A 57,671-nucleotide genomic window follows, 5' to 3' on the forward strand; every position below is an offset into this window, starting at 1 on the left:
ATAGTTGCTGAGGCATATCCTGAACAAATTGGAAATGCTGCCGCAAAATAACCCGGGTATGTTGTAATCATTTGTAACGTCATATACCCTCCGTTAGAACACCCGCCAATATAAATTCGTTGTGTATCAATATTTGGATGGGTATTGACATACCATGTGATTAATTCCATTAATCCTTCTGTATAAATTGAATCTCCGCCATCTGTTGTTGAATAGCCGTCCATCCACATAGTAGGCGACTGAGGAGCAAACACATAGGCATTCCCCCCCATTGCCTCTTGTATTTCTTGTTCTAGTAATCCTGTCACACGGTTTCCTAATGTTACAATTGAAGCATCAGTACCGCCTTCACCACCACCGTGAAGCCAAATAATTAACGGTAAGTCAGATCCAGCAGGTTCATAACTGGCATAAGCATATTTACGCCCATCCGAAACAGTCTCATGATTACCATAATTAAAATCACCAGCAGATCCCATATTTTTTTTGTCATAATCCTGTTTTATAACTAACGTATCAATTGTATTTCCTCCTGACTGCCAAGATTTTCCAGATTGAAAAGCAAAAGTTAAATAATAAGGATCTGTCCAATCATTTAATCCTGCATAAATAAATGGAGATCCGGTACCATCCGGTCCAACTTTCATTTCTACTGTTACGTATTTTGAAGGAGCACTAGGGTCTAGTCTTTTTCCATTTTCGTCAGATAAATATATATCTAACACATCTCTTTCAAAATCCTGAATCTTAGTTCCATCTTCTTTTGGATACCAATTCTTTGTTTCTGTTACTTTTAAATCGTCATTAGTCACACTATTGATTGCCTTATCCAACGTTAAAATAGCTTTGGAAACAGCAGGTCCCCAATCATAGCCGTCCACTACAATGTCGTAGCTTCCGCTCACGGTATTGTCTGCCGCATGAATCGGTTTAACCGAACTGACAACCATTAAAGCGCAGACAAAGCAGCTTAACACTTTCTTCAACATCTTCTTCCCTCCTTAGATGATTAATTCATAATTATATTATAGAATTATAAGCGCTTACATTCTTACCGTTTTCTCACATAATTAAGGGCATTTTCTCATCATTACTCGATAATGCATAGGCGTATCTTGATATTCTTTTTTAAAAACTGTATTAAAGGATTTAATATTCGGGAACCCGTTATTTAAAGCAATTTCAATGATAGGATAATCTGTGTTAATTAAATCATTGTACGCTTTTTTTAATCTTACAGATGTGATAAAGTCTTTAACAGTCGTTTCTAAATGATCTTTAAAAAGTTTTGATAAATAGCCATTTGACAGTTCAAACTTTGCCGATAAAAAATCAATTGAGAGCTCCTCTTTATAGTGTTCTTCAATATAATTTACAATATCTGCCATTCTTTCTCGATAGCGATCACTCTTGATGATAGCTGCCTTAGGTCTTTTTTCTTTTTGCTCACTTAATAGTAAATAGATCAGCATTAACAGATAGCTCTTTGCTTTTAAAGATCGATGGTTGTTTTCTTCATCATATACTTTTATAATTTCAAAAATAAGTTTTTTGACCTTACTGAGTGTTTCCTCATTATCAATTTCTTTAAAATAAATCTCATCAATCTGTGGATAGCAAGATTGCATATACTCATAGTTAATTTGCAGCACATACCCTTTATATGGCTTCGTTGGCTCTGCTCCTCTTACATTATGAATATCTTTAGAATTAATAATATAGACTTCTCCTGCTTTTACTAAGAGCTTTTGATTATTGAGCCAAACATCCAAATCTCCTACCAACGGCACCAGTATCTCAATGCTGTGATGCCAATGTTTAGCTAAAATGGGATGGTCTTTTTCTAAGTAGATGTCTATTAATTTGATTGGCAGATCTTGATCTAAATCGACTTTTTCATATTTTAAAGGCATTTTCGCACCAACTTTCATCCTATATCTATATAATACCGTATAAAAGAATAGGAATAAAGTCGAAAAAACTGTGCTTTAGCACAGCTTATAAAATATACGTAATAGTTTCATAAGGATTTAGTGCCAGCCAAGGCTCAATCGTAGAAAATCCAGCGTAATTGCTGTCATCCCACTGCATCGGTGTTCTGGCGTTATCACGAGAATGAGAATAGACCCCTTTCATAAATTCTTGTTCACTTAACACTTTCTTCTCTTCTACTAATTCTTTATAGGCATTCAAGATTTCAATATCCTGATAATCATGGATGGAATCAAAACGCACATTGCTCATTCCTAGCTCTTCACCTTGATACATATGCAGGCACATTGCCAACATTTTCGCAGACTTAATATCATATCATGATTCGATATAGATACCTAATGAAAACTTGTTGAATAAGTCGATTCAATCTCTTACAATAGGGTAAAGGAGAATCCCTATGAACCTATCTTTAGAACAAACACAATCTTTATTAGAAACTCTCTTTCTTGCTTTCATCTTACTCACTTTTTATTATTTATATCAAAGCCGAATCATCTTAAAAAGAATTGAAGCCAGAAAATATGTCCGCCGTTTAGAGAAAGAAACAGATTTTTTTAATGAAGATCGCCTATATACTATTATTTATGATACTTTTGAAACATTGCAGAAAGCGGCTGTCGAACAGCGACTCGATATCGCAAAAGAATATATGACTGCTGATGCCTATGATGCTTGGTCTGCCCCATTAAATTGGGCTATTTACCAAAATACGTCTCTTACTCCTCGGCATACCAAGATTAACTGCTGCTGGATTGTCAGTATTCATGCCGATCTAAATAAACAGGATTATTTTTGGGTATATATCCAAGGGTATCATGATCATCAGCCTTTTATTGTCAAACAGGAAGAGGAAACAGAACCGGTCGGTTCACAAAGACGATCACGCAAGGTTAATCGGATCATAAATAATGAATTTCAGGAGTATTGGAAATTTATTCGCATTGAAGATCAATTTTACCTAGATGAAATGATACCTCGCAAACAAATGAAAGTACGCCATTTAAAAAGTACAATAGAATTATAAGATAAATCGATTCCGGTTTATCTTTTTTTATTTATATGAAAGCACTTGTAGTTCGTTATTATTAATGTTACGATAGCATTGTCACGATATAGGGACAGAGAGGAATATTATTATGAAAACTTACACTATAAAAAGTCATGATTTGAATCTGCAAGTTTATGCATTAGGAAACATGCAGGCAAAAACAGCTGTTTTATTTCTGCATGGAGGACCTGGCAGCGGAGCGATGCCAGTCATTAAACTGCCGGCTTTTCAAGTGTTTGAAAAGGATTATTTATGTCTGCATTTTGATCAGCGTGGAAGTGGTCAATCCAATTATGATTTAAAAGAAGGACTGCCTATTGAATTAATTACAGATGACGTTCTAGCTGTAGTGAAAGATAGTAAAGATCGCTATGATTTTACTTCTCTATTTTTATGGGGCGGATCTTTTGGCGGATGTTTGGCTTCATTATGTATGGAAAGGTTTTCCGGTGAATTCAAGGGTATTGTATTAAGCAGTCCGGCAATCACTTTTAGTCGTGAACAAGCCTTGGATTTTTATAAAAGAATGAGTGCCCCTTATCAAAAACGTATGGACATTTCCATACAAGATCAACTGCAAGCACTAAACAATGATGCACCCGAAGCATTCTTTGCCTTATCCAAAGTCCGCGATTTTATTTTCAGCCCACAAAATACGATACACTCCATTATGCATATTGCAGCTATGTCTTCTTGGTTCTTTAATCATGTTTTTCCCTGTCTGTTTGATAATACGTCCATCCCAACATTGATATTGCAGGGTAAAAATGATCCGATCTGCCTCTATCAAAATATTGACCAACAAATCCGTAAGACAAATAATGCCCTTATCCACTATCACCTTTTAGAATCTTGCGGTCATGCTGTATTTGAAGATCAAAAAGACCTCTTTGTTGATCTCATTAAACAGTTTATAGAAGATACGCTTTCTCGTTCATCCTTCCCTATACATTTCTAATAAAAACATTTATAATAAAGTAAAAATGGGAGGATATAAACAGTGATTGATCTTAGCCAAGTCATAACTTTCAGTGAAGCCGCAGATAAATGGGGGTTTGCGAATGGAAACACATTAAGAAAAGCGGTTGAGCGCAACAAGTTTCTGCCAGGAGAAGTACGTAAAAGCGGAGATGTCTGGCTAACGACTTATGAAGCAATGAGCCGAGTATTTGGTCAGCCAAGAATTACGGATATTACACTTTCTTATAATGATATTTCGGAACTTGTTGTTCAATCCGTTTATCATCAAAACGAATCCCAGCAAAAAATCCAAATGTTGCTTCAATCCCTTCATACTGCATTATTGGAACATAAAACCATCAGCATAATTGAATCTTATGCACATCCTGAACGTATTATGGTGGTGATGAAAACACCAGCGGATCTTGCTTCATTTGAAAGATATATACGATCTCTTTCCATTAATATAGATTAGAATAATAAAGAAACGGAGTCTTTTATGAAAACCCAACAACTGCAAAATTTTGTCGAGGTCATCGATAGTGGCAGTATCAATAAAGCCGCTAAGAAACTTTATATGACCCAACCTAATGTCAGTCGTTCCATTCACTCCCTAGAGGAAGAAATGGGACAAGTTCTGCTTATCAGAACAAATAGAGGGATTCAGCTAACCCCGGCTGGTCAATCCCTTTATTTTTACGCAAAATCAATTTTAACTCAGTTTCAAATGCTGGAAAAACTAAAATACATGAATCCGCATGATCTATTCAATAAACTTACGATATCGGTCGATTCAATTTTTTTAAGAGATGATTTGATTTTATTGTTTTATGATCATATCAAATCCGCCGATACAGAAATACATATGTTTGAAACCACCTGTGAAGAAGTGATTGAAAATGTCAGCAGTCTAAAATCGGAGTTAGGTATTACCGTTTTGAATAACCACCAACTCTCTGTTTTTAAAAAAATGTGTGAACTAAAAGAACTTGAATATGAAATACTGGATAGCGGTCCCCTATATGTGCATCTCAATGAGAATAACCCTCTTGCCCAAAAAGATCAAATTAATGCCAATGACTTATTAGAAAATACATATATCCACCAGCCTTATGATCTGTTTTCAAATATCAATCTTTCGATCAGCGTTGATAATGTTCAGCTGTCAACCTTTACCCATACTTTAACAATGAGTAATTATCATGCCATTATTCATTTTATTAAGAATACGAATGCTTTCCTATGCGGACATAAATGGCAGATCAAAGAACTCGCTAAAACACATATCAAAAGTTTATTAGTTGAAAACTGTGATTTAGAAATGAATTTAATTATTATAAAAAGGAAACAGAATACCCTTTCTGATTCGGCAAGTATTTTTTTAGAAATATTTAAACAGTATTATTCCGGAGTATAACGCTTGTTATACTTTTTATTTATAACAAATACGTATTAAACAAGCATTACCCAAAATTGCTTTTTCGATATACAATTTAGTTGAGGAAAAAATCAAAAAGGAGAATATAATATGAAAAAAAGTACAATTTTAGGCGTTCTGACAGCCGCAGCTTTAATTACTACGTCAGCCGCAACTTATGCCGCATGGGACCAGACAAAGACAGATGTTGACCAACAAATTGATGTAAGAGATAGAATTACATTAACAGCAACTGCTGATACATTTAGTGGCGGAAATTTAGAAACGGTAACCGATTCAATCTTATATACCGGTACGTATAAATTTAACGCTAAAACACTTGGTAAAGTGAATGCTTTAAAATTAACCCCTACGGTAAAGAATAGCAGTGGAACAGCATTAGAAGCTAGTCAATATGATCTAGAGATTAAAAAAGGAGACACTGCACTCACAGAAACCGGTGGTGTCTATACAGATAATTCCGTTATTAATGGTGAAAATGCGTATACCGTTAACTTAACAATTAAAGATCTAAATTTAGCTAATACAAAGATTACAGTTAGCATAAACGGTGAATTAGTTCAAATTAATCCAGACGCATAAACCATTTAATTAAATAATCAATAATATTTAAAGGAGGGTGTTTGATGAAAAAGATCAAAAAGATAACATCCTTCTTTTTTCCTTATATCATAGTATATTTTGTTGTATTGTTTACTGCGTTAATTTTGATGCCTAAACAATTACCAAACTTGCTAGGCTATCAATTTTATACAGTTCTCACTGACAGTATGGAGCCTACTATCCCTACATATTCCGTTGTATTAACTCACCTCTTAGATGAAGATGCACCGATTACACCCAATACCATCATAACTTTTCATGCTGACCGTTTTGGTGAAAACATCATATTGACCCATTATTTCAAAACGACACAAGTAGATGAGGGTGAAACCTACTATCGAACACAAGCAGAAATAGCGGATACTTACGATAATTATCATACGTTACGAAGTGATATCATTGGAGAATATGTATTTCATGTTCCCTATATTGGAAAAATATTCTTATTTTATCAAAGTAAATTTGGATTGCTGGTACTAGCAGAGTATGGTTCTATCTTTTTAGTCTATTTAACGATTAAAACAAGATGGAAAGAAAAAGACAGTTTAGATGAGGAAGTTCATCTTTTCAAAAAGAACAGAACTTAAAAACGGTTGAATTCAAATGCTTTTTATACTATAATGAAACATGTTCAGAATTAAGGGAGTAGTTAGCACACCGTGTAGCAAAGTCAACATAATGATCATAGGATCTGGTTTTGCTTTAAATAACGAGACTTTTCTGTATAGTTTTTCTATACAGGGAAGTCTTTTTTATTCCCATATCAAAGGAGAAATTTATGAGTTTAATTGAATTATTCATACTAGCAATTGGATTATCAATGGATGCTTTTGCAGTATCAATCTGTAAAGGGTTATCCATGCAGAAAGTTTCCGTAAAGAAATATCTTATCATTGGACTTTATTTTGGAATTTTCCAAGCCGGAATGCCTATTTTAGGTTATGCTTTAGGCGTTCAATTCAAAGATTACATCACAAGCATTGATCATTGGATTGCTTTTGTTTTGCTTGCCGCGATTGGGATCAATATGATTAAAGAATCCTTAGGTGACGATGAAGAAGGATCATGCAATGATTCATTAGATATGAAAACGATGCTGCTGCTTGCCATTGCAACCAGTATCGATGCATTAGCTGTTGGCGTAACCTTTGCCTTTTTAAGTGTTGATATTGTACCGGCAGTTTCTTTCATTGGTATTACAACATTTGTTTTATCAATGGTCGGCGTTAAAATCGGAAATATTTTTGGTGAAAAATTTAAAGCTAAAGCAGAATTAGCAGGAGGAATCATATTAATCTTAATGGGATTAAAAATATTACTGGAACATTTAAACCTACTTCCATTTTAAATATAAAAGCTGTACTCTTTCTTAACACTCGAGTACAATAAAATTAGAAGCTGTGTTAAGGAGGAAAATAATATGAGAGTATTTGAAAAAGAAGGACCTGTCAACACAACAGAAGCCTTAGAGTTAGCGATCGCTAAAGCCATTGAACTCAATACAGATATTGTTGTGGCGACATCTTCTGGGGATACTGCAATGAAAACTGCATTGACTGCCCGTCAAACAGAATTTAAAGGTAAAATTATTACCGTTACTCATGCTTACGGTTCTCGTATTGCCGGAAAAAATGTGATGCAGGAGATTACACGCCAGGAATTAAAAGAGATGAATATTGAGGTGGTGACTGCTGCACATGTATTAAGCGGTGCAGAGCGTGGATTAAGCAAGGTTCATCAGGGAGTCTACCCAACTGAAATCATGGCAGATACATTACGAATGATTTCCCGCGGCGTTAAAGTTTGCGTTGAAATTGCAATCATGGCAAATGATGCCGGAAAAATTAAATATGGCAAACCTGTCGTATGTATAGGAGGAAGTGGAAGCGGAGCCGATGCTGTTTGTGTCATCACCCCTGAATATGCTTCCAATATTTTAAACACACAAATACACGAAATCGTTTGCATGCCCTATTAAAAGACATTATTTATCCTAAACCCCATATAGTTTAAATGAATAACTTATGGGGTTTTCTTATTTTCTTCTTATAAAGAAAAAAGCAGTAATCCAATCATCAATATAATTTATAGGATAAGTCATGCTTATACTGTCATTATATTTTTATTCCACAAAATGAAAAAATCAAGAAACCGTTTTAAAAACTGTTATGATAAGAATAATGAGGAGGAATTAAATTATGGGATTTCCAGAAGGATTTTTATGGGGTGGCGCTACTGCTGCTAATCAATATGAAGGTGGATATTTAGATGGAGGTAAAGGACTTTCAACTTTAGACGCTATTACTGGCGGAAGTCATACCGTTCCAAGAAAAATATCTTTTAAAACAGCTGACGGGGAAATTAAATATGTCACCCGTGATCAAGAGTTAGGAAAAGGAGCAACCGGATATGTTGACCCAGATCAATATTATCCAAGCCATGTGGCAACTGATTTCTATCATCATTGGAAAGAAGATATTGCATTATTTGCGGAAATGGGATTTAAAACTTTCAGAATGTCTATTGCTTGGTCTAGATTATTTCCTAGAGGAGATGAAAAAGAACCAAATGAAGAAGGCGTAAAATTCTATGAAGATGTATTTAAAGAATTAAGAAAATATGATATTGAACCTTTAGTTACTTTAAATCATTTTGATATGCCAATGTATTTAGCTGATGAAATGGATGGATGGCTAGATCGTCGTGTTGTTGATTATTTCGTAAACTTCGCAAGGGTATGTTTTACACGTTACAAAGGATTAGTGACATTATGGAAAACATTCAATGAAATTAACTTTATGCGTGCTTGGAATACATTAGGAACAAAAACTTATGATGACCAAACTCGTTACCAGGCATTACACCATGTTTTTGTGGCAAGTGCTAAAACTGTATTACTGGGACATGTGATTGATCCACATAACTCAGTGGGAATGATGATTGCTTATGGTACAAGCTATCCGGAAGACTGCAATCCAGATAACTATATGAAAAACATTGAAGAAATGCATGTAAAACAATTCTTCTGTGATGTACAATGCCGCGGATATTATCCAAACTACAAATTAAAAGAATTTGAAAGAAATGGTGTTGTGATTAAAAAAGAAGAATTTGATGATGAAATTTTATTAGACGGTACTGTTGACTTCATTGGATTCAGCTATTACAGTTCAGGAATTACCACAACTCGTACAGATGCGGAAACAACAGACGGTAACCAAAGACGCAATGTGAAGAACCCACACTTGAAAGCAAATGATTGGGGATGGCAAATTGATCCGGTTGGATTAAGAATTGCTTTAAATGAATTATATGACCGTTATGAATTACCTTTATTCGTTGTAGAAAATGGTTTAGGTGCTATTGATACTGTGGAAGAAGATGGTTCAATCAATGATGATTATCGTATCGATTACTTAGCCGCTCATATCGAAGAAATGAAAAAAGCGGTTGAAATCGACGGAGTTGATTTAATGGGATATACCCCTTGGGGATGTATCGATTTAGTTTCAGCCGGAACAGGTGAAATGAGAAAACGCTACGGATTTATCTATGTGGATATGGATGATGAAGGAAAAGGAACATTAAAACGTTCTAAGAAAAAATCATTTGACTGGTATAAAAAAGTCATTGCTTCTAACGGAGAAGATTTATCTAAATAATAGAAATAATCCCACGGGTTTTATGCCTGTGGGATTTTAAATACAGAAAAACATTTTCATTACATAAATTTATTATATAATAAGGACATCGGGGGAGGGAAATCATGTTTGAGAAACTTATAAACAGAACTAACTTTAAATTACTTTTTATATTCTATGTATTTATTAATACATTAGCACTGGGGTACTTTGGTATTCAAACAAATCCACTCTATATCGTTGTCTTTATTTACGGCACGATTGTATTATTGTACGATTTATTTAAAAAGGAAGTCATCTATTCTAAAAATCATTTGATCCTTATCTTTTTATATGGAGCATTATTATGCATTGCTACCTACTACAACAACGCTTTTTCAGATAAAACTTCTTATATTATTGCAATCATGCAGATGTTTATCTTTTTATTGATCTTTGCACAGCCTAGATCCATGTCATTAAAGAAGCTGAAAAAAGAATTAAAACTAATCATTCCCTTTGTCTCTGTATTAGTCGGAACTGCTTCCCTTATTTCATTAGGGATGTACTTCCTTAACATATCATCCTCACGTAATGGCTGGTACTTAGGGTTAGTGGGAACACGTTTATTCGGAATTTATTTTAACTGTAATCCGGCATCTTTCTTAGCGGTGATTACTGTCCTGCTTTCACTAATTGCCATCAGCAACCAATATCGTTTTCGCATATTATATATAGCCAATATCGGGATTCAATTAGGCTACATTATATTAACACAGTGCCGAGCAGCTATACTGATTCTTGCTGTCGTTTCGACTGCCGTTATTTATTATTACTTCTTTCGGTCAAAGGAATTCTCAAAACTTAAGCGTATTACTTTAAATATCGTGCTTTGTACCGCTATTTTATTTGGTACGGCAATTATTAATAAAGTAGCTTATATCATACCTCAATTACAGGGGGCGACAGTAAAAGAAGAAGGAAGATTTCAATTTCAAAGTATTCAGGAGATCATCGAATTAACGATGAGCGGTAATATCCATAATATTCCTAAAATTATTCAATTAACAGACCAAGTAACAAGCGGACGTATCACGTTAGCTAAAGATTCAGTAAAAGTATGGCAAAAAGATCCACTTCATGGCATCGGTGCGGGTAACTTCCGTAAAATGCTGGTTGCTCAAAATGCGGCTTCTGCAAACTATGGTCAACAAATCCTACATAGTCATAACGTTTTCTTAGAAACTTTAGTCACTGCCGGAATATTTGGCTTTGCTGTTTTCTTTCTGTTCTTTATCAAAACCTTATTTGTAACTCGTGATATTTTAAATAAGTATAAGAATAAGCGCGCCTATTTCATTATTCTATTATTCATCATGATCTTTTTAAGTGAATTTATCGGTGGCTTCTTTGACTTTGGAGTTTTCTATGTCTATTCCCTTTCCGCTACTTTAGCTTGGATGTTTTTGGGATATACTTACTGGCTCAATGATCAGCCCGATATGCCGCTTGTTGATCATTCACAATCCGTAACATTTAATCGCTATGAATTGGTTTCCATTCAATATCGTCATGAGGATATTAAACGGATGAATCCGGAATTTGTGATATTGAATACAAGAGATGATTTAGATGATTACATCATCCAAGTTCAATATATGTTAGGTAAATCGACCTTTGTCTATGATCTTTATTACTCTTTAAACAAAAATAAAAAGGATAATGAAACGTTGAATAAAACATTAGTCAAAGAATTCTATCCTTTAATTGAAGATGAAATAAAAGGTATTTACGCTCAATCAGAAATTAAATAAACAGTTAGGGAAAGACATACTTTCCCTATTTTAGCGTTTATAGTCACACTTTTGGCATTGTTTTAATTTTTGTCGGCTTTCTTCCTTATGGTAGGTACCTGCTTATTGACAGATATTCTGTAATATAGTTACCATAAAAATAAAGAATGCTGTACGTGGTGATGCCGCAAAAATCTATTCAGATTACAAGTTGCCATTTCTTGAAACAATCGAAGGAGCTATGACAAAAGATCTTTTAATAAGAGATGAAGATGTTCAAGTACTGCATGGATTTGATACAATCGAACATGCACAAGCTTATTTAAGCAGTCCCTTATTTCAAAATGATGTTTTTGTCAGTTTAAAACCATTATGGAGCAGTGAGCCGGAAGTTCGTATTTACACTGTTGCTTAATTTTTTATGAAAAACGTGAATCGTGATATAATCCCTGTCAAGTAGACAAGGACAAATCATGACCCACGTTTTTATTGTTTGCTAAGGCTTTTCATTTGAAGTAATACTGACATGTTTTCTCTCGTATCTCCTACTAAAATATTTGGATATTTTTCTGAGATGTAAGAAAGTAACATTCGCATTTCTTCATGACTTTTAAAATTTAAACTACTGGCAGAAAGAATCGTTTTCTTTTTTAAATCACGATCGTAAATTATTAATCGCGTGTCTTTAGACAGACCATGACGCTCATAGATCATGACAATATCTTCATAGGCAATCATAAATGGCACCGGGTGATTACACACTAAATAATTAGGAAGCAGCACAGCTTTCAGATGATAAAATGCATGAATCGGATGCTGTAGCTCCTCAAGTGCCGATTGTTCTTCACCACGATAACAAATATTGGCAAAATATGGACTGAAACGACGTGTATAAATCATCTCTCCTGCCTTCAAGATCCATATCGCTAAAAAGAAGACTACGGTAAATACCATGCAGATACCAATTTGATAAGCATTAGGCGTCATATCATGATCTAAATACTGATATCCGGTATAATAAACCAATTCCTCAATCGTATCCACCGGATCTGAATAAATCTGATTGAAGATAGGAATCAACCCTTTTAACACATCATCACTTACCTCATTGTCCGGCACACCATAGACTTTGGCAGTATGATTTTTCCCGTTTTGCAGATAAACGAGTGCTTGATCAAGCCCATCTTCCGCTTGATGATATATATAGCAATATCCATCTTTTTCTACAATATAGTATCCCTGATAATGATCTTGACTGATGAAGTCAATATCCATATAGGCATATTGTAAATCTGTTGCTTCTTCAAAACGGATGGCTTCCGGTTCAATAAAACAAAAGACAATCATTAAAATAAACATTAAAAGCGACAATAAAGCAAATATTCTTTTTAGATTCCGATATACGCGATAAGGATAAAGAACTTTAATCATATCACGCAGTCTATTCATTTGGTATTTCATCAAAACTCCCCTTTTTGTAATTTTATCATATCATGATTTTTAAAATATAGGTAGACCTTGCTCCCTAGAAATCTTTTCAAAATCAGAACCGATTCCATTTTATGAAAATTACCATTCCTTTCATGATATTTTGATATGATAAACCTGTACTATGAAGGAGGATATAAAAATGGCATTTCCTAAAGGATTTTTATGGGGCGGAGCTACCGCAGCCAATCAATATGAAGGAGGTTATAACGAAGGAGGGCGCGGATTAGCTATCTCTGATATGATCTCTGCCGGTTCACATACAGAACCACGTAAGATTTATTATCGTACAAAAGAAGGTGAAATCGAATCAACGACATTGGGATCATCCCTTCCTGAAGGGGCAGTAGGCATCATTAAAGACGATGTGTACTACCCAAGTCATCAAGCAACGGATTTTTATCATCATTATAAAGAGGATATTGCTTTATTTGCGGAAATGGGATTCAAATGTTATCGTTTATCTATTTCTTGGACACGAATCTTTCCAAACGGAGATGACGAAACACCAAATGAAGAAGGTTTAAAATTCTATGATGATGTTTTTGACGAATGTTTGAAATATGGTATTGAACCATTAGTGACAATCTTACATTTTGATATGCCTCAGCACCTTGCTGATGCGTATGGGGGATGGGCAAACCGTAAATTAATTGATCTTTTTGTCCGTTACAGCGAAACATTATACAGACGTTATCAAAATAAAGTCAAATATTGGATTACCGTGAATGAAATCAATGTATTAGGCGGTTATTGGACATTGGGAACTACAAATAAAACAGCCAATACTACTAAAATCGAAGGCAGTGTGACACCGAATTCATTTAAACCAGAAGAAGCTGCAAGCAAATATCAGGCTATTCATCATTTAATGATTGCAAGCAGTCTTTCAAATAAGGTCGGTCATGACATTAATCCTGACTTTAAAATCGGATGTATGCTGGCATTAAGTGGAATCTATCCAAAAACATGTCAGCCTGAAGATGTATTCGGTGCCTATGATTTCAGAAGAAGAGCTTTACTTTTTGCCGATGTCATGATGAGAGGTTACTATCCTGCTTACGCTAAAGGCATCTACGAAGAATATGGTTTTGAATTAAAAATGGAGCCGGGAGATGAAGCGATCTTAAAACAATATCCAAGTGAGTTCTTAGCTTTCTCTTACTATCGTACGACCGCTTTTGATCATACAGCAGAAGTTACTGTCACCACCGGTGGACAGCAAGCATCTTCTAATCCTTATTTACCTGAAACCCCTTGGGGATGGCCAATCGATCCAAAAGGACTTCGTTATGTACTGAACGAACTTTATGACCGTTATCAAAAACCATTGTGGATCGTTGAAAACGGAATGGGAAATATTGATGTCGTAGAAGAAGACGGTTCAATCAATGATGATTATCGTATCGATTATATGGCAAAACATATTGCCGAAATGAAAATTGCAGTCGAAAAAGACGGTGTAGATCTTATCGGTTATACCCCTTGGGGATGTATTGATTTAGTTTCTGCCGGAACCGGAGAAATGAAAAAACGCTATGGTTTCATCTATGTCGATATGGACGATCAAGGAAATGGTTCTTTAAAACGCAGTAAGAAAAGATCCTTTGACTGGTATAAAAAAGTCATTGCTTCTAACGGAGAAGATTTATCATTTTAGTCTAACTTATAATATTTACTACAATAAATAATAACCCTTATGCAGCTTTTAATCATGCTGTATATGGGTTATTTTTTCTAATCATCAAATATTTATCGATTGTATTTGTTAATATTAAAAAGTTTACCCCCTATTATGAGGACTCTGGCAATTTAAAAGCAAAACAATCAGCCTTTAAAATATGTTATAATTAGAGTGAAAAAGCTTTAAGAGAGGAGAGAGGACTTTGAAATGGCAGTTAAAAAATGAGCTTAATACACTCTTATATTTTACATTTTGTTTCTTTATTAATTTTTTGGTTATAAGATGGAATATCCATATCAACCTCATCTTATATATCCTGAATATTTTATTCTTTTTAGGTATTTATAAAAAATATAAATATATAAATGCATTAAAGGCAATCTTTATTATTCTAATGCTCATAATGGGTCACTATGCTATATCAACTGATATTTCTCTTTCTTTTATTAGTGTGCTTATAACGTGGATAGCATTATCTTTAATGATGATCATTTATAATAAGTGGAAAATACAGATAAATAAAAAATTAATGATTTTTGTTTCTCTGTATGTTGTCTTACTGGTTTTATTATTTGTTTATAGAAATCCTATATTTTATTTATTAACATTACTTTCTAGTTCTTTTAATTGTTTAGTTATATTGGATATAATGTCAGCAAATGACAGTCATCTATCCTATAACTCAAAAGAAATGCCTAATTAAGCATTTCTTTTTTAATGCAAGAAAGTAATTCTGCTCTCCGCTTCTTTAATATTTTTACCTTCTAATTCTTTTAGTTTATTTATCTCTTTTTATAAAAGCAGTGAAATTTATTTCCTAACATTACGTTTTAGCTTAATAAATACCTCTTCGTTTATATTTTTTCACAAAAGCATCCCCTATAAAAGAATTATACTCAGTTAATATAAAAGCACCTTTACATTGGGTGTGTTATCCCCTTCTCCTGGTTTATCCAGTAAAGAGAGAACATGACATTACCTAAATTTTAAGGTGCATTTTATATTTACTTTATATTATTTCCCATAATTTTGAAGCATTTGATAAAAGAAGCGGATTCCCAATTCTAAATCCTCAAAACGCAGGAATTCATTCACACCATGAATGGTTTTTAATTCTTCCTCACTGCATTTAAAAGGACCGAACTTATAAATATGATCACAAATATCATCAAAGTATTTTGAATCCGTCGCTCCCACCATAACGAATGGGACAGCTGCTTTTAGTTCAGGGCAAACCTCTTTAATTGTCTGCTGTAAAAGTTGATACTCTTCATCCATTTTTGAAATTTTAGAAGGTTCTGAACATTGCTGAAGTTCTAATTCAAAATCATCTCCGATTACTTCACTTATATGATTGATTAAGCTGTCAATCGAATCTCCCGGAATAATTCGGAAGTTCACCATAATAGATGCTATGCTGGGCAATACATTGGGGGCCGGTGATCCCAGTGCCATCGTTACCGCTGTGGTTGTTCTTAAAAGGGCATTGGCTGAAGCCATATTTGCTACCACAGCCTCTACTTTCTTTGAATCATTAACATCTAAATGACTGCTGATTTCATCTGGCAGGAATGGTTTTAGGGTGTTCATCATTTCTTTAAAAACATCGCTCACAATAATCGGCATTTGCTGTTCTTCTAACAAGGAAGCCGCCTTACAAACTTTACCTAAAGCCGTATGAATCGGTGGCATTGAGGAGTGTCCGCCAATCCCTTGAGCGGTTATTTTTACGTTGGCAAACCCTTTTTCACAGACTCCGATTAAGGCAATATTCCCGGGAATACCCATTACATTATTACTAATTGTTCCCCCCTCATCAATGACGGTACCGATTTTAATCCCATTTTGCTTTAAGTGTTCGACAATCTTTGCCATTCCGTTGCGGCCACCGTTTTCTTCATCATACCCTAAACAAAAATACAGATCATAATCAAATTCTTTTCCATCTTTTAAAGCTAATTCTGTAGCTTCAAAAAACGCAACCATTTGATTCTTCATATCTTTGGCTCCACGTCCATAAATAATACGATTTTCAATCGTTCCGGAAAAAGCATCAAATTTCCATTGATCGACTGTTTCTTCATCTACTGGCACAACATCCATATGTGCCATAAATAAAAGCGGCAATTTTTTTGATTCTTTTGCTTTAAATGTATATAGTAACGCCCCGGTATTAATTACTTCTACTTTTGCTCTCTGATGAATCAGCGGATAAGTCTCTTTAAGCCATTGATGTATTTTCAAAAAAGGCTCAAAATCAATTTCCTCATAATTACGACTAGATAAACTTTTAATTTGAATCACTTCACTTAAATGCTTAGCAGCTTCTTCTATTTTTATATTCATTCTATTTCCTCCAATCTTTTAGTTTTATTCTATACCTCTTTATTTTAAATTGAAAGCCCTTTTAATATTTCAGTATGAATTTATGTTTACAAGCCAAACATGTTTTTCTATAATGGAATAAAGATGGAGGTGCCTATGAAAATTTTAAGCTCTACCCCTAAACAGGATGGTTTTTATATGCCAGCAGAATTTGATCTGCATGATGGTTGTTTTATGATTTGGCCCGAGCGTGCTGATTCATGGCAGTTTGGTGCAATTAGAGCACGTCAGGTTTTTGTTGAAGTGGCAAGTACGATCGGAAAAACTGAAAAATTAATTATGTGTGCCAGCCATAAGCAATACCATAATGCCAGAGAAATGTTGCCTGATTATGTGCGTGTTGTCGAAATGAGCAGTGATGATGCTTGGGCAAGAGATGTGGGCCCGACTTTTGTCAGAAACAAAGAAGGAATAGTTCGGGGGATCGATTGGTATTTTAATGCCTGGGGTGGTCTTGAAGACGGTCTCTATTTTCCTTGGGATAAAGATAATCAAATGGCAAAAAAAATGTGTGATCTTTTAGATAAAGATATTTATGATGCTCAAGATTTTGTGTTAGAAGGCGGATCGATTCATGTAGATGGTGAAGGAACCGCCATTGTGACCGAAGCTTGTTTGTTAAGTAAAGGTCGTAATCCAGCTTTAACAAAAGAAGAAATAACAAAAAAACTAAAAGATTATTTGAATGTTGAAAAAGTAATTTGGTTAAAATCCGGAATTTATAATGATGAAACAAATGAACATGTTGATAATATCTGTGCTTACATCAGGCCCGGAGAAGTGGTTCTAGCTTGGTGTGAGGACAAGAATGATCCCCAATATGCAATGTCAAAAAGCTGTTTAGACATTTTAGATAAGGAAACCGATGCCAAAGGAAGACAGCTTATTGTTCATAAAATGCCAATGCCTTCTCCGATTTTCATCACACAGGAAGAATGTGACGGATTGGATCATATGAATTTTGAACCTACGCGTTCCCCGGGGGAGCGATTGGCAGGCTCATATGTAAATTTTTATATTGCAAATAAACAGATTATCATGCCCGGATTCAACGATCCTATGGATCAAGAGGCTAAAGCGCTGTTACAGCGACTATTCCCGGATCGCCAAGTGATCCAGATTTATGCACGTGATATCTTAATCGGCGGCGGAAATATTCATTGTATTACTCAGCAAATACCTAAAGGAGGACTATAAATGAGAAAAGTAACCGTTGGAAGTATTCAAATGTCAATGTCATGGAATAAAGAAGAAACTCTTGCCAAGGCTGAAAAACTTGTTCGTGAAGCCGCAAAAAAGGGAGCTCAAATTATTCTGTTGCCTGAACTTTTCGAGACTCCTTATTTTTGTCAGGAAAAAAATTATGATCATTATCAGTTAGCGACGACAATTCAAAGCAATCCTGCTATCCAACACTTCAAACCGATTGCAAAAGAATTGGATATTGTTTTGCCTATTAGCTTTTATGAGATTGACGGTAATTCTCTATTTAATACCGTAGCCATGATAGATACAAACGGAGAAGTGATGGGGATTTATCGTAAAACCCATATTCCCGATGACCATTTTTACCAAGAGAAATTCTATTTCACTCCGGGAGATACCGGTTTTAAAGTATGGCAGACGAAATATGGAAATATCGGAGTTGGAATCTGTTGGGATCAATGGTTTCCTGAATCAGCTAGGTGTATGGCTTTATTAGGTGCAGAGTTATTATTTTATCCTACTGCAATTGGCAGTGAACCGGTGTTAGATTGTGACAGTATGCCTCATTGGCGTCGCTGTATGCAAGGACATGCGGCGAGTAATGTTATGCCTTTAATCGCCAGCAATCGTATCGGTGAGGAAAAAGTGCTTCCAAGCAAAGACAACAATTATCAAGAATCCAGTTTAACTTTCTACGGTTCTTCTTTTATCACCGATGAAACCGGTGAAATCGTGGAAAGTGGTCATCGAGATCAAGAAGAAATTCTTATTCATACCTTTGATTTAGATGCCATTAAGGAAATGCGTCTAAGCTGGGGTGTTTTCCGTGACCGCCGTCCGGAAGCCTACACGCCGATCATGAAAAACAAGTAAAGTCTCATACAACCTATGTACAATAGGTATACAACCCAAAAAGTGCGATAAAATCAATATTTTTAACCGTATGTAACATGGGGCAGTCATACATATAAATCATGAATTTTTCCGTAAAAAAATGGATATTTTCCATAAATTCCCATGAAAAGAAAGCAGGTTTCTTAGATGATATCTGCTTTTTATTTTTAGAAAAGTAATAACAAAAAATTTTATTACAGAAAGACACATAAACAGTATGTTAAAAATGATTTTGAAAAAACACTAATTGAAAATATGAAAAATTACTTTAACTAGCTTTCCAAAGAGTATAATTATCCTACTTTTAAAAATATTAAAAAGCTATTTGCAGTTACATTTAAGTACACAATTCGTACAAAGTATATAATTGACCATCTTGCACCTAATATTCTCTTGCCTGATAAGCAAACAATCAATGATGATTTGAATAAATTGATAGTTGCAGTACAGAAAATAAATACAATCATTACAAAACAAAAAAGCTAAGGTTATAAATAAATCATATGTATTGGTCTTATCATAGGAAGATATATAAATTTAAGAATGAGTGAAGTTTTAGCTTTAAAAAAGTGAATTTAATTTGGATAATAATCGTTCGACTGTACAAAGAAGAATAGAATATGCTGGTTTGAAAAGGCTGATATGTATTTAACAGAAAAACTAAGAGCTGCATAAGTACAGTTGTAATAAATAGATGATTAAGTAATTACTTAAGAGTATGTTTTAATTATAATCGTACAATTTACTTATATGTGAAGCCTGTGGTATCTGCAACTTTCCAAAATAGAATTAGAAAAATATCAAAAAAGGATCAATTTTTATTGAAGAATACGACGCTGTCATTCAAAAACAATCGCTGCCTTTTCTTCGATTGTTGATTCTTCCTTGCTTGAACATCAGCTCACAATTTTTTAAGTATTCTACCTCTGCTTCTAAATATTGATTTTTATTTTCAAGAAATTTCATTTTTAACTTCTGGTGTCATATCTTATTTTTGATAACAAACCATATTCCAAAACAACAGACATAGAGGAACGATTATCAATGAGTGCCTTATTTATAATTTCTTTTTTAAGTGTCGATGAATAATAATTATTTTTATCTACTCTTAAGATATCTATGAATCTAATTAAATATTCAATTCTTGCTTTACAAATTTTAAATTTCTTCACTAATGTGGATAAACTTTCTCCATTCATCCTTCTATGATATATTTCAATTTTTTATTCTCTTGTCAATTTCGCCATTATAAAATGCACCTTCATTAATTTGTTGTCCAATTAATGGGGTGCACTTCAGTATGAGCCGGTTTTAATTATTTATTGTAATCACATTGCCTACATTGAATCATAGTATTATCACTGTCTTCACGATGATAAACTCCAGACCATTTACAAATATTTTGTAATATTGGAACAACAGATTTTCCTTTATCAGTTAGTGAATATTCTACTCGTGGTGGTATTTGATCATAGGATTGTCTAGTGACAATATTATTGCTAATTAATTCTTTAAGCATGGAAGCAAGAACTGCATCAGTGATATTGCCCATTTCTTTTCGCAGTTGGCTATACCTAAGTACATCCTTTTTTGCTAATACACAGATAATTCTTGATTTCCATTTTCCGCCAAATATTTCTAATCCATACTCTAATGGACAGCGAATGTCCTTATCTAATTTATGTTGATACATATGAAGCTATCCTCCTTATACTGTTATTATAATATTCTTACTATAGAACAACAAGTCACTAATAAATTTAATAGTAACTTATAAATTCATTAACGTATTCCATGTTGATAAACAGTTTTTTATAATAGCACTGGATAAGAAGGAGGAATAACAATGAATGTAAAAGCTTATCTAGAAATTACAATGCAGATTGAGGAAACCAAGAGACCCGCTGCGGCAAAGGTTTACACAGATTATCGTGAACCATTTTTGCAAACTATTGAAGGAGCATTAACAAAAGATTTATTGATAAGAGACGAAGATGTCCAAGTATTGCATGGATTTGACAGTGTAGAGCATGCAAAGGCTTATTTAACAAGTGAAATGTTCCAGAAGGATGTTTTTGTAGGGTTGAAGCCATTATGGGCATCAGATCCGGATGTTAGAATTTATTTAGTAGCGTAATTCTTAAAGAATTACTAATAGTAGCAGAGGACAGGTAAATTTATCTGTCCTCTTAATGGGTAAAAGTTTTATGTTACAGACATCATGTTATATAGTTTAAGTAACCGAATATCTTCTTTAGATATTTTTAATGAATTAATAAGTTCATCATCTTCATTTAATCTTTTTTTTGAAATAAGTATTTTCGTTGCGATAGGCATCATAGGTCTTGAAGAAAAACCATTGAATAATCCCCACTTAGTGTCAGTATCCAGATAAGGTGCTAAGATCTGAATACTTGCTTTTTCCATAGGAGAATCTTGATTTGTCAAAATGATGTTGGTTAATGCATCAAAGTGTTCCATATAACCCCAATAAGTGTTTTCACAATTTTGATATGTTTCATAATCTTTAAAATTCATATACATCATAGTTTTAAATTGTTGCGATTCTGCCTTGAATAAAATCTCAAAGACACATCGTATAAGTTGATGACTACGACCATCATAGATGTACGCATAAAACTGTGTAATATGGCTAAAAAAAGAAGGAACATTTTTGGCATAAGTAGCAGTTGATGCTTGCTTTTTGTAATAAAGTAATTGTTCAATATTCACTGATAGAGCAGCAGCTATGTCATACAAGGTTTCAATATCTATTGATATTTCTCCTTTTTCATATTTCGATATTGTTGATTTACTTTTATAGATTATAAGTGCTAATTCATCTAGTGTTAGTTTTCTCATTTTTCTGAAAGTTCGAATTCGTCTTCCGATTTCTTGACTAATTTCTGTCATTTTTATTCTCCTAAAGTTTCGTTAAAATACACAAATTGATAATAATGTAAATTATTTAATACTTTCAATATATTTTAACATTTAGGATACTAAAAATCCATTATCATTCAATATCTGAAATAAAATTCTACTCTCATGAAACTTTTGACTTTTTGACGCTAAGAATATAACTTGTTAAAATTGGATTGTATACAAATTATGTTTGTAATAATAGGAGGGAATATAAATATGTACAACTTTGATGAGATTATTGACAGAAGAAATACGAATGCGATGAATACAGATGGCTTTCGTGATTACATTTTTCATGCAGATGAAACAATGGTGTTTCCTTATAAAGATGAAGAATTTATTAGAATGTGGGTTGCAGATATGGAATTTGCAACTCCTGATGTTGTAATAGAGGGAATTGAAAAGCGTTTAAAAGATAGAATCTTTGGATATACAAGGGTATTTTCAAGGGAATATTATGATGCGTTTGTATCATGGTGTCAAAAGCGTTATGATTGGGAATTTAATCGAGATGAGCTTGTCATGTCGAATGGAATAATCCCAGCATTATATGAATTGGTTGATTATATCTGTGAAATAGATGAGAAGGTATTATTTTTAACACCATCTTATGCATATTTTAAATATGCTGCTGATTTTAATGATAGAGAAAGTGTGTGCAGTGATTTAATCAATCATGATGGCTATTATGAAATTGATTTCGAAGATTTTGAAAAGAAGGCTTCTGATGTTAAAACCAAATTACTTATATTATGCAATCCTCATAACCCAACAGGAAGAGTATGGAGAGAAGAAGAATTGAAACAGTTAGCTCATATTATTGAGAAATATCAATTATGGGTTATATCTGATGAAATTCACTGTGATCTTATTCGCCAGAATCAAAAGCATGTTCCATTAGGAAAAGTGATGCCTTCATATAATCAGCTCATAACCTGTATGGCACCAACTAAAACATTTAATTTGGCAGGATTAATGATTTCTAACGTTATAATCAGAGATAAAAAATTAAGACAAAAGTGGTTAGAACGTCACTATAATTTTGACAATCCATTGAGTATCGCTGCTGCACAAAGTGCATATGAAAAGGGCGAAGAATGGTTAAAAGAACTGCAAAAATATTTGGATAACAATTTTAAATTGACTCAAGAATATTTAAAAGAGCATCTTCCCAAAGCAAAATTTAATGTTTCAGAGGCTACTTATCTGGCATGGGTAGATTTGAGTGCATATTTTGAACCTGATGAACATTTGCCATTATTCTTTGCGTATAAAGCAGGCGTTTTATTAGAAGGTGGAAATATGTTTGTACAAAATTCTGATTGTTTTATTCGCTTGAATCTGGCATGTCCCAAAGCAACTTTGATAGAAGGATTAAGAAGAATATGTGATGCTGTTAATACAAAGCATACAAAAAAGTATTTGGGTGAAACAGATTAATGTATTTATTAGCCTAATTAGAGTAAAGAAAATAATTGGAAAATAGAAAATATATTTTATAGGAGAAAAATTGTCTATATGTTTCAACAAGAAAAAAATGCAAACGAATCTAGGTTCATTTAGCTTTAATTTATGTGTGTTGTATTTATTTGATGTTCTTTATTCTGGTGTTTTTAATGTTTAATGTGAAAAGAATTTAAATAACAAGATTAAATATTCTAAAGTATATGAAAAAAGAAAAGGAGAATCTTATGAACTATTTAGGAATAGATATTGGTGGAACATTTATTAAATATGCAATTGTTGATAAAAACATACATATAATTAAAAAATGGAAAAAAGAGACTAAACATTTTACAAACGCAGATGATTTCTATGATTATGTCTGTAGTGATATTGATTCTTCACAAATTGATTTAATTGGGGTGAGTGCTCCCGGTGTTATTAATCAATTATCAGAAGTTTTAACCGAAACATCACCCAATACGAAAATCATGTATCAGACCTGTATTAATCAAGAAATTAAGAAAAGACTTGTTAAAGAAACTTATTCAATTAATGATGCAAAGGCGGCTGGTTTTTGTGAATTAAAATTAGGAAGTGCAAAGGGTACAAAGTCATCAGCATTTATGATCATAGGGACTGGAATTGGTGGATGCCTATGTGATGAGTATGGAATTATTAATGGAAATGATTCTTTAGCAGGAGAATTATCATGTTTGCCATTTAATATTGAAGATGGAAAAATTATTAGTGCGTCGCATTTTGCATCAATGACTGCTTTGATTGAAATATATAATCATATGTCACCTAAAAAAGAAAAATATGGGAAAGATATTTGTGAGAAGTACTTGCATTATGACGAAACTGCATTAAAAGCGATGGAAAAGTGGATATTAAATATATGCTTTGTTTTAAATATTTTAACACTCTGCTATAATCCTGAGGTTATCTGTATTGGTGGAGGTATTTCAGAAGAAGAGTGGTTTATCCAAAATGTTCAAAAGAAGTATGATGGACTTTTCCCTAGTCGTTTTCATTCTGTTTTAACAGCAAAAATTAAGCAGTGTAAATACCATAATGAAGCTAATCTCCTTGGTGCAATTCTATATGCCAAATCACAATTCAATAGTTCTATTGAGTAGAACAATGTTTTTAAAAACTATTATTTATTTTTAGCAAAGCGTAGAGAGACACACCATACTGCCTGTGAAACGGTTGCATCTATTTATGGTAATAAGTTATCACATATTGTTGTTACAACAAAGAACAATGGAACGGTTCCAGATTTGCCAGCCAACTGTGCAGTAGAGATTTCTTCTTACATTGGTTCATCAGGTGCTAAAACAATCGCATTTGGAAAATTGCAACCAGCTGAAAAAGGATGGCTTCAATGTATGAAAATATGGAGTTCTGTGTTGAAGAAGCTGCTGTTACAGGTGACTATGGTATGTTATGTAGGCTTTTATTTTAAACCTTCAAATCACATCAGGTGATTCAGCTAAGAGAATTATGGATGAGTTATTAATTGCTCATAAAAAATATTTACCAGAATTTACAACCAAAATTGCTGAACTTGAAAAAGAAGGAATATCAATTAAAGATGAAGTTGCAAGAAGTTTAACTGAAAAAGGACTATAAAAAAGGAGAAAATAAATGATTATTGCTACAAGTGAAAAAAACAATTATGTAACTGATATTGTTGATGGTGAGTATAAATTGAAAGCAGATGGGAGAGGAGGAATCTATCAAAGACCCACGAATATACTTGCAAGTGCTTATGCCTCATGTATGAATATAACAGTACGAAAGTTGTTAGATAAAAAGAATTTAAGCTATGATAAAGTAATTGTTTGTGTAGATTTTGATAATTCTAATTCTGAGAAAACTGTATTTTCGTATAAAATAGAGATTCTAGGAGATATAGATCAAACAGAAAAAGATGAAATTATAAAAAGTGCTAATGATTGTTCAGTATGTAAGATTTTAAAATCACAAAAAGAATTTATACCAATGTAATTCAGTTTTTAATGTGATATAGCGGTTCTTTAGATAATGAGATGATAATAGATACTAATCATATTTTTACCAAAGGAAAGGATTAGTATCTATAAACCGCATATAGCCTTTGTATACTATCTGTACAACCGTAAATAAAAGTCGTGGATTTTCCGTAAAATTAACAATAATTAGCCTAAAAATATGGATAAAATGAAGAATAACCAATAAAATCCATGTTTTTTAGATATTATAAAAAATTTTTTACTTACACCACAACATGAAAAATAAATAATATGTACTTACCCTTGGAAACAAGGGTATTTTTAATGAAGTATAACACCAATATCTGAAGAAGTAATCGCCTTTTTCATTTCTGCAATAACCGCTAATTCATCATCACCGCTAGCTTGAATAGACAAAATAGCTTTTGTCGGTACGCCTAGGGAAATGACAGCCATCATGCTTTTAAGGTTAACTTCCTTTTTCTCATAGATCATCTTTACATCACTATAAAAGTTATTTGCAATATTGACCAATACCGTTGCCGGTGTTAAATATAATCCTACCGGATCTTTTACTTCAACTGTTAACGTTTCTGCCATATTTTTACCTCCCAAACTATTATAGCATTGCCTCATTTAGATGATGTTAAATTACGTTCGTCAAAGTATGCGTCATCTTTACATGTTTTGATACAATGAGAAAGTGCCCGACATAAAGACTAAAAAACAGCTAAAATGTAATCGTCTCCTAAAGTGGGCTTAACTTTTGAGGATTACTACAAAAAGCTGTTTTACTGATCTTGATTCAAAAGTTCTTCAAATTCTTGATTGCCGTGCAAGAATTTGAGTGACTCTTCTTGTTTTATTTCGTCTGCCAATATTTTCAAATAATGTTGTGGCAGCTCCGATTCTTTTTTCGTTACAACATGAGGATAAAGCAAAGATCCATCAATCGACCATGGATGTTTCAATGCACTAAGCAATCCTTTTACGCCTTTAATCGTACAAGCCACATCTTTCTTATAAATACCATACTGCATATCCACTAAACTTGAGCCATATTCCCATAATTCGTATAATGTGATCGTTTGCTTGGAAACCTCTTTTATTCGTTCCATACTTTCCCATTCTCTAAGTTCTTTTTTTACCTTTAGCAAACAGAGCTGTGTATCCCTAAGTCCTTCTGCATAGCCTAACATCTTTTTTTCGAGTATCTCTACAGCTTTTAAATAGTCCTTTTTTTGAATCAGCAGATTTGCCTGAATCCTTGTCTTATCTACAATGCGATCTGGGATTTCGTTTAATAATGCTTCTGCCTTTTCTAATTCTCCGGCAGCGATATATTTATTGATTAAGATCGCTAATACTTGATGACGAATAATGAGATCCTCACTTTTTAATAAACGTTCGTACATTGCATCGATTTCTTTTTGATAAATCGTTTTATCTGTTTCTGCAGTCATTGCCAAAGCCCCGTCACAAAGCATCGCAACATTACAGATCAATCGATCACACTGCGGATACTCTCTTATTTTCTGTCTTGCCTCTTCCATAATATCATTAAATGGAACATTGCCAATCTTTTGCGAAAGTTCATTTACAAATAGAGTAATTTCCTGATCCGTTAATGTCTCATTAAAAGATAATAATGTATTAAGATCTACTTTCAATAAGCGAGCTAACGGAGGCAGCAAAGTAATATCAGGATAAGTATGTCCGCTTTCCCACTTACTGACTGCCGCAATCGATACCCCTAAATATTGAGCGACCTGCTCTTGAGTTAAGGATAACTGCTTACGCTGTGTTTTGATGATGTCATTGATCTTCATAGTGAACCTCCATTCCTTGTACCTTAATCATAACAAAGTTCTGATTTGCTCACAATGGAGCGGTTGTTTAATCATTTTCTTATTTATTAACCGTAAGTTAAAAACCGATCAAAAGACCGGTTAGTTAACAGGAATAAGTTTTCCCTCATGAATCCGTATAATCACATCGCATTTTTTGGCAATCTCTTGTGAATGTGTGACTAGAATAATACATTTATTTCTTTCATGAGCAAGGTCAATAAAAAGACGAATAATCTCTTTAACGGTTTTAGAATCCAGATTCCCGGTCGGTTCATCGGCTAGAATCAGGTCAACATCGCGTGCAATCGCTCTTGCAATCGCAACTCGCTGCTGTTGTCCGCCGGATAGTTTGCGAATATCTCTTGTACTCAATGATGCATCTAAACCTAAAGAGTTAAGCACTTGTAAAGCATACGCTCTTTTATTTTGCATCTTCACCTTAGAAATATTTAGGGCATTTAATACATTTTGATAAGCATTCATATAATAGATAAGATTATAAGATTGAAAAACGATGGAAATATCCTGTTGACGATAATGCGTCAGTCCTATTTCCTGAATATCTTTTCCTTTAAAATAGACTTTGCCAGCTTTAGGCTGATCCAAACCACCAGCTAATACCAAACTTGTTGTCTTACCTGAACCGGATGCCCCGACAATTGCATAAATCTTCCCCGCTTCAAAGGATTGACTGGTTTTCTTTAATATTTCCACTTGCTGATTCCCATCTTGATAATAGTAATCCAAATCTTCAAATCGCAATATTTCTTCCATTATTTAGCCTTCCTTTCTAACCAAAATTTCTCTTGGTGATAATCTCAGTATATAAAGTGCCGGAAGCAATGTTGCAGCAGTACAAATGAGTGTTGTTAAACCTGCTAACTTTAATACATCCGGTGCCGTTAAAGAAACATCTAATTCACTGTTTTGCGGCGCTGTAAATGCATTTTCAAACGCATTTCCTTTTTGTCCGCCTCTTTCATTAGGCATTTGCGAAGATCCGTTTTGACTCTCCATTCCCATTTGCGGCATCTGCATGGTGACATTGCTGTTTGATGCTCCACTTTCTAACATACCGCTGATGACATTGGCTATTAGTTTACCGCTTCCTAATGAGAGTGTAAACGCAACAATACCGATGACCGCAATTTCAATGAATTGCTGGATTATAATATTTAACTTTGTTTCTCCTAATGATACTAAAACGCCAATTTCATAAGTTCTGTTTTTAATGGTTAAGATTAAAATCAGACAAAGGATGCTCCCTCCGGCTATTACCACCACAACAACAAAAATCATGGCAAAGGATTCCATATTTTCTAAAGTGCTGATATTGCGTTCATACATCTGATCATTTGCATCTAAACTGTATGTTTCCCAATCAATTGTTGTTTTTGCTTCAGCTTCCTGTTTAAAGGCCTCTTTATGTTCGGGATCATCTAAATAATAGACCGCTGAAGTTAAATGTTCACTGTTTGTGATTGCTTTTGCTGTCCCTAGACTCACATAAAGCATATTCATTGGATTTTGTTGATTAAACATCATATTCCCCATAGAATTACTAGAGTTAATTGTAAAGATACCGACAACCTCTAATTCTGTTGTCGTACTGCCATCTACAGACGAAACTGTGATTTTACTCCCGATCGATAAATCATTTTCGTCTGCTAAAGTTTTACTCATCACAACATAGGAACTTCCTTCATCTGCCTCACTCAACAGCTTTCCTTCTGTCAATTCATAAGAACCATCAACAAATGATTCCAGATTTTGCATCGTTGTATTGCCAGATACGGAAAAATCACCTAAAGTCGTTTGGGTTGCACCATCTTTAAATTCTTCTTTCATGCCGTTTGGCACCTGCGTATTGGTCTGTGTCTCAATAGCCGTCAGCCCTTCACTATTCACACTGCCTGAAATCGAATAGTTATAACTCGCTACATAATTCAAATCTTTCAGCTGATCCGCCATTTCCTCTGTGATAGGGCTCATCACCTGATTCATCGCCTCTCCTTTTTGGCGATTTTGCATTATGTTCATCATATTCACACTTAGGGTAACATCACTCCCCAATGACTCTCGAATCTGTTTCATTGATTTTTCTGAAGCACTTTGAATCGATAAACCAGAAATAACCAGATTCGCTACTACCAACATAATGACAAATAATAATGCTGTTTTTCCTTTGTTCTTTTTTAAACTGAGCATTGCTCTCCATAGCATTTACATCATTCCTTTCCTTTATTAATATAGGAAAACAATGTGTATCAGATATCAAAAAAGTATGTGAAAAAAGCATTAGATACATCCCATATCTAATGCTTAGAAATAAAGTCCTTATACCAGTAATAAGAGGCTTTAGGCTTTCTTTTCAACTGATCTTCAAAATCGATTGCGACTAACCCATAACGTTTCTCACAGCCATTTTTCCATGAATATAAATCAAAAGCAGACCAAGCATAATATCCTCTGACATCTGCGCCTTCTTCTTTTGCTTTTAAAATAGCTTCAATATGTTCTTTCATAAATTCGATACGATATGGATCTTGCACCTGTTCTACAGTAACATCCTCACTAACCCCTATTCCATTTTCCGTAATATAGATAGGTAAATGATATTTATGCCAGGCATTTAAAATGCCTTCATAAAGTCCCTGAGGATAGATTTCCGTATCCCATTCTGTCTTTTTAGTATTGGGATCAGACACTTGTTCAAACCAACCTTTAACAATGGTTTTACTGGTCCCCTTTCCTTCTTTTCCTTTATTATTGACTATTAAAGTAGTCTCGCCTGTTGTATATGGTTTCACTAAAGCTCGAGCATAATAATTTAATCCGATAAAATCCACTGTATGATGTTTAATTACCGCTATTTTATCGGGGGTCATATAAGAAAGATCATGTCCTTCGCTCGATAATTTACCTAGCATATCAATCGGGATTTCGCCTAAAGCCGCAGTATCCAATACCCAGTTATTGCAGTAATTATCAGCATAACGCATGGCTATTCTTGTTTCAACGGTTTCATCAATGCCATTGACCGGAGTGTAGCTGTGTACAATGCCGATTTTACCGGGATACTTGCCTTCTTTAAATACCTTGACAGCTAAAGCCGAAGCATACATGACGTGAAATGCTCCTTTGATGGTCATATCGACATCATGACAGCCGGGCGGATAGTTGCCAATAAAATATCCATTGAAAATAAACCAGCGCGGTTCATTAAAGGTTACCCATATATCGACTAAGTCATGAAAATAATCAAAGCACACTTTCGCATAGTCAAGAAATGCCTGACAGGTTTCTTCATTCTGCCATCCTCCCTGTGCTTCTAAATATTGCGGAAGGTCCCAATGATAAATGGTTACATTAGGCACAAGTCCATAATGATGACACGCCTTTAAAACCGAGCGATAGAAAGCGATGCCTTTCTCGTTTACTTCCCCTTGAGGATTCTTTATTATTCTTGGCCATGATAAAGAAAAACGAAATGAATTTTGTCCCCCTTCTTTTGCCATTTTTAAATCTTCATCAAAGCGATGATAAAAATCACTGGCGACATCACCATTTTCTAATTGAAATTCATGCAAATAATGATCCCACATGCTTTCCAGTTTATCATCTTCCCGCCATGCTCCTTCACATTGATAAGAAGCTGTTGCACTACCCCATAAAAATTGCTTCATGTTTTTCACCTCTGATTTTATTATAAACATCTCCGTTTAAATCGTATGTTGAATTACAGAAACTGAAAGAAAATATTACCACGCCTTAAATACGGATTAAAATATTTTGTTCTTATTGTGCTCTACGCTTTCTTTGATTAAATTCTTGCTGTCTTTGCTGCTTTGTTTAACCGATCTTTTTTCACCTATGATAAAGTTAAATAAAAAAGGAGAAAAATATGAGAACAGATATTTTAGATTATTTAAAACAAGAAGTATATTCAAGATGTGTGTTGCCAACTAATAAATTTGGAATGGGTTGCTATTACCATATTGAAGCCGTAGTTAAAAACGGAGAGTTATTGGCGGAAAAATATGGTGCTGATAAAGAAATCGTGATGATTGCCTCATGGCTGCATGATATCGCTTCGATTACGGATTATACTTTATACGTTGATCATCATATTCATGGGGCAGACATTGCTTATGATCTTTTGACAGAGTTTTCCTATGAACAAGATAAAATAGAACTTGTACAAAAATGCATAAGAAATCATAGAGGCAGTATACAAGCTGATAAAAGTAGTATAGAAGAATTATGTGTTGCCGATGCAGATGCGATATCTCACTTTGATAGTTTACCAAGTCTTTTATATTTGGCATATAAAGAGAGAAATATGGATATTGAAAAAGGAATTGAATTTGTAAAGGGAAAATTAGAAAGAAGTTTTAATAAATTATCCCAGCAAAGTAAAGCGTACTATAAAAATAAATATCAGCAAGTAATGTCTGTACTGAATTCATAAATTTATTGGCAATTAAAAAAAGAACCTGCTGTTTTGCGGGTTCTTCTTTGCTTTAATTCTGTTATCCTTATTATTAACTTTAGAAGCTATTATATCCTTTTTTTAGCTAGCAGATAAGCACCATATTCCGGTGGATATAATGGTGGAATTAAAGTAATCTTAGAATCTAAGTAATATTTTAGCGGTTCTAAAATATAATCGTCAGCTTTAAAAACACCCCCTATATATGAAGCTGTTACCGGCTCATCAAAAGTTTTGGCTAATGTATTTAGCAGCATTGCTATTTCTAAAGCCGCTTCTTCATATATTTTGATTGCATAACTGTCTTGATGTTTTGCTGCCTGATAAACAACTACAGCCATTTTCGCAATTTTATCACGTTCATTATGAATGACTGTATTCATATAAGGGATTAATTCATGATCTTCTTTTATTTCTAAATATTGTTTTAAAGCATCATACAAATAGGTTTTAGGTAAACGTCCGTCACTCTGCTTACAGAAAACTGCCAGCAGCTTTTTGGCGATCCAATAAGCACTTCCCTCATCCCCTAAGCTATATCCCCAGCCACCGCAGCGAATTTCCTGATTGTCATGTTTAGCTAAAGCGATGGACCCGGTACCGGCAATGACCATAATCCCAGCCTGTCCGTTAAGGGCACCATTCAATGCCGTTTCAACATCATTGGTCAACGTATAAGGAGTATTTAAAAAGGCTTGATCACAGATGTCCTCAATTTCTTTACGCAATACCGGGTTCTGCCCGTAGCCGGCAAGTCCGATCCCAATCTTTAAATGAGACGTTGCTTTAGGATATTGGTCAAGCAAGCATTGGACTCCTTCTTTTAAATTAGAAATAATATCTTCCTTTGATACTTGTAAGATATGACAGGTTCCTAATACGGTTTCAGCAAGAGACACTCCGTTTTCATCGTATAAAGCAAATTTTGTCTTGGTTCCACCACCATCTATTCCGATATAGTACATATTGCTCCTCCTGTTTCTTCTGATTTTTTAAGTTGTTTATCATAACAAAGAAAGAATGGCAGATAAACAAGAATTGAAATAATGAATAAACAAATAAGTAAGATAAGAATTTGAAATACACCCCCACTGCTAATCAATCCGCCTAAAAGAAAAGGAAACACCCAAGGGGATAAAAATGAAGGATATAGAAACGGCTGCTGTGCTATCCAGATATAACTGACGATAACACAAATACATGGTGTCAAAAAGAAAGGGATCATCATCAGCTTATTCATAACAATTGGAGTGCCGAAAATAACCTCTTCATTAATATTTACCCAGCCTGATTTAAACGCTCCTTTGCCTAACGCACGTAAATGATGACTTTTTGAAAAACAGCGCATGAGCATCACCAGTCCCAAAGTAGTGCCGCTGCCGCCAATCCAGACAAACCATTGATAAAAGGGTTCTGTGCCAATATATAATGGGGACTGATTCATCAAAAGCTGAGACATATTCAACATCAGCATTTGCAGCCAAAAAGGTCTTAATAAGGTGCTGATAAATGCAATCCCATGCATCCCTGTGCTCCAAAAGAATACCGTGATTAAAATGACAATTAAAATGCCATAGATAGAATTGACAGCCCCCAATATCCCTCCAACAATTAGGGAAAGCATCGGATAGAAAGCAAGACCAATATATATAAGTACACCCATTATAACGAAATTCAAACATAGCAGCATTATCTTATGAAGATAATCGGCTGCCCCTTGTGGAAAAAAACTTTTTATCACAGGTATTTTTGAGTTTATGTGAAACACTGAGTTGAATATAAAAGTAAAGAAAAGGACTATCAGACAGCTTTCTTGCATAGACATATTCCCTAAATAGCGAAATAAAAGCATAAAGATAATATCATTTACCATAATTTCTATGACGGAAGATTGTTTTTCTTGAGCATAATGATAGCCATATGCTGCAACTAAAAAAAGAGGATATACCTGACAAAAGAGAAGTCCTATCTGATCGATATCGTTCCATTTTATATAGCGATTTATCCATAAAATCAAACAGCCGGCAATAAAAATAGGAAGAAGATCCACGATTGCCTTTTTCAGTGCTTTTAAATGGCTGAGTTCATTTATTTTTTCTACCCATGGCTGCATCACGGTTATTGCCTTTTCTAACATGCTTTCTTCCTTCCGTAGGTAATATTCCCTAATATGACACATTCTTGTGCACCTGTCGCCGAAATCACGTTAGAAGCCTGACGATGCAAGGTTTCATTTCCCATAACGACAAATGCAATAGCTTCTTTTGCCGCACTGGAAAACCCTAAAGATTCTTGAGTCAGCACTTCCAGTTGGGGCAGTTCTTCTTGAATAAAGCGCATAAGGGTCTGATTATAGGCTCCACCGCCACCGACGATTAATTTTTTGATAGGATAATCAGGTAAAAGAAATTGCTTATAGTTGACCGCGATCGATTTAGCTGTGAACATCGTAACCGTTGCGACGATATCCTCTTTAGGTAAAGCTTTATAGCGTTTCAATACATCCAAAGTGAATGACTGACCAAACATTTCTCGTCCGGTCGTTTTCTTTGGAACTTGTAAGATGTAAGGATGTGCCATCAGTTCTTTCAGCATTGCTTCATTCACCTTTCCCAAAGCGGCTGTTTGACCATTTTCATCATAAGGCTTTCCATATAGTTGAAGCATTGCTTCATCAATAATCATATTTCCCGGACCGGTATCAAAAGCGATTAATGGCAAGGGGCTTTTTTCCGTTGGCAGAACACTGACATTTCCTATTCCTCCGATATTTTGTAAGGCTATGCATTCATTCTCTTTTTGATAAAGAACTTGCTCACTGTAAGGAACAAGGGGGGCGCCTTCCCCTTTAGCTGCCATATCCATGACTCTAAAATTAGAAATGACATCAACTTGGCATTCATAAGCAATTACAGCCGCTTCTCCAATCTGCAAAGTGGAACGCACATGCGTATCATCGGCAATCGGCTGATGATAAATCGTTTGTCCGTGACTTGCCACAAAATCTAATTGATCTAACTGAAAGTTTGCTTGTTTACAGATGGCTTTTACACTCTTCGCAAACAATTCTCCTAATTCAAAGTTTAGCGAACAGATTAAATCTACTCCTGAGTACATGGGGTCACATGCTTTTTTTATTTTTAATTTGATATCTTCCGGTATTTCATACGTATCAAAAGCCAGCATACTCACTTTTGTTGTTTTCTGCGATCCATTAATTTCACATAACACCGCATCGATACCGTCTAATGAGGTACCGGACATCAATCCTACTGCATACATAATGATTCCTCCTAAAAAATAAACAGACTGATTAATCAGCCTGTTTATCCATCATTGCATTTTTAACGAAACCGTGATGTTTTTCTAATTGCAGACGGGCCGTTTTTTCGTCACAATCAAGTAAGATCATCACAATCGCTATTTTAGTTTGACGATGACTTTCTTCAAACACAATAGAAGCCTGTTCATAACTGCAATCCGTTGCTTCCATAATAATGTGTTTACTTCTTTCTACTAATTTTTCATTGGTTGGTTTCATGTCTACCATTAAATTCTGATAAGTTTTCCCAATTCCTACCATAGAAGCGGTAGACAACATATTTAATACTAACTTTTGAGCAGTTCCAGCTTTTAAACGGGTAGATCCGGTGATGACTTCCGGACCAATTGTCATATCGATCGCCAGTTTTGCCACTTGCCCTACTTTACTGTTTGGATTACAAGCAATAGAGATAGTGAAAGCACCGATCTCATTAGCTGCTTTTAAAGCTCCGATCGTGTGTGGTGTTCTTCCACTTGCAGCAATTCCAACGACAATATCTCTAGCGGTAATAGCCGCATTGTAAATATCTTGATAGCCCCCTTCTTCATTATCCTCAGCTCCCTCTTTCGCTTTCACGAAAGCACTGTCACCTCCGGCAATGATTCCTTGGACTTCATCTGTGGTTCCAAATGTTGGCGGACATTCCACCGCATCCAAGACGCCTAAACGCCCGCTTGTTCCGGAACCGACATAATAAAGTTTACCACCGTTTTTTAAAGCATCGATGATCTTTGCAACGGCTTTTTCTATTTGCGGTAAAACTTCTTTTACTTTAAGAGGGACACTTGCATCTTCCTCATTCATGATTTCTAAGAATTGATGAATACTCATATCATCTAAGTTCATTGTTTTGGGATTTCTACTTTCAGTCACTAAGTGAGTGATTTCAATTTTTGCCATAAGACCCTCCTAAATTCTTTTTATAATTTCTCAAATATAATGGTCGTATCATTATCAATATAATTTAATAGTTCGACATATTCCGGATGAATAAATCCAATCACATTAACACGTGCATCCATCCCCATGTCTATCTTATTCAAATGGATTTCTCCACTGTAACGACCCGCTAATGCATTCTGCATTGTTATACTTCCTCTTGGACGGCAAGTATTATGATATACTTCTACATCATTGACTCTTGGTATTGCCAGACGGATCACTTGTTCAGGCTGATCTTTTCTGATTTGAATTTCCTGATCATATAAATGCTGATAGTTCTTTTCTAAATGCGCTTTGATGTAAAGTTTTTTACTTTCCATATAGGCTTGAATGCTTCTTAACGTCTCTAATGAGGCTTTACTATCCCCAATAAAGACATCTTTAATTCCACAATCATGAATCAATTCAACGGCTGCACATAACGGATGTTTTTCACGGTGACATTCTAATGTTGGCAGTCCCTCATATAATGGGAAACGTTTTAATACATCTCCGCACACAAAGGCTTGAATCGTTAATCCATATTCTCTAAATATTTCATTTTTATGGTTAAAGGCTTCTATCCCTAGTCCTGTTTCTTTTCTTGGATAAAAGTTGTGTGTCAAAGCAATCTTTGTCATATCCACTCCGGCTTTTATTGCTCCATCAAGATATTCTTTATTCACAACACTGGCATTCAGCATCAAATAAAAGTCTTTTTGCAGTTGCTTTACTGTCTCATAATTATCAAAGCCATAATCTAATCTTAAAGATTGAAATCCCATTTCTCTTAAACGGTGATAATCTCCTTTTTCAACTTTTAATTTGTCAAAGGTAACCGGTGATACATCGGGTACAACCTGCAATCCCAACTGTTGACATGTGTTTAAAAACAATGGTAACTTTTGATCTAAATCACTGTAGTCTTCTTCGGGGATATGCAAAGAAGTGAATACATACTTTGCTCCACATTGGGCTGCTTCTTTTAAATATTCTACATCTAAATCTTTAAAATATACAGAGATTCCTAACATGTTTTTCTCCTACTGGGCTTCTAAGCCTTCTTTTTCTTTCTTTAAATCTTGTTTTTCAATGGTTTTAATAAACGGATAGAATACTAATGCTAAGATGACCCAGGTAATAATGACAAACATGGTTGCCGGTATATTACCTGCCGTGGCAATATAGGTTTTAATTGGTGCCGGTGTAATCCATGGGGCAATCAAGACCGGTACCGGCAATATTCCCGTAACTGTCAGAATGACCGCCACAATAGCGACAACTAAATAACTAATCACAAACGGAATCATCATTAATGGGTTCATAACGATTGGCAGACCGAAGATCAATGGTTCTCCAATATTGAAGAAAGCTGCCGGTAAAGCAAGTAACCCTAATGTTTTAATGCGTTTTGACTTAGAGAAACACATTACAATCGCAAGAGGCGCTAATCCGGTCCAAATATAGTTATCATAGAATACTCCACTAAACATATGAGGCAATGCTGATCCGGCTTCCATAGCGGCAATGTTGGCAACGTTCATCTGTGTCCAAATTGGAGTGGCAACTGCCCCGACAACGTTTCCTCCATGAATTCCGACTGCCCATAAGATACGATTTAAGAATGTCGCTGTAAAGACAGTCGCAGGGGAATCTCCTGCATTAATCAATGGTGTAAAGATATCCATGATCATTTGTGGTAAGTTTAAGTTTAATACAACACGTACAAACCACCAGATTGTCACGATAATGGCTGTAGGGATTAAAGCAACAAACGCTTGTGATACCATGCTTGGTACCCCTTCAGGCATTTTAATCACTAATTTCTTACGGACAAAGAAACGATATAATTCTACTGTCACAATGGCAATTACCAATGCGGCAAAGACTCCTTTTGCTCCTAAGAAATCCGTTGGTACCCCGGAAAAAGATCCGGCTTTATCTGATCCCTCTACCACTGTTTTCACAGTCTGAGCAGGAATCATCAATAAGAATGATGCAACAGAAAGGATGATTGGCGCTAAAAAATCATTTCTTTCACCCTTTTTAGAATTATAATATTCGATTGTTGCATAGGCAGCTGTCACAGAAACATAAAGTCCGATAAAACTTGTTCCAATGCCAGAGGCTGCTGAGAATTTAGCTGCAAATGTTCCGATAAATTCCTTATATCCAGGAATTGGCAATGCCGCTAAAAGTAAGAATAATGATCCAACGATCAATAATCCGGTAAACGTAATAAATGTTCTTTGAATAATTTGAACATACTTTAAATTTGAGAATTTAATTAGCGGTGGCGCTATCTTCTCTTCAATAAACCCTGTAAACTTCTCCATAGTGTTCTCCTTTCGCTCCCAAATATTGGAATGGCTTACATCTTCAGTATAACAAATAAAAATTATATTTCAATATAAATTTAATAATTTATGAAATATTATTTCATTAAAAATTCATAGAACTGATTTCGCCATTCTAAAATCAAAGGGTTATTTCGTGTTGGATGTATTCGATTGCTTAACACAATGACAGCTAATTCCAAATCAAAATCTACCATAATCGACGTTCCTGTAAATCCGGTATGCATAATTGCACGTTTGGAATGGAATGGTGTGATCGGTACCGGATCACTGTTGATAAATCCAATTCCACGATTACCGTTGACATTAGACGTTCGGTTCTGATAAAGCAAAGCGATGCTCTCTGGTTGTAATATCGTTTGTTTTTTATACTTTCCCCCATTCAGCAACATTTTTGCATAATGACTTAAATCATAGATCGTCGAAAATACTCCGGCATGACCGGACACTCCTTGCATCATACGGCATTTACGATCATGTGCAGTTCCCCGAATGACGCGCTTTAATAACGGTGAGTCCTCGGTCGGTGCACAGCGTTGTATCCATGTTTGATCGGGAAGATATCCGGTTTCTTCCATTTCCATAGGTACAAACAGCCATTCTTTACTTAAATCAGCCAAAGATTTTCTAGTTATTGTCTCAATAATTTCACCCAACAAAATAAATCCAAGATCCGAATAAACAATCTGTTTTCCCGGTTCTAAACATGACGATAATCGATAAATGGCTTCTAAGATTTGCGGTTTTTGGCTGTCCAAAGGCAAAATCGTATCTGCCGGTAACCCACTGGTATGAGTCAGCAGATGTTCAATCGTTACCTGAGCAGATTGGAACGAAGGTAATATTGTCTGAATCGGTTGATCCAAACTTAACTGATTTTTCTCAATCAGCTTTAAAATAAGAGGGGTTGTCACAATGACTTTAGTCAGACTTGCCAAATCATAGATGGTTTGCTGATCGTTTATTTCTTTATGCGGATAAACACTTTTATTCCCGACTATAAAATATTCACTTTTTCCATGATCCATCATCCATACATGGCATCCGCAAAAGACACCACGTTCAACAGAGTCTGTTAAATAGTTTTGGATTTCTAATTTATTTTTCATATTTATTCTCCTGTTTTTGAAATATTATTTCGTTTTTATTATGAAAGCTTTTAAGTAACCTGTCAACTTCCTAACCGTCTAAGACAATTATTCCTACAATAATAAAAGACACTCTCAGGTGCCTTTTATTACTTATTTTATAGTGATCATTTTTTTACAGGAATCCAAAGTTCGCAGAATAATCCTTCTTCTCCCTCTTCAAAATAGATCTCATAATCGGTATCTTCAGTTTGACTATACCCTGTTTGCGGAATAAATTCTTTAAAGAACTTGCTCCAAGTTTCAGCGATACACCTACTGTCATTTCCAAAGCATTTAAACACTACGTAGTCCATTGGTTTTGTTTCCCAAATCGAATAACCGCTGTTTAAAAGTTCATCCAGTGTGGATACATCGGTTTCTTCATCTAAAAGGATGCCAATGCCATAATTAAAATGGGTTTCATTTTTTAATGTAGGACTGCATAATCCATATACATCTCTTTTTCCTTTTGGACGAAGTGATTTAAGACGTTGGATCTGTTGATTGTTGTGGCACTCGGTCCAAAAATTAGGAATACTTTGATCATTTTCATCATTCATCTTAACATTTGGAAATGCTTTAATGATTGTAATAAACTTCTGACTTTCTTGTACAGCAATTTTGTAATGCATAATGTTTCCACCTTCCATCGTTATTTTAATTACAAGAGGATTAAACAAGCGAAGTTCCGTGCCTTTGCGTTTTGCCTGTGTCGGGGTCACTCCATGGAAGCGGGAAAAAGCTTTAGAAAAACTTTCCGGTGTGTCATAACCGTACTTGTATGCGGCATCAATTACTAGAATATCACCGTTTTGAAGTTCCTGTCCTGCCAGTGAAAGACGTCGATTTCTAATGTATTCACTTGCAGTCATTCCCGCCATAAAACGAAAAACTCGGTGAAAATTATAACTTGACATACCGATACTTTTGGCCGTGGCTTCATAGCTGATGCTTTCTAAAAGATGTTCTTCCATATAAGTAATGGCGTTTTGTAAAAGATACATGGCTTCCATATTTATCCCTCCCTTATCTATTAATATAATCGATTCTTGGTTTTAAATCCTGTTCTTGTTTGCACAAATAGGACGTCTTTTAACAGACTTACTGTTTAGAATAAAAAATAAGCCGTTAGGTACGGCTTTATGATTTGAATTCTTTTACCATCTCTTTAGTTTTCAATAGGTAATCATGGGTTTGTTCTAAATTGTCTTTTGCGATTGCCAAATAAAGTAAATCGGTAATAATCAAAGAAGATTCACGTGAGGAGATTGCCCCTATTCTTACTTCTCTTTCTTCGGTTGGAATATAAAGCAGAATATCGCAATAACGGGCTAAAGGTGATTTCTTTAATTGTGTGATCCCGATCGTCACTGCCCCGCTTTCCTTAGCGTAACGCATTGCTGTAACGACTTCTTTTGTTTCACCGCTGTAACTGATGCCTAAGGCTACGTCATCTTTTGTGATATGGGCAGCATTGGTTATCTGAAAATGAGTATCATGATGATGAATGGCGAATTTTCCGATACGTGAAAGTTTATGTAATAAGTCATCGCAGACAATGCCGCTTGAACCTACTCCGAATAAATAAATATAGCGTGATGATTTCAAGGATTGTACGGCCTTTTCCATGGTACTTTCATTCATTAAGTAATAGGTTTGTTCTATGACTTGCAGATTAACCTGTTTTGTTTTCTTGATTAATGTATGAATACTGTCTTCGGCACGAATCTGTTCTGTGAAGTTTTCAATATTCCCGCCGCTTTCTTTCGCCAGTTCTACTTTCAATTCACTAAATCCGCTAAATCCGATCTTTTTAGCGAAACGAATAATTGCCGCTGCGGATGTTCCTGTTTTATCAGCTAAGACTTGAGCGGAATCATTTAGGATATCGGCATGATTATCTAAAATATAGTCTGCCAGTTTCCCTTCTGTATCGGTCATCATGTTTCTGGCTTCTTTGATACGATATAAACAACTCATTTTATCACCTGCTTTCTCTCATTATAGGATATTTATTGGGTTTAGAAAAGAGATAAGTATATAAAAACGGCAACAAAACGTTGCCGTATTTCAATTAAATACCAAATAAGAGTTCCATGTAGGTAGGCATTGGCCAGTATTTTTCATCGACAATGACTTCCAACTGATCGACTGTTTTTCTTAATGCTTCCATGTTGACGAAAACATCATCACGCCATAAGGCGGCCAGTTCTCCCACTGCGGCCTTTGACTCCTGACACTTACTTACGTTATTTTCCAATAAGGTCAATTCATCTTTCATTTGTGAAAGAAGTGTGGTTATCTTTTGAGCGTCTTCAACTAAGAAAGAAGTATCCAATCCCAGTTCCTTTGTCGCTAGGATATCGGCTGAGAAATCTCCTAAATAACTCACAATTGCAGGATAAATCTGAGTTTTTGCCATCTTTATTGCGGTTAAAGCTTCTAACTGAATCGTTTTGATATAGTTTTCTAGTAGAATTTCATATCTTGATGCTAATTCTACATTTGTATAAACCCCCAAACGGTCAAACATTTCCAAATTCTTAGGAGTTCTTAAACATTCTAAGGCCGCGACTGTATTTTTATTATTGAGTAAGCCGCGACGAGCAGCTTCTGCTTCCCATTCGGCTGAATAGCCATCTCCATTAAAGATGATACGCTGATGATCTTTAATAAAGTCACGAATGACCTCTATCACTTCTTTTCCGCTTTCAATGGCGTCTGACATTTTATTCATTTCATCTGCCAGCATTGAATTTAATATCGTATTGGGTCCGGCAATGGATTGACTTGATCCTACTGCCCTAAATTCAAATTTATTCCCCGTAAAGGCAAAAGGCGAAGTACGATTACGATCGGTCGTATCTTTTGAGAAAGTAGGGACTACCGAAACCCCGGTTTGAAAACGTGCCCCTTGAGCATGTGTTTTTACTTTGCCGGTAATGATATTCTCAATTAATTCATCTAATTCATCCCCTAAAAACATGGAGATAATGGCAGGGGGAGCTTCGTTTGCTCCTAAACGATGATCATTGCCTGCTGTTGCAATCGACATTCTTAATAAGTCGGCATATTCGTCTACCCCTTTAATCGTACAAGCTAAAGCTGCTAAGAAAGGAATATTTTCTTCCGGATTTGCTCCTGGATTAAACAAATTCATTCCGGTATTCGTGATAATTGAGAAATTATCATGTTTTCCTGACCCATTGATGCCCTCAAACGGTTTTTCATGCAATAAGCAACGCAGCCCATGTTTTTTTGCTACATCCTGCATCAAGATCATCAATAAATGATTATTATCGGTCGTAATATTCATGCGTGTATATACACATGCCACTTCATGCTGTGCCGGTGCCGCTTCATTATGTTTTGTTTTAGAAGGAATGCCGTATTTCCATAATTCTTCATCCAAATCTTTCATAAAAGCCGCAACTTTACGTTTCAAACTTCCAAAATAATGATCTTCTAGCTCCTGACCCTTTGGTGCCATTGCTCCAAACAAAGTACGTCCGGTCAGTTTAAGATCCATACGTTCTTGAAAATAACGATCATCTACTAAAAAATATTCCTGTTCCGCACCTACGCTGGCATATGCACTGGTCACTTCTGTATGCCCAATTAAATGCATCAAACGAACAACAGCACTGTTTAAAGCATCCATTGATCTTAATAACGGTGTTTTTTTATCTAAAGCTTCTCCTGTATAAGAACAAAATAAGGTTGGAATATAAAGAGACCCCTCTTTCACAAAAGCAGGTGAAGTACAGTCCCATGCCGTATATCCACGTGCTTCAAAAGTTGCACGCAGCCCTCCTGATGGAAATGATGAAGCATCGGGTTCCCCTTTTCTGAGGGTTTTTCCACTAAACTCTGTGATCGCATGTCCCTGTCCGTCGGGTTCTAAAAACGAATCATGTTTTTCCGCAGTTAATCCTGTCATTGGCATAAACCAATGTGTAAAATGAGTTGCTCCGTTTTCCATCGCCCAAATCTTCATTGCATTTGCAATGACCGTTGCGGTTTCTCTCGATAAGGCTTCCCCATTCTGCAAAGCTTCATGAAAAGCCTTGTAGGTTGATTTTGGAATACGTGCTTTCATGGTATCATCAGTAAACGTTTTGCACCCATAAGTTTCAATAATTTTATTCATATCCATCTGTCAAATTCCTCCCTTATTTTGCCTGTTATCCTGTTCTTTAAACTTACAGGATAATTATATCATCAGATCTTTTACTGTCAATAAAATCATTCTTTAATATATATGGTAAATTTACTAAATAAATACAAATAAAATGATTTTACCTCCCTACTCTTCTGATAAAAGTAAATTATTCGCCATTATTATGTAAGGGCTCACTTAGTTTGATGACGAGTTCACAAAACATTAAACTGTCATACTGTTCCAAAAAAGGCGAGTGTCCGCTTTTAGACAGTTCGTAGACTTCTTTAATCTTTCCTTGTGGTTTTAACGGCTCGACAACTCCGACAATAGGATGAGGATCATATTTTCCCTGTATTAAATAAATCGGACATTCAATCGCATTGAATATACTTTCCCACTTCCCCTCTTTACGCCACCGACTTGCTTCCTGCCAGATCGCATCATACATCTTTCCGTCCGTTTTTTCCACACTTACCAGTTCCGGATTCAAACAATAATTATCGGCTTTTTCCACTAAACTACCCAAATGTTTAAGGGCTTCATCCTTATCTGCATAATAAGGATCTGCCAAATTTATCAGTAAAGTTTGAAATGTTTCTTTTTCTTTTAAAGTAAGGCGCTCAAATCTTCTTTCTTCAATCTTTGAAACATAGCTTTCATTTAATGGCGGACACCCTACCAAAATGACATTTTCTACAAGTTCAGGATAACGCTGGGCAAAAATACCTGCCAGCCAAGCTCCCCATGAATGTCCCAATATTGTCACTTTATGAGTTAAAGAGGACAGATCCTGCTTTAATTCTTCCACCAAATCTTCAATCGTATATTGAGTCTGAGTATGTTCTGCAACGCCGATTCCTTTACTTAATTGCTCTGCTAATCCATGCAGTGAATCGATTGCTCCGGGTCCTCCATGGATCAAAACAAGCTGACATTCTGTTCTTCCTAAAAATGTTATCATAGATAATCCTTCTTTCTTTTTTGATAAAATACTACGTTTGAAATCAATATAGACTTAATATATGGTATAATTTCATTAAAGGAGGTTATATGAAACAAACGTATACATTTAAAAAACAAAATAAACCGGATCTTCACTGGTTAATGCAAAGTGATCATTCCTATCGTCTTTTGCTTCTGCAAACCTTAAATGATGAATCCCAGCTTTCGATTGTCGAAAGCACATTGACTATTTTGTCTGAGATCGATCAAGAACTCTTTGTCGAACAAATAGCACGTATCTACCATAAAATCTATCTTATCAAAAATCAAATGACAATTCTTTCTTTTTTAGAAACTAAACTCGCTTTAGAAAAAGAAAAGCTTGTCATAAAATTTGACCTCTATAATGAGTATACTACATTATATAAAAAACAAGTTAAACAAAGTTCTGATGAAATGACGGCTATGGATATGACTTGCCTCATCCTGCAGCATTATCCTCGTCTTTATTTTAAAGATGTGTTGGGCCATCTGAAACCTTATATCTTTTCTATTTTAGAGGCTTACCATAACGATGATTATTCCTTTTTACAAGAAGAAGCCGCAATACTGATTAAAAAAGAAGATGATTTTGTTTTACAGCAAGAGCAAAAACTAAGACAAAGAATCTTACAGAAAGCCAAACGACAGCTGAAAACCTATTTAAAATTAAAGGATCCGAAACAAAAAAACAAACTGCTCACACAATTAAAAGAAACAACAAAGCAGAAGCTAAATGGCTACGATGACGAAGAAACGACGGATTTATATACTGCTATCGATCAGGCAATGCTTTCTTCACCTTCGCTTTTATTGCCTGCTGTCCAATATTTTCATTATATCAATACGAAAACTGAGGATACGAGCGCTTTAGAAACCATCTTATCTTTTTATAACCAACATCATCTTTATATTAAGCTTAAAAAGATCAAGAATGAGCTTATTTTGTATCCCACTATCCCCTCTTTTTTTGAACAATACCGGCATGCTTATCAAACAAATAAAATCAGTGAAACCATCAATCAGCTGGATATCTTGATTGAGGATATTCAAATACATGGTCAATTAAAAAAATTAGAATCCATTGGCAAATTACTTACAATCAGTAAAAAAGAAGTAGAAGCGATTATCTGTGAAGCGGATCAAGCAGCACCTGTAAAAGATAAAAAAACGCCGTCCAATCAAGAAGTGCCGGAAAACTGCATAACGATTGGTGGCTTTACATTAAATGCTGATACTGTTCGGGCAAATCCGGATACATTGGAAAACTTGATTCCCATGATTTGTTTTGACAGACTCAATCAAGTCGATCAATTACAAAAACTGATGTATGAAGTTGGCTACGATAAATTAAAAACTTATATTCAAAAGCAGCCGCAATTAGAATTTCGCAATCTTTTAGCGATTGTCAGAATTGACCGTCTTTTGCGCTATCAGTATCAGGCATTACTAGAGAGTGTTGAACTTTATTTTCGTTCCGGATTTACGCAATATTTATCCAATAAATATGATGAAATCTATGAGGTCATTGGTAAGGATATTCGTCATTTCTATTATCGTGGATATTTACGCAATTATGTTTTTGAAGATAATGACCTTCATTATGAAAATATCAAGAAATTGAATACTCGTATTGATAATGAAATCATTGCCAATAATCAACAGGTTATAGAAGAATATCGAGAATGCAAATATGCCATCAGCTTTGCCACCGCGGCCGGTTTAATGACTTTTGGCTGGCTGATCGGGATCTTTCAAAACTTGGTAATCGCTGAAAAGAAAGCCTTATTACAAGAATATTATGTCGATTTAACACCGCAGACCTTTAATGCATGGATTGTGGGGTTAAATAATCTGCGCAATAAATGTGCTCACTATCAAAGTCTTTATCGCTTAACTTCCATGAAAGAACTGCGTCCGATCATGACAAAACCGGAAGATCAATGTGAATTGGATAAAACGATCAATCATCACTCTTTATTTTATTATACCTTGTTAGCGGTTCGCTTATCTCCAAATGCGGAAAATGTGACAGAGTTTATCGAATCCGCTGAGAAGTTGTTTGATATGGCGTATCAGGAAAACAGTTCATTTGATTTAGAGCTGGATTATTCTTTTCCTGTTAACTGGAAAGAAATCTTACTTAATGAACAATGCCGTCATATCAATAAAAAAAGGAATCAATGATGGATTCCTCGGATTACTTTAAAAATAAATCGGGTTATTGATGAAACTATCAATAAAGCAATCGCAATCGCCACTGCATTCCCCAGTGTTTCGATCCCTTTCGATAAGGCTAAGTCATAGTTATTCTGTATAAAATACAACATGGTATAATACAGTCCGGCTCCCGGAACTAATGGCAAGATTGCCGGCAAGGCAAATACTGTCACAGCATCTTTATATACTCTGGCACAAATCTCACAGATAATACTTAAAACTAACGCCCCGACAAAGGTGGCAATAATCGTTCCCTGTTCAAATCCCAACATCATCTTATAGGCTGCCCATCCAAAACCACCGGCGATGCAGCCTTTTAGTATGGCTTTAAGAGGACAATTAAATATATAACCAAAACCTAAGCAGGAAATGAATCCCAGTAGAAATTCTGTAATCATAGCAGTCCTCCGATATTTGAAAAAAACAAGGTAAGCCCAACACCAAAAGCAATGCCTAAAGCAATAATTAAGGCTTCTACCGTCCGAATGGTTCCTGAGAGAATATCTCCGTTGATAATGTCTCGAACGGCATTGGTGACTGCCACTCCCGGCACCAGAATCATGATCGTACCGATAACGATCGTGTCAATATCCCGAACGATACCAAAACTTACACACATTGAGGCTAAAAATGTCATCAAGATTGCCAAAAGGGCATTGGCAATAAAAGCATTCATTTCATATTTCTTTAAAAACTGCATTAAATAATAAGTAAAACATGTGATAATGAATGTCACTATAAAATCAATCCAGTTTGCTTTTGGCATGAACATGATGCCAAAAACACCGCAACTGGCACTGATTGTCAACGCTCTTTGCCAGTTAGGTAGTCCCTGACATGACTCCACATCAGATAACTTTTCTTTGAACTGATCTAGTGTATAATGGTTTTTTACGATACTTCTGGATAGATCATTGATCTTAGAAATACGTGCTAAGTTTGTTTCACGCTGATAAATGCGGCGTATACGAGTATACGTATGCCCTTCAATATTAACAGATAAATAAATACAGGTCGCTAACGTAAAAACATCAATATTTTTCACACCAAAGGCGCGGCAAATATTGACGATGACTTCTTCTGCACGATAGATTTCCGAATTGCTTTCCAGCATCATGCGTCCTGCTTCAAGACTTAATTCCAAGATTTGATCGATCTCTTTCATTTTATCACCCACAGTTTTTTATTATAAGCAATCCCTCATAAATTACAAGTTATACTTGAGCAAATGATGTCGAATTCCCACTTCCAAAAATGGATCGCCGCATTCTTCAAAGCCTAGCTTCTGATAAAAGCCTAAGGCATTTTCTCTGGCATGTACCATAATCGTTTTGACATGTAATGGCTTTAATTTCTGAATCGATTGCATAAACATTTCTGTTCCAACATGACGATTCCTAAAAGAAGGGTCAACTGCTACCTGTTTCATCTGCATTGTCTCTTGATCAATAGTACGATAGAAGCAAACTCCAATGACCTGAGTACCTTCCATTACTATAATATGAAGATCATTCTTTTCTGCTTCTAATGGATCGTCATATATGCTCATGCCTAAAGGCTGACGCAGCACTTTATCTCTTAATTCCAAGGCCTTTTTATATGCTTCGCTGTTCCATTCAATTTGCTTAATTTCCATCTTCGCCTCTTAGATCAATGGAAGCAACAACTTCTCCATCGAAAGTTTTAATCGTAAAAATATGATTTTCATAAATACCAAAACTGTTGGTTCCTTCTTTAGGCAAGGAAACCGAAGATGGATTTAAAATAAAGATATCTCCTGTTTTTTGAGCGAGCGGCACATGATAATGACCATAGACTAACACATCATTTTTACTTAACGGCGGCAATGCTTCTTTATGATAATGATGTCCATGAGTTAAAAAGAAACGATGTCCATCTATAAATAAATGCGTATACTCACTTAATATAGGAAATTCAAGCATCATCTGATCCACTTCACTGTCACAATTCCCTCTGACACTGATTATCTTATCTTTAAAAGCATTCAGCATTGCCGCTACTTTTTTAGGGGCATACTCTTTAGGCAGGTCATTGCGTGGTCCATGGTATAAAAGATCACCTAAAGAAATCAGATAATCACATTTTTCTTTTTCAAACTGTTTTATGCTTTCTTCCATATAATAAGCAGATCCATGTACATCAGAAATAAACATTAATTTCATTTTCTTCTCCTATCCGTTGGTTAATTCATCCAAACATATATAAAATAAGACTTTGTCTGGATCTAATGATGCTATCCCATATGTTTTTAAAAACAACTGCATATCGGCTGCGGTAAAGGTTTCATGCCTCCATTCAAAATTGAATCGCAAGGTTCGTAAAGCAATCGCAATATCTAAATAGCGATCATTGACACCACAGCCAACAACATCGATCCAGCCGGTGACTTCTTTATCCTTAATCATAAAATTTGGCATGCAGACATCTCCATGGCATAAAACCAAATCAAAATCCTTGGGATAATGTGCCATCATCAAATCATAAACCTCTTGTCCGCTCATTCCTTTGAATTCACGTTCAAAGTATTGTGTTTTGATTAAATTATGCTTTAAATTATAGCGAACATGCTTCAATTTATCTTCCAGGGTATTATATACAGGGAAATCTTGGTAATCGATCTGATGCCATTTTTTTATTTCTTTAGCATAGAGGATCACCATCTCGTCCCTGCTCATTTGTTCAAAGCCATATTGTCCCATTACCCCCGGCAGCATCTCCATCACCAAATAATACATTCCCTGATCAAAAAGATGAAAATAGACATGGGGCACTTTCATTTTATCTTGAAGCCAAATCAAAATTTGGGCTTCCTTTTCAATATCCAATGAAGCAGAACATTTTATCACGATATCCTTATTGAGATACCCTTTCTTTACTTCAAAAACTTCGGCATCTGAATATCCCATCTGTGGACGTGTAACATCACGCATATCTATTTTATCTTTTAATTCATCTGGCAGCTGCATATTCTTCTCCTAATAAAATTCATCTAATAAAAAGTAAAATTCACGTTTTCTTTCATCTATCTTATCAATGCCGTAAGTCTCTAAAAAAAGCATGGTATAGGACTCTAAATAAGGTTGATGAATCATTTCAATATTTGTTTTCAGACTTCTTAATGCCAAGGCAATATCCTGATAACGATCATCTACACCGCTTCTTCCTAAATCGATAAAACCGATTTGATCGCCAACTAATACATTGGGCATACAAAAATCCCCGTGGCAGACCACCAAATCACGTTCAAGTGGACGCAGTGCCACTAATCGTTCAAAAGTAGCTTCCAATCCACGTGCTTTCGTTATATCCTCTAAAGTATCAAGATCGACATTGGGAAGATTCTTTTGAGCAGTCTGAATCCATTCTGACAAATCACGCTGAATCGGATAATCCTCGATGGGCAATTCATGTAGCATTTTCAATGCGGAAGCATAAAGCTTGATCGTTCCTTGAATATCCTCCTTAAGCAGTTCATAAAGCATTCTGCCCTTGACTTCACTCATTAATAAGAAATGCTGTCCCTCTTTTTCAATAAACTCATATACTTTTGGAACATTCAGTTTCCCCTCTAAATAGCGATAAGCTTTTACTTCATTTAGAATTTCTTTATTTCTTGATATTTTTAAATAATAGTTTTGTTTATTGTTCGTTAGAAAATAGACGCCATCCTCTGAACATCCCACTTGATTTTCAGTAACTTTGGCAATCTCATATTTTCTGATCCATTCCTCAAACATTGATCTCTAACCCGACCGGACAATGATCAGAACCTAAAACTTCAGTATAAATCTTTGCATCTACTAATTTATCGTTTAGACTTTCACTGGTTAAAAAGTAATCAATGCGCCATCCGGCATTCTTTTCTCTTGATTTAAACATATAAGACCACCAAGAATACACACCGGTTACATCAGGGTAGAAATGACGGAAAGTATCTGTTAATCCAATCTTCAGCAACTCACTGAATTTGTTTCTTTCTTCATCTGTAAACCCGGCATTGCGACGATTGGTTTTAGGATTTTTAAGGTCAATTTCCTGATGCGCAACATTCAGATCACCGCAAATAATAACAGGTTTATTTTCTTGCAGACGCGCAATATAAGCTTTAAACTCATCTTCCCAAATCATGCGGTAGTCCAAGCGTAACAACTCTCTTTTCGTATTAGGGGTATAACAGGTGATAAAGTAAAAATCAGCATACTCCAAAGTAATTACACGACCTTCTTGATCATGTTCTTCGATATCTAATCCATATGTAATCGCTAAAGGTTCTTTTTTAGTATAGACAGCAACACCGGAATACCCTTTTTTAACGGCACTGTTCCAGTAACTGTGGTACCCTTCAAATTCCAAATCGATTTGATCCGGCTGTAATTTTGTTTCCTGAATGGCAAAGATGTCTGCATCTGCTTCTTTGAAAAAATCAACAAAGCCTTTTTGTACACAGGCACGTAAGCCATTGACATTCCATGATATTAATTTCATAATGACCTCCTATTGCCTTTATTATTTCATAAATCGATTTATTTGAATAGTGAAACGCAAAGAAAAAAACGATTTTCATCGTTTTTTAAAGTTCACAGATTGGATAACGAATTATCGTTTTTAATTTCTCCGGATCTACTCTCTGCGGATCATTCAAATAAATTTCATGATGCAGCCCGTTAAGCTTATACCCTTGAATAGTAACATATTCCATAATCTGAGTTGTAGACGAGATTTCGGTGTCATATGCTCCGATATGCAGCATTTGAACGGCTTCTCCTTCTTCACGTTTTTTAAGATAGATATCTTCTAAATATGGAATATTCTTCTTTTCAATCAACATTTGTTTGATTTCTTCAAATATTTCCTGAGTCATTGCAGTTGGCTGCACAATCATCAATGTATATTTGATTCTTTCTTTTCGCGTAACGTCAAATTGACCATTATCATATGTATCCCAAACACCTTCTAATGGTGAACTCATGTAGTCTGTTAAACCATGAGCTTTGTAGTATTTTTTAACGGCTTTGGCAAACAGATGCAATGCTTCTGATTTTTCTTTAAACTCAACTTCACGAGGATTGCCGATACCATCCAACATAATAAACTGAAACTCAGGTACTTGGACAATATCGATTGATTTCGTACTGGCATCAAATAATTCTTTATACTCTTTTTTAATGTCTTCTTTCATCTTCTCACCTCACCACTTAATTATTATATACAAATTCTAAAAAAATGCTACATAATTTAGTTATTTTTTAACTTTATTTCCATCATTGTCATTTCTACACCCATTACCGTTTTGCTTCTTGACAAGCTGGTAAAACCACAATGTTCATAAAATTTGATTGCCTGTGTTTCCGCATCCAGTGACACACGATCCAATTTAGGGTTCAATGCCTGACAACGTAGGATCGCATATTTAAGCAGCTGAGTTCCATATCCCTGTTTTTGATAGGGCGGATCAACAAAAATATTAGTTATAGTATTCCCATCTTGAATCTCTACAAACCCTATGATTTCATTTTCAGTTAAAACATAGAATTCGTACTGATGATCTAATCGTGCTTCTATATTTTTTATTTTAAAATAACTTTTAACAAAATGTTTAGCCAAATAAAGTTTTTTATCCTGACGGATATTATTGTCAAAACATTTCAGTGCAATCTTCTGCACACGAGGTGCATCCTCTTTTTGAAATTCTCTGATCACGATAAAAATAGGCTTAACGCCTATTTATTATGCATAACGAAATTCCATCCATCTTTACACATTTCATCAATGTCCGCTTCGGCAACAAAACCTAATTCTTCTTTTGCTTTTGCTGTGTCCGCATAACATTCATCAATGTCTCCGGGACGACGATCCGTTATTTTGTATTTGATTTTAATTCCTGTTGCACGTTCAAAGTTATTCACAATATCTAAAACACTGTAACCTTTTCCGGTACCTAAATTATAGATATGCACCCCACTGCTGTTCATGACTTTGTTGATGGCTAAAACATGTCCGCGAGCTAAGTCTACCACATGGATATAATCTCTGACTCCGGTTCCGTCATGAGTATCATAGTCATCTCCGAATACATTTAAGCATTCTAATTCTCCGGAAGCTACTTTTAATATATAAGGCATTAAGTTATTAGGAATATCTTTTGGATTTTCGCCGATCAATCCGCTCTTATGTGCCCCGATTGGATTAAAGTAACGAAGCAAGGCGATTGACCAATCCGGATGTGCAAACTGAATATCTGTTAAGATTCTTTCTGTCATCAACTTTGTCGTTCCATAAGGATTCGTTGTTGATAAAGGGAAATCTTCTTTGATAGGCACAGATGCCGGTTTTCCGTATACGGTTGCACTTGATGAAAAGACAAAACGTTTACATCCGTATTTCTCCATCATTTCGCATAAAACAAAGGTGCTTACTAAATTGTTTGAGTAATACATCAATGGTTTTTCTACAGATTCTCCAACTGCTTTATATCCGGCAAAATGAATGATGGCTTCAATATCATTATCTCTGAATACTTCATCCATCTGTTCCTTACATGTAATATCATATTCATAAAATTTAAAATCTTTGTTTGCGATTGTTCTGATCTTATCTAGGACATCTGCACTTGAATTATAAAAATTATCTACAATAATGACTTCCTGATTATTTTCTAACAGCTGCACGACTGTGTGGCTGCCGATAAATCCTGCTCCACCCGTTACTAAAATTGCCATCGTTTATCCTCCTATAAACTTTTATTTAGTACTTCTTCAATCTGTTCCTTAGTTGCCGCTCCTTCATGAACTTTTACATCGTCAATAAAGAAAGTCGGTACATAATAATAATCGTGAGCATCTGCATAAGCAGCTTCTTCACTTTCCTCAATCATTTTAATTTGAATATCTGCATATTTCGGATCTGCTTTTAACTCATTCATCCAGCGAATTGCCTGTTTGCAATAAGGGCAGTTCTTCAAATAAAACAATTCCGTTTTTTTCATTTAGATCACCTCGATTGTTTTAATGATCTGCTTTGATAACGGCGCATCTTGGAAATCTGTCGCTGTTTTAGCGATCCGATCCACTACTTCCATACCTTTCGTGATCTTACCAAAGCCGGCATAATCTCCATCTAAATGCGGTGCATCTTTATGCATGATAAAGAATTGGCTTGAAGCAGAATCTTTTACCATGGTACGTGCCATAGATAAAACACCTGGTGTATGTTTTAAATCATTCTTAACACCATTTGATGCAAATTCACCTTTAATGCTTTTGGCTTCCTTATGCTTCATATCTTTATCAAATCCTCCGCCTTGAATCATGAATCCGTCAATGACTCTATGAAAGATTAATCCATCAAAGAAATGTTGTTTAATTAAATTGACAAAGTTTTCTACTGTAATCGGAGCGATTTCAGGATATAATTCTCCCTCCATGACTTCTCCGGTTTCCATTGTTATTCTAATATTTATTGTTTCCATTATTTTTTTCCTTTCTGTATCTTTATCCCATTATACTTTTATTAGGTCCTAAAAGCAAATAAGTCAAAATGAGAATTTGTAAAATGATCATCAGCGGAATGCCGACACTAAATTTCTTTTTTGAAACTTTATGATGTGCCATTTGCATCCCGATATAGCTGCCGATACTGCCACCCAAAACAGCTAAAAGAAGCAATGTTTTTTCGCTGATTCGCCATAAATGATGCGTTGAACGATATTTATCGATCAGCATCGAAATGAAACCCGCTATATTTATCAAGATTAAATAATAGATCATTTTATCACCGCCATCATTATAGCAAAATCCTTCTGCTATGCCAATGAAAATAAGGGTTCATCGTAATTAAAAAATCATATCTGACTAAAGTCATCGTATGATTTGTTTAAGAACGTCTGATCAAATGATCTATTATAGTTTCTCATATTTAAGAAACGTTTATACCTCTTTGAAATATAAATAAAAGGTTTTAAATGGAAGCGGATTTACGGAAAAGAATTAACCCAATAATAAAGATTACGGCTAACATTCCCACGCCAATATTGACACTATTAAATAACTGGCTTGCGATTGAAATCATCGCTGTTCCAAAAAAGGATGCTCCTTTCCCGCAAATATCCATAATTCCAAAGTATTCTCCGGATTTATCCGCAGGAATGATTTTCGCAAAGTATGAACGAGATAAAGCTTGTATTCCTCCTTGAAACATTCCCACAATAAACGCTAAGATCCAAAAATGTAATTGGGTGGAAATGACTAAAGCAAATAATGCAATGCCGGTATAAGCCATAATGCATAAAGTAATTAAGGTCTTATTCTCATATTTCTTTGATAATCGTCCAAAAAGCAAAGAACATGGAAAAGCGACTATCTGCGTCATTAACAACGCAATCAATAGACTGTTGCTTTCCAAGCCTAATGCCTGACCATAAGCCGTAGCCATTTCAATAATCGTATAAACCCCATCAATATAGAAAAAGAAAGCTAAGAGAAAGTAGAATATTCTTCGATCCTGTCTCACATTTTTTAGTGTTGTCCATAAACGTCCCAAACTTTGTCGGAAAAGATGGGATTGATGTTCAACATAATATTTTTGTTGATACATTTTAAGTAAAGGGATACTCATCCCTACCCACCAAATCGCGATTAACAAGAAAGTGACAATCATGGAGGTGGTCATCGATAACCCAAAGCTGCTTCCTCCAAGTACCAAAAACAAACCGATTCCAAATGGCAGACAGCTTCCTAAATACCCCCAAGCATAGCCTTGACTCGAAACAGCATCCATTCTTTCTTGTGTAGTAATATCGGTTAACATGGAATCATAGAACACCAAGCTGGAAGAATATCCGACTTTAGCAACAACAAAAATAACTAGGAAAACCAACCAAGTTGAGGCTGCCCCTAATAAAGCACAACAAACTGCACCTATCATCATAGAGCCGGCAAAAAGTTTTTTCTTAAAATTTTTAATATCTGCCAGAGTTCCACACACGGGTCCGACCAACGCCACAATCAAGGTCGACAGGGACATCGCATATCCCCAATAAGCTAAATATTGGATTTCACTTAAGCCCTCTAAATCCGCTAAATAATTAAAATAGATAGGTAAAATCGTGGATACTAACAAAATAAATGCAGAATTACCGATATCATAAAGAATCCATGCTTTTTCTAATGATGTAAGTTTGAATTTCATAAGAACCTCCTTAATTCTCTCCAAAAGTATGTTCAAATGCATCAGCTAAAGGATACCCATTTGTTTGTGATTGATCAAATGATCGAATTAAATAAACGGCTTCATGAATTGCTTCTTGCATGAATTGGTCTAATTTTTGATTACTTTTTTGACATTGCAGATTTGCTTTTTTTGCCATGATATGATCTTTAAAAGCACTTTGTCCGACAAGGTCCATCCCCAAATAAAGAATTTGACGTTTCAAATCGCAGGGAGCCGATAAAACATGATGATAAAAATTCATTGACTTTAATGCTTTGAATATAGTGTTAGGCGTCGTTATCGAATAATAAGGACTGATAATCTCTGCCCTATCTAATGATGGGTGGATATGACAGCTTAACGGATACTTTAAAGGATTAAATCCATTTTTTTCCAATAAACAGCGATCAAAATTAACCTCTATAGCCGTATGCGAAACATCATTTTCACGATGATATTTTTCCACATAGGGATGACATTTAGCATCTAAAGCAAAGTGACAAATCACTCCATATAAATAGCTGAGATGCATCTCTTGCTTTTCTTGCTGATGGTAAATTTGGATAGCGGATTCAAAGAAATATCTCCCTGATTTTTCATGCAGGTCATAGCCTAACGAACAAATTGGATTCTTTTTTAAAGGCTGATAATAAAATAAAATATCCGGTCCATGTAAGCCAATATCATACAGTTCTCTATTTTTCATAATCATTTGTTTTTGTGGTACGGAAAGTTCTTCTAAAACTAACTGTCCGAAAACGTAATGTGCATAAGTAGATGGCATTTTAACCCCTCATTTCTAACATGCCCATTATAGCATTCTTTTTATCAAAAAAAAGTTAAATCCATATTAATTTATCTTTAACCTAATTTAATCCTAAATAAATTCTCTGTTTTTAATAGTTTGAGCGACTTCCAGATGACTCCTTTTTTTGCAGTACAAGAATCCTATGACAATAACCAGATCTCTAAATTTTCTCAAAGCAAATGTCAAAAAATAAAAAATCATACCTGGCTCATAGGAGTAGTATGATTTTATAAAATACTGTTATAAGATGGGGTTAGATTTTTTCGATATGCCAGATATCATCAACATATTCCTTAATGGTCCGATCAGAGGAGAAATATCCTGATTTGGCAATATTAATCAAACATGCTTTCGCCCATTCTGCTTGATCTTGATAACGTTTTTCAATACGATTCAAGGCTTTTAAGTAAGCATCAAGGTCAGCCAATACAAAATACTCATCATTACGATTCATTAATTCTTCAAAGATGACCCTAAATTGTTCTCGATTATTGTCCCAGCTGCCATCTACTAAAGAATCGATCACTCTTTTAATCTTTGGATCGTTATGATAATAGTCCCATACGCGATAATTTGGTTTCAAGTCCTCGATTTCGGCGGTTGTCAGACCAAAGATTTCACAGTTTTCCTTAGCGACCTGCTGAACAATTTCCACATTGGCACCGTCCATTGTTCCTAACGTAATAGCACCATTCATCATGAACTTCATATTGCC

62 protein-coding genes (2 of these 62 cut by a window edge) are annotated in these 57,671 nt (G+C 35.1%); 22 read left to right on the plus strand and 40 right to left on the minus strand.

Translation table 11 applies throughout. From position 1 onward, the window contains the following. The 3 genes from BN1225_RS12795 to BN1225_RS12805 form a co-directional block, all read right to left on the minus strand. A protein-coding gene (locus BN1225_RS12795) for a prolyl oligopeptidase family serine peptidase (protein ID WP_041140175.1) crosses the window boundary here: on the minus strand, positions 1-989 show its start. It extends 1,672 nt beyond the left edge of the window; the window shows 989 of its 2,661 coding nt (coding positions 1-989); the start codon lies at positions 987-989; the stop codon falls past the left edge of the window. Positions 990-1,070: 81 nt separating this feature from the next. Continuing rightward, a complete protein-coding gene (locus BN1225_RS12800; protein ID WP_041140176.1) occupies positions 1,071-1,931 on the minus strand; it encodes an AraC family transcriptional regulator in 861 nt (286 codons plus the stop codon). A 67-nt stretch (positions 1,932-1,998) separates the two neighbouring features. After that, a complete protein-coding gene (locus BN1225_RS12805; RefSeq protein WP_147585219.1) occupies positions 1,999-2,268 on the minus strand; it encodes an alpha-amylase family glycosyl hydrolase in 270 nt (89 codons plus the stop codon). 124 nt (positions 2,269-2,392) lie between these two features. On the opposite strand from BN1225_RS12805, the gene BN1225_RS12810 reads away from it, so the two are divergent. The 11 genes from BN1225_RS12810 to BN1225_RS12860 all read left to right on the plus strand — a co-directional run bounded on the left by BN1225_RS12810 (position 2,393) and on the right by BN1225_RS12860 (position 11,872). Then, the gene (locus BN1225_RS12810) at positions 2,393-3,019 is read left to right on the plus strand and encodes a Tim44 domain-containing protein (protein ID WP_041140178.1); all 627 of its coding nucleotides are present in this window, start codon (positions 2,393-2,395) and stop codon (positions 3,017-3,019) included. Positions 3,020-3,131: 112 nt separating this feature from the next. Beyond that, complete coding sequence (locus tag BN1225_RS12815; protein WP_041140179.1) at positions 3,132-4,001, plus strand: alpha/beta fold hydrolase; 870 nt, start codon at positions 3,132-3,134, stop codon at positions 3,999-4,001. A 42-nt stretch (positions 4,002-4,043) separates the two neighbouring features. Further along, entirely contained in the window at positions 4,044-4,478 is a 435-nt protein-coding gene (locus BN1225_RS12820) for a helix-turn-helix domain-containing protein (protein WP_041140180.1), read from the plus strand. Between the two features lie 24 nt (positions 4,479-4,502). Then, complete coding sequence (locus BN1225_RS12825) at positions 4,503-5,420, plus strand: LysR family transcriptional regulator (protein ID WP_041140181.1); 918 nt, start codon at positions 4,503-4,505, stop codon at positions 5,418-5,420. Positions 5,421-5,531: 111 nt separating this feature from the next. After that, positions 5,532-6,023, plus strand: coding sequence for a hypothetical protein (locus BN1225_RS12830; RefSeq protein ID WP_041140182.1), 492 nt, complete (start codon positions 5,532-5,534; stop codon positions 6,021-6,023). Between the two features lie 44 nt (positions 6,024-6,067). Continuing rightward, positions 6,068-6,631 (plus strand): S24/S26 family peptidase, encoded by a 564-nt coding sequence (locus tag BN1225_RS12835; RefSeq protein ID WP_052466690.1) that lies wholly within the window; start codon positions 6,068-6,070, stop codon positions 6,629-6,631. 191 nt (positions 6,632-6,822) lie between these two features. Continuing rightward, positions 6,823-7,392 carry a manganese efflux pump MntP gene (locus tag BN1225_RS12840; protein ID WP_041140183.1) on the plus strand — a complete coding sequence of 190 codons (570 nt, stop codon included), beginning with the start codon at positions 6,823-6,825 and terminating at the stop codon, positions 7,390-7,392. Positions 7,393-7,464: 72 nt separating this feature from the next. Then, positions 7,465-8,022, plus strand: a complete 558-nt coding sequence (locus tag BN1225_RS12845) for a pyruvate kinase alpha/beta domain-containing protein (protein WP_041140184.1) — start codon at positions 7,465-7,467, stop codon at positions 8,020-8,022. A 220-nt stretch (positions 8,023-8,242) separates the two neighbouring features. Further along, positions 8,243-9,706 (plus strand): 6-phospho-beta-glucosidase, encoded by a 1,464-nt coding sequence (locus tag BN1225_RS12850; protein ID WP_041140185.1) that lies wholly within the window; start codon positions 8,243-8,245, stop codon positions 9,704-9,706. 104 nt (positions 9,707-9,810) lie between these two features. Beyond that, positions 9,811-11,478: an O-antigen ligase family protein gene (locus tag BN1225_RS12855; RefSeq protein WP_041140186.1), complete on the plus strand. Its 1,668-nt coding sequence runs from the start codon at positions 9,811-9,813 to the stop codon at positions 11,476-11,478. 190 nt (positions 11,479-11,668) lie between these two features. Further along, positions 11,669-11,872 (plus strand): hypothetical protein, encoded by a 204-nt coding sequence (locus BN1225_RS12860; RefSeq protein WP_317621645.1) that lies wholly within the window; start codon positions 11,669-11,671, stop codon positions 11,870-11,872. A gap of 71 nt (positions 11,873-11,943) precedes the next feature. Here BN1225_RS12860 and BN1225_RS12865 read toward each other — a convergent pair whose 3' ends face one another. After that, positions 11,944-12,918: a hypothetical protein gene (locus BN1225_RS12865; protein WP_041140188.1), complete on the minus strand. Its 975-nt coding sequence runs from the start codon at positions 12,916-12,918 to the stop codon at positions 11,944-11,946. A 169-nt stretch (positions 12,919-13,087) separates the two neighbouring features. Between BN1225_RS12865 and BN1225_RS12870 the strand changes: the two genes are divergently transcribed. Then, the gene (locus tag BN1225_RS12870) at positions 13,088-14,605 is read left to right on the plus strand and encodes a family 1 glycosylhydrolase (RefSeq protein WP_041140189.1); all 1,518 of its coding nucleotides are present in this window, start codon (positions 13,088-13,090) and stop codon (positions 14,603-14,605) included. Between the two features lie 1,038 nt (positions 14,606-15,643). Here BN1225_RS12870 and BN1225_RS12880 read toward each other — a convergent pair. Next, complete coding sequence (locus BN1225_RS12880) at positions 15,644-16,975, minus strand: M20/M25/M40 family metallo-hydrolase (protein WP_041140191.1); 1,332 nt, start codon at positions 16,973-16,975, stop codon at positions 15,644-15,646. A gap of 135 nt (positions 16,976-17,110) precedes the next feature. Between BN1225_RS12880 and aguA the strand changes: the two genes are divergently transcribed. Both aguA and aguB read left to right on the plus strand, forming a co-directional pair. Beyond that, a complete protein-coding gene (aguA, locus tag BN1225_RS12885) occupies positions 17,111-18,211 on the plus strand; it encodes an agmatine deiminase (RefSeq protein ID WP_041140192.1) in 1,101 nt (366 codons plus the stop codon). After that, positions 18,212-19,093, plus strand: a complete 882-nt coding sequence (aguB, locus tag BN1225_RS12890) for an N-carbamoylputrescine amidase (RefSeq protein ID WP_041140193.1) — start codon at positions 18,212-18,214, stop codon at positions 19,091-19,093. An 864-nt stretch (positions 19,094-19,957) separates the two neighbouring features. On the opposite strand, the gene BN1225_RS15060 is transcribed toward aguB, so the two are convergent. Together BN1225_RS15060 and BN1225_RS12900 are read right to left on the minus strand one after the other, a co-directional pair. Further along, positions 19,958-20,080: a hypothetical protein gene (locus tag BN1225_RS15060; RefSeq protein ID WP_278247271.1), complete on the minus strand. Its 123-nt coding sequence runs from the start codon at positions 20,078-20,080 to the stop codon at positions 19,958-19,960. Positions 20,081-20,429: 349 nt separating this feature from the next. Continuing rightward, positions 20,430-20,807 (minus strand): winged helix-turn-helix transcriptional regulator, encoded by a 378-nt coding sequence (locus BN1225_RS12900; RefSeq protein ID WP_041140194.1) that lies wholly within the window; start codon positions 20,805-20,807, stop codon positions 20,430-20,432. Positions 20,808-20,960: 153 nt separating this feature from the next. On the opposite strand from BN1225_RS12900, the gene BN1225_RS12905 reads away from it, so the two are divergent. After that, positions 20,961-21,251 (plus strand): hypothetical protein, encoded by a 291-nt coding sequence (locus BN1225_RS12905; protein ID WP_041140195.1) that lies wholly within the window; start codon positions 20,961-20,963, stop codon positions 21,249-21,251. A gap of 68 nt (positions 21,252-21,319) precedes the next feature. On the opposite strand, the gene BN1225_RS12910 is transcribed toward BN1225_RS12905, so the two are convergent. After that, positions 21,320-22,027 carry a helix-turn-helix domain-containing protein gene (locus tag BN1225_RS12910; protein ID WP_041140196.1) on the minus strand — a complete coding sequence of 236 codons (708 nt, stop codon included), beginning with the start codon at positions 22,025-22,027 and terminating at the stop codon, positions 21,320-21,322. Positions 22,028-22,255: 228 nt separating this feature from the next. On the opposite strand from BN1225_RS12910, the gene BN1225_RS12915 reads away from it, so the two are divergent. From BN1225_RS12915 to BN1225_RS12925, 5 genes are all read left to right on the plus strand, one after another. Then, positions 22,256-23,479: a MalY/PatB family protein gene (locus tag BN1225_RS12915; protein ID WP_041140197.1), complete on the plus strand. Its 1,224-nt coding sequence runs from the start codon at positions 22,256-22,258 to the stop codon at positions 23,477-23,479. 251 nt (positions 23,480-23,730) lie between these two features. Next, positions 23,731-24,624: an ROK family protein gene (locus BN1225_RS12920; protein WP_041140198.1), complete on the plus strand. Its 894-nt coding sequence runs from the start codon at positions 23,731-23,733 to the stop codon at positions 24,622-24,624. 81 nt (positions 24,625-24,705) lie between these two features. Then, positions 24,706-24,975 carry a family 4 glycosyl hydrolase gene (locus tag BN1225_RS15135; RefSeq protein ID WP_197066574.1) on the plus strand — a complete coding sequence of 90 codons (270 nt, stop codon included), beginning with the start codon at positions 24,706-24,708 and terminating at the stop codon, positions 24,973-24,975. 16 nt (positions 24,976-24,991) lie between these two features. Next, positions 24,992-25,120, plus strand: coding sequence for a hypothetical protein (locus tag BN1225_RS15065; RefSeq protein WP_278247272.1), 129 nt, complete (start codon positions 24,992-24,994; stop codon positions 25,118-25,120). 15 nt (positions 25,121-25,135) lie between these two features. Further along, the gene (locus BN1225_RS12925; RefSeq protein WP_041140199.1) at positions 25,136-25,498 is read left to right on the plus strand and encodes an OsmC family protein; all 363 of its coding nucleotides are present in this window, start codon (positions 25,136-25,138) and stop codon (positions 25,496-25,498) included. A gap of 305 nt (positions 25,499-25,803) precedes the next feature. Here the strand turns inward: BN1225_RS12925 and BN1225_RS12930 are convergent, their stop codons facing one another. The 5 genes from BN1225_RS12930 to BN1225_RS12950 all read right to left on the minus strand — a co-directional run bounded on the left by BN1225_RS12930 (position 25,804) and on the right by BN1225_RS12950 (position 31,018). Continuing rightward, positions 25,804-26,082, minus strand: a complete 279-nt coding sequence (locus tag BN1225_RS12930) for an HPr family phosphocarrier protein (RefSeq protein ID WP_041140200.1) — start codon at positions 26,080-26,082, stop codon at positions 25,804-25,806. A gap of 191 nt (positions 26,083-26,273) precedes the next feature. Then, positions 26,274-27,311 carry a helix-turn-helix domain-containing protein gene (locus BN1225_RS12935; protein ID WP_041140201.1) on the minus strand — a complete coding sequence of 346 codons (1,038 nt, stop codon included), beginning with the start codon at positions 27,309-27,311 and terminating at the stop codon, positions 26,274-26,276. Positions 27,312-27,431: 120 nt separating this feature from the next. Then, the gene (locus BN1225_RS12940; protein WP_041140202.1) at positions 27,432-28,106 is read right to left on the minus strand and encodes an ABC transporter ATP-binding protein; all 675 of its coding nucleotides are present in this window, start codon (positions 28,104-28,106) and stop codon (positions 27,432-27,434) included. Between the two features lie 3 nt (positions 28,107-28,109). Then, on the minus strand, positions 28,110-29,540 hold the full coding sequence (locus tag BN1225_RS12945; protein ID WP_197066567.1) for an ABC transporter permease: 1,431 nt from the start codon (positions 29,538-29,540) through the stop codon (positions 28,110-28,112). A gap of 107 nt (positions 29,541-29,647) precedes the next feature. Further along, positions 29,648-31,018, minus strand: a complete 1,371-nt coding sequence (locus BN1225_RS12950) for a glycoside hydrolase family 1 protein (protein ID WP_041140204.1) — start codon at positions 31,016-31,018, stop codon at positions 29,648-29,650. Between the two features lie 218 nt (positions 31,019-31,236). On the opposite strand from BN1225_RS12950, the gene BN1225_RS12955 reads away from it, so the two are divergent. Continuing rightward, positions 31,237-31,803 carry an HD domain-containing protein gene (locus BN1225_RS12955; protein ID WP_041140205.1) on the plus strand — a complete coding sequence of 189 codons (567 nt, stop codon included), beginning with the start codon at positions 31,237-31,239 and terminating at the stop codon, positions 31,801-31,803. Between the two features lie 89 nt (positions 31,804-31,892). Here the strand turns inward: BN1225_RS12955 and BN1225_RS12960 are convergent, their stop codons facing one another. The 11 genes from BN1225_RS12960 to BN1225_RS13010 form a co-directional block, all read right to left on the minus strand. Continuing rightward, entirely contained in the window at positions 31,893-32,789 is an 897-nt protein-coding gene (locus BN1225_RS12960) for an N-acetylglucosamine kinase (protein WP_041140206.1), read from the minus strand. Beyond that, a complete protein-coding gene (locus tag BN1225_RS14205) occupies positions 32,771-33,961 on the minus strand; it encodes a PTS transporter subunit EIIC (protein WP_052466694.1) in 1,191 nt (396 codons plus the stop codon). Before BN1225_RS14205 ends, BN1225_RS12960 begins: the two co-directional genes overlap by 19 nt. Continuing rightward, a complete protein-coding gene (anmK, locus tag BN1225_RS12970; RefSeq protein WP_041140207.1) occupies positions 33,955-35,106 on the minus strand; it encodes an anhydro-N-acetylmuramic acid kinase AnmK in 1,152 nt (383 codons plus the stop codon). The genes BN1225_RS14205 and anmK overlap by 7 nt, the downstream gene beginning before the upstream one ends. Positions 35,107-35,137: 31 nt before the next feature. After that, a complete protein-coding gene (gene murQ / locus BN1225_RS12975; RefSeq protein ID WP_041140208.1) occupies positions 35,138-36,049 on the minus strand; it encodes an N-acetylmuramic acid 6-phosphate etherase in 912 nt (303 codons plus the stop codon). 20 nt (positions 36,050-36,069) lie between these two features. After that, positions 36,070-37,104 carry a MupG family TIM beta-alpha barrel fold protein gene (locus BN1225_RS12980; RefSeq protein ID WP_041140209.1) on the minus strand — a complete coding sequence of 345 codons (1,035 nt, stop codon included), beginning with the start codon at positions 37,102-37,104 and terminating at the stop codon, positions 36,070-36,072. A gap of 9 nt (positions 37,105-37,113) precedes the next feature. Then, complete coding sequence (locus tag BN1225_RS12985) at positions 37,114-38,406, minus strand: PTS sugar transporter subunit IIC (protein ID WP_041140210.1); 1,293 nt, start codon at positions 38,404-38,406, stop codon at positions 37,114-37,116. Positions 38,407-38,504: 98 nt separating this feature from the next. Beyond that, entirely contained in the window at positions 38,505-39,536 is a 1,032-nt protein-coding gene (locus tag BN1225_RS12990) for a serine hydrolase domain-containing protein (protein ID WP_052466696.1), read from the minus strand. 146 nt (positions 39,537-39,682) lie between these two features. Further along, on the minus strand, positions 39,683-40,570 hold the full coding sequence (locus BN1225_RS12995; RefSeq protein ID WP_041140211.1) for an AraC family transcriptional regulator: 888 nt from the start codon (positions 40,568-40,570) through the stop codon (positions 39,683-39,685). 127 nt (positions 40,571-40,697) lie between these two features. Continuing rightward, positions 40,698-41,537 carry a MurR/RpiR family transcriptional regulator gene (locus tag BN1225_RS13000; RefSeq protein WP_041140212.1) on the minus strand — a complete coding sequence of 280 codons (840 nt, stop codon included), beginning with the start codon at positions 41,535-41,537 and terminating at the stop codon, positions 40,698-40,700. Between the two features lie 94 nt (positions 41,538-41,631). Beyond that, positions 41,632-43,713 (minus strand): glutamine synthetase III family protein, encoded by a 2,082-nt coding sequence (locus tag BN1225_RS13005; protein ID WP_041140213.1) that lies wholly within the window; start codon positions 43,711-43,713, stop codon positions 41,632-41,634. Positions 43,714-43,885: 172 nt separating this feature from the next. Then, entirely contained in the window at positions 43,886-44,680 is a 795-nt protein-coding gene (locus BN1225_RS13010) for an alpha/beta fold hydrolase (protein ID WP_041140214.1), read from the minus strand. Between the two features lie 89 nt (positions 44,681-44,769). Between BN1225_RS13010 and BN1225_RS13015 the strand changes: the two genes are divergently transcribed. Beyond that, positions 44,770-46,887, plus strand: coding sequence for an Abi family protein (locus BN1225_RS13015; RefSeq protein ID WP_041140215.1), 2,118 nt, complete (start codon positions 44,770-44,772; stop codon positions 46,885-46,887). Here BN1225_RS13015 and BN1225_RS13020 read toward each other — a convergent pair. The 16 genes from BN1225_RS13020 to BN1225_RS13095 all read right to left on the minus strand — a co-directional run. Further along, positions 46,881-47,318, minus strand: coding sequence for a threonine/serine exporter family protein (locus BN1225_RS13020; RefSeq protein WP_041140216.1), 438 nt, complete (start codon positions 47,316-47,318; stop codon positions 46,881-46,883). The genes BN1225_RS13015 and BN1225_RS13020 overlap by 7 nt on opposite strands. Continuing rightward, a complete protein-coding gene (locus BN1225_RS13025; protein ID WP_041140217.1) occupies positions 47,315-48,085 on the minus strand; it encodes a threonine/serine exporter family protein in 771 nt (256 codons plus the stop codon). The genes BN1225_RS13020 and BN1225_RS13025 overlap by 4 nt, the downstream gene beginning before the upstream one ends. Before the next feature lie 42 nt (positions 48,086-48,127). Further along, on the minus strand, positions 48,128-48,556 hold the full coding sequence (locus BN1225_RS13030) for a GNAT family N-acetyltransferase (protein WP_041140218.1): 429 nt from the start codon (positions 48,554-48,556) through the stop codon (positions 48,128-48,130). Continuing rightward, positions 48,546-49,103: a phosphodiesterase gene (gene yfcE / locus BN1225_RS13035; protein WP_041140219.1), complete on the minus strand. Its 558-nt coding sequence runs from the start codon at positions 49,101-49,103 to the stop codon at positions 48,546-48,548. The genes BN1225_RS13030 and yfcE overlap by 11 nt, the downstream gene beginning before the upstream one ends. Positions 49,104-49,112: 9 nt before the next feature. Further along, positions 49,113-49,907 (minus strand): APH(3') family aminoglycoside O-phosphotransferase, encoded by a 795-nt coding sequence (locus BN1225_RS13040; protein WP_041140220.1) that lies wholly within the window; start codon positions 49,905-49,907, stop codon positions 49,113-49,115. A 9-nt stretch (positions 49,908-49,916) separates the two neighbouring features. Further along, complete coding sequence (locus BN1225_RS14210; protein ID WP_052466698.1) at positions 49,917-50,678, minus strand: APH(3') family aminoglycoside O-phosphotransferase; 762 nt, start codon at positions 50,676-50,678, stop codon at positions 49,917-49,919. Further along, complete coding sequence (locus BN1225_RS13050; RefSeq protein WP_041140221.1) at positions 50,671-51,426, minus strand: exodeoxyribonuclease III; 756 nt, start codon at positions 51,424-51,426, stop codon at positions 50,671-50,673. Before BN1225_RS13050 ends, BN1225_RS14210 begins: the two co-directional genes overlap by 8 nt. Before the next feature lie 85 nt (positions 51,427-51,511). Continuing rightward, entirely contained in the window at positions 51,512-52,120 is a 609-nt protein-coding gene (locus tag BN1225_RS13055; RefSeq protein ID WP_041140222.1) for a GyrI-like domain-containing protein, read from the minus strand. A gap of 56 nt (positions 52,121-52,176) precedes the next feature. Continuing rightward, on the minus strand, positions 52,177-52,641 hold the full coding sequence (locus BN1225_RS14215; RefSeq protein WP_187117564.1) for a GNAT family N-acetyltransferase: 465 nt from the start codon (positions 52,639-52,641) through the stop codon (positions 52,177-52,179). 20 nt (positions 52,642-52,661) lie between these two features. Continuing rightward, positions 52,662-53,660, minus strand: coding sequence for a UDP-glucose 4-epimerase GalE (gene galE, locus BN1225_RS13065; RefSeq protein ID WP_041140223.1), 999 nt, complete (start codon positions 53,658-53,660; stop codon positions 52,662-52,664). An 11-nt stretch (positions 53,661-53,671) separates the two neighbouring features. Beyond that, a complete protein-coding gene (locus BN1225_RS13070; protein WP_041140224.1) occupies positions 53,672-53,926 on the minus strand; it encodes a glutaredoxin family protein in 255 nt (84 codons plus the stop codon). Beyond that, positions 53,927-54,409 (minus strand): peptidylprolyl isomerase, encoded by a 483-nt coding sequence (locus tag BN1225_RS13075; RefSeq protein WP_041140225.1) that lies wholly within the window; start codon positions 54,407-54,409, stop codon positions 53,927-53,929. A gap of 22 nt (positions 54,410-54,431) precedes the next feature. Further along, positions 54,432-54,689: a DUF1294 domain-containing protein gene (locus tag BN1225_RS13080; protein WP_317621646.1), complete on the minus strand. Its 258-nt coding sequence runs from the start codon at positions 54,687-54,689 to the stop codon at positions 54,432-54,434. A gap of 208 nt (positions 54,690-54,897) precedes the next feature. Continuing rightward, entirely contained in the window at positions 54,898-56,127 is a 1,230-nt protein-coding gene (locus BN1225_RS13085) for an MFS transporter (protein WP_041140227.1), read from the minus strand. Between the two features lie 10 nt (positions 56,128-56,137). Further along, a complete protein-coding gene (locus tag BN1225_RS13090) occupies positions 56,138-56,932 on the minus strand; it encodes a zinc dependent phospholipase C family protein (protein ID WP_041140228.1) in 795 nt (264 codons plus the stop codon). A 277-nt stretch (positions 56,933-57,209) separates the two neighbouring features. Further along, positions 57,210-57,671 carry the end of a glycogen/starch/alpha-glucan phosphorylase gene (locus BN1225_RS13095; RefSeq protein WP_041140229.1) on the minus strand. The gene runs 1,920 nt beyond the window's last position, so only the last 462 of its 2,382 coding nucleotides appear in the window; the start codon falls outside the window, past its right edge — the gene reads right to left on this strand; the stop codon is at positions 57,210-57,212.

This window comes from Beduini massiliensis (assembly GCF_000829905.1).
In the GTDB taxonomy this organism is placed as follows: domain Bacteria; phylum Bacillota_I; class Bacilli_A; order Erysipelotrichales; family Coprobacillaceae; genus Beduini; species Beduini massiliensis.

Coding starts and splice junctions, on each gene's coding strand:
- BN1225_RS12800 (WP_041140176.1), bottom strand. CDS start 1,931: ATGAAAGTTGGTGCGAAAATGCCTTTAAAATATGAAAAAGTCGATTTA.
- BN1225_RS12805 (WP_147585219.1), bottom strand. CDS start 2,268: ATGTATCAAGGTGAAGAGCTAGGAATGAGCAATGTGCGTTTTGATTCC.
- BN1225_RS12810 (WP_041140178.1), top strand. CDS start 2,393: ATGAACCTATCTTTAGAACAAACACAATCTTTATTAGAAACTCTCTTT.
- BN1225_RS12815 (WP_041140179.1), top strand. CDS start 3,132: ATGAAAACTTACACTATAAAAAGTCATGATTTGAATCTGCAAGTTTAT.
- BN1225_RS12825 (WP_041140181.1), top strand. CDS start 4,503: ATGAAAACCCAACAACTGCAAAATTTTGTCGAGGTCATCGATAGTGGC.
- BN1225_RS12830 (WP_041140182.1), top strand. CDS start 5,532: ATGAAAAAAAGTACAATTTTAGGCGTTCTGACAGCCGCAGCTTTAATT.
- BN1225_RS12835 (WP_052466690.1), top strand. CDS start 6,068: ATGAAAAAGATCAAAAAGATAACATCCTTCTTTTTTCCTTATATCATA.
- BN1225_RS12840 (WP_041140183.1), top strand. CDS start 6,823: ATGAGTTTAATTGAATTATTCATACTAGCAATTGGATTATCAATGGAT.
- BN1225_RS12845 (WP_041140184.1), top strand. CDS start 7,465: ATGAGAGTATTTGAAAAAGAAGGACCTGTCAACACAACAGAAGCCTTA.
- BN1225_RS12850 (WP_041140185.1), top strand. CDS start 8,243: ATGGGATTTCCAGAAGGATTTTTATGGGGTGGCGCTACTGCTGCTAAT.
- BN1225_RS12855 (WP_041140186.1), top strand. CDS start 9,811: ATGTTTGAGAAACTTATAAACAGAACTAACTTTAAATTACTTTTTATA.
- BN1225_RS12865 (WP_041140188.1), bottom strand. CDS start 12,918: ATGAAATACCAAATGAATAGACTGCGTGATATGATTAAAGTTCTTTAT.
- BN1225_RS12870 (WP_041140189.1), top strand. CDS start 13,088: ATGGCATTTCCTAAAGGATTTTTATGGGGCGGAGCTACCGCAGCCAAT.
- BN1225_RS12880 (WP_041140191.1), bottom strand. CDS start 16,975: ATGAATATAAAAATAGAAGAAGCTGCTAAGCATTTAAGTGAAGTGATT.
- aguA (WP_041140192.1), top strand. CDS start 17,111: ATGAAAATTTTAAGCTCTACCCCTAAACAGGATGGTTTTTATATGCCA.
- aguB (WP_041140193.1), top strand. CDS start 18,212: ATGAGAAAAGTAACCGTTGGAAGTATTCAAATGTCAATGTCATGGAAT.
- BN1225_RS15060 (WP_278247271.1), bottom strand. CDS start 20,080: ATGAAATTTCTTGAAAATAAAAATCAATATTTAGAAGCAGAGGTAGAA.
- BN1225_RS12900 (WP_041140194.1), bottom strand. CDS start 20,807: ATGTATCAACATAAATTAGATAAGGACATTCGCTGTCCATTAGAGTAT.
- BN1225_RS12905 (WP_041140195.1), top strand. CDS start 20,961: ATGAATGTAAAAGCTTATCTAGAAATTACAATGCAGATTGAGGAAACC.
- BN1225_RS12910 (WP_041140196.1), bottom strand. CDS start 22,027: ATGACAGAAATTAGTCAAGAAATCGGAAGACGAATTCGAACTTTCAGA.
- BN1225_RS12915 (WP_041140197.1), top strand. CDS start 22,256: ATGTACAACTTTGATGAGATTATTGACAGAAGAAATACGAATGCGATG.
- BN1225_RS12920 (WP_041140198.1), top strand. CDS start 23,731: ATGAACTATTTAGGAATAGATATTGGTGGAACATTTATTAAATATGCA.
- BN1225_RS15065 (WP_278247272.1), top strand. CDS start 24,992: ATGGATGAGTTATTAATTGCTCATAAAAAATATTTACCAGAATTTACA.
- BN1225_RS12925 (WP_041140199.1), top strand. CDS start 25,136: ATGATTATTGCTACAAGTGAAAAAAACAATTATGTAACTGATATTGTT.
- BN1225_RS12930 (WP_041140200.1), bottom strand. CDS start 26,082: ATGGCAGAAACGTTAACAGTTGAAGTAAAAGATCCGGTAGGATTATAT.
- BN1225_RS12935 (WP_041140201.1), bottom strand. CDS start 27,311: ATGAAGATCAATGACATCATCAAAACACAGCGTAAGCAGTTATCCTTA.
- BN1225_RS12940 (WP_041140202.1), bottom strand. CDS start 28,106: ATGGAAGAAATATTGCGATTTGAAGATTTGGATTACTATTATCAAGAT.
- BN1225_RS12945 (WP_197066567.1), bottom strand. CDS start 29,540: ATGCTCAGTTTAAAAAAGAACAAAGGAAAAACAGCATTATTATTTGTC.
- BN1225_RS12950 (WP_041140204.1), bottom strand. CDS start 31,018: ATGAAGCAATTTTTATGGGGTAGTGCAACAGCTTCTTATCAATGTGAA.
- BN1225_RS12955 (WP_041140205.1), top strand. CDS start 31,237: ATGAGAACAGATATTTTAGATTATTTAAAACAAGAAGTATATTCAAGA.
- BN1225_RS12960 (WP_041140206.1), bottom strand. CDS start 32,789: ATGTACTATATCGGAATAGATGGTGGTGGAACCAAGACAAAATTTGCT.
- BN1225_RS14205 (WP_052466694.1), bottom strand. CDS start 33,961: ATGTTAGAAAAGGCAATAACCGTGATGCAGCCATGGGTAGAAAAAATA.
- anmK (WP_041140207.1), bottom strand. CDS start 35,106: ATGTATGCAGTAGGATTGATGTCCGGTACCTCATTAGACGGTATCGAT.
- murQ (WP_041140208.1), bottom strand. CDS start 36,049: ATGGCAAAAATTGAAATCACTCACTTAGTGACTGAAAGTAGAAATCCC.
- BN1225_RS12980 (WP_041140209.1), bottom strand. CDS start 37,104: ATGTTAGGAATCTCTGTATATTTTAAAGATTTAGATGTAGAATATTTA.
- BN1225_RS12985 (WP_041140210.1), bottom strand. CDS start 38,406: ATGGAGAAGTTTACAGGGTTTATTGAAGAGAAGATAGCGCCACCGCTA.
- BN1225_RS12990 (WP_052466696.1), bottom strand. CDS start 39,536: ATGAAAAATAAATTAGAAATCCAAAACTATTTAACAGACTCTGTTGAA.
- BN1225_RS12995 (WP_041140211.1), bottom strand. CDS start 40,570: ATGGAAGCCATGTATCTTTTACAAAACGCCATTACTTATATGGAAGAA.
- BN1225_RS13000 (WP_041140212.1), bottom strand. CDS start 41,537: ATGAGTTGTTTATATCGTATCAAAGAAGCCAGAAACATGATGACCGAT.
- BN1225_RS13005 (WP_041140213.1), bottom strand. CDS start 43,713: ATGGATATGAATAAAATTATTGAAACTTATGGGTGCAAAACGTTTACT.
- BN1225_RS13010 (WP_041140214.1), bottom strand. CDS start 44,680: ATGATAACATTTTTAGGAAGAACAGAATGTCAGCTTGTTTTGATCCAT.
- BN1225_RS13015 (WP_041140215.1), top strand. CDS start 44,770: ATGAAACAAACGTATACATTTAAAAAACAAAATAAACCGGATCTTCAC.
- BN1225_RS13020 (WP_041140216.1), bottom strand. CDS start 47,318: ATGATTACAGAATTTCTACTGGGATTCATTTCCTGCTTAGGTTTTGGT.
- BN1225_RS13025 (WP_041140217.1), bottom strand. CDS start 48,085: ATGAAAGAGATCGATCAAATCTTGGAATTAAGTCTTGAAGCAGGACGC.
- BN1225_RS13030 (WP_041140218.1), bottom strand. CDS start 48,556: ATGGAAATTAAGCAAATTGAATGGAACAGCGAAGCATATAAAAAGGCC.
- yfcE (WP_041140219.1), bottom strand. CDS start 49,103: ATGAAATTAATGTTTATTTCTGATGTACATGGATCTGCTTATTATATG.
- BN1225_RS13040 (WP_041140220.1), bottom strand. CDS start 49,907: ATGCAGCTGCCAGATGAATTAAAAGATAAAATAGATATGCGTGATGTT.
- BN1225_RS14210 (WP_052466698.1), bottom strand. CDS start 50,678: ATGTTTGAGGAATGGATCAGAAAATATGAGATTGCCAAAGTTACTGAA.
- BN1225_RS13050 (WP_041140221.1), bottom strand. CDS start 51,426: ATGAAATTAATATCATGGAATGTCAATGGCTTACGTGCCTGTGTACAA.
- BN1225_RS13055 (WP_041140222.1), bottom strand. CDS start 52,120: ATGAAAGAAGACATTAAAAAAGAGTATAAAGAATTATTTGATGCCAGT.
- galE (WP_041140223.1), bottom strand. CDS start 53,660: ATGGCAATTTTAGTAACGGGTGGAGCAGGATTTATCGGCAGCCACACA.
- BN1225_RS13070 (WP_041140224.1), bottom strand. CDS start 53,926: ATGAAAAAAACGGAATTGTTTTATTTGAAGAACTGCCCTTATTGCAAA.
- BN1225_RS13075 (WP_041140225.1), bottom strand. CDS start 54,409: ATGGAAACAATAAATATTAGAATAACAATGGAAACCGGAGAAGTCATG.
- BN1225_RS13085 (WP_041140227.1), bottom strand. CDS start 56,127: ATGAAATTCAAACTTACATCATTAGAAAAAGCATGGATTCTTTATGAT.
- BN1225_RS13090 (WP_041140228.1), bottom strand. CDS start 56,932: ATGCCATCTACTTATGCACATTACGTTTTCGGACAGTTAGTTTTAGAA.